The following is a 57,671-nucleotide window of genomic DNA, read 5'->3' as shown; positions in this document are numbered from 1 at the left end:
CGACTTGATGCATCCTGAATGGGGTGTGGTTCAAACGACTCATGTAGCAAGCAATCGTGGGTACTCTATCCAGAGTAGCACTCATCAACACAGAACCATCACGACCAACTACGGACGTGGCGTTTCGACTAACGACCCACTGGAAGTCTTTTTAAGACAAAACCGCATCGATTTTGAAGTGTTGCCGGGTAACCATGTGATGGTAAAGCTTGAGCAGCACGTGAACTTTAAAACAGGTTCAGCATTCCCCGAGCCAGCTTATAATCAATGGTTAGATACGCTAGGCAGCTACCTTGCTCAACGCCAAGATATTGATGTGGTGATTGAAGGGCACACCGATAATACGGGCACAGATCGAATCAATGATCCGCTTTCAGAGCAGCGAGCAAAAGAAGTGAAGGCTCGATTAGAGAGTAACTATGTGTCGAGTCGCTCCATTTATACTCGTGGATTTGGCGAATACGTACCAGCTTGCACCAACGCTTCTGCGCAAGGCAAGGCGTGTAACCGCCGTGTGGAATTGATGCTGATTGTAGCGAAGTAGTGGTTTGAACTTTCGCTCCCAATTTGAAGCGATTAACGCCAAATAACAGACATAAAAAATCCCTCACATTAGAGGGATTTTTTGTATCTAGATTTTGTCGCTTTATTGCTTATGCAAACTGCTTTTCTAAGTAAGTTACGATATCTGAAGATTCGTACATCCACTCAGTTTTGCCGTCTTTTTCGATACGTAGACAAGGCACTTTCACACGACCGCCGCCAGCTTCAAGCTCAGCACGGTGTTGTTCGTTGTTTTTTGCATCACGAAGTTCAAATTGAACCGACTGACGTTTCATCGCGCGGCGCACTTTCACACAAAATGGGCACGCTTCGAATTGGTATAACGTGTGCGTTTTTGCTTGCTCATTCACTTTGCTTTGTTCTTCTTGAGAACGCTTCACACCACGTGGGCTGAAAACAAAATTCAATAACAAGATGACACGACCTAAGAACCAACGGATAAACTTCATAACTCTCTCTACATATTTAAAATTAGCGTTACAATTTGCAGCATTATATACACAAGTTTTGTCAGATGCTCGCAACAAACCGCTAATATCTATTTTGTCCGTTCGATCGTATGAGACTTAGCCACATTTAGCCCTAAACGCTTAGACAGTCGAGTCAGATTTGCTCGGTCTGTTTTCAGAACTCGCCCTGCTTGTGCCCAGTTAAAGTTGGCATCTTCCAACACCTCAGTAATGATACTGCGTTGAAAATCGTCCGTTGCACCACGTAGCCCTGCAGAAAGGTCGATCGTTGGTGTCGATAATGGTGTGTTTTTCACCTGAGTCGTCGCAATTGGCTGATCTTGGTCTAGAGGACCACAATCTTCCTTGGTGATTGTCACCAGGTTTTTATTGGTGCTGCGCGCTAACGCTTTCAATGCGGAACGACTGATCACATGCTCAAGTTCACGCACGTTACCCGGCCAACCATAACGGTTTAGGAAAGAAAGAACGTCGGAGCGGAACTTAACTTGGTTGATACCAAGCTTACGACGCGCTTGTTCTAAGAAGAAACCCGCTAATAGGCTGATGTCGTCACCACGATCTTTCAGTGCAGGCACCGCGATAGGGTACACACTCAATCGGTGGTACAAATCGGCTCTGAATCGACCGTCTTCAACTTCTTGTTTTAGATCTCGGTTTGTCGCTGCCAATACTCGCACATCAATGGTTTGAATGTTGTCTTGGCCAACCGGTTGGATTTCGTTGTTTTGCAGCGCACGTAGGAGCTTACTTTGAGCGGCCAAAGGCAATTCACCAATCTCATCAAGGAACAGTGTGCCACCATCGGCTAAAGCAAATTTACCTAAGCGGTTTTTGTCTGCGCCAGTGAACGCGCCACGAACGTGACCAAACAGTTCACTCTCTACTAAGTTTTCAGAAATTGCAGCACAGTTTACGTAGACGAGTGGGTTACGTTTACGTTGAGATTGGTGGTGCAGGGTGCGAGCCACAAGCTCTTTACCAACCCCGGTGTCACCATGAATCAAGATATTAAACTCAGATGGAGCTACAACAGCGATGTCGTTCTTAAGCGCGACCATGGTCTCACTGTTACCAATCAACTCACCGCCGTCACGTTCCCACGCTTCTACGTTCAATTCTTCGAGTAATTGCTTTGACTGTTTTGCTTGATGCTCAAGTTGCGAGAAGGTCAGTGCCATCTGCATGGTTGAGGCTGCAATAGCTGCCAGTACTTCAAGGTTACGCGCCGGAATATTCGCGAAGACATCAGGTTTCAAGCTGTCTAGAGTCAGAATACCTAAGAGCTTATCGCCAAATAGCAAAGGCAAGCCCATACAAGCATGCATTGGTAAATCGCCATCATGGTCAATAAGCAAACCATCGAAAGGATCGGGTAAGGAGCTGTCAGCATCGAAACGAACAGGAGAGCGAGACGCGCAGATCTCTTCAAACCGTGGGTGTTCTGAAATGATAAAGCGACGACCGAACGTATCTCGGCTGAGCCCTTGCATTGCGATAGGTACTAGCGTGTCGCCTTGAAGGCTTAAAAGCGCGACACAATCACACGTTATGGTTTTGCGAATGGCATCGATCAGGCGATTGAAACGATCTTGATCGTTGACACCACTTGCGAGGCCAATGGTCATTTCCATGAGGGTAGATGCGGAGATATCTTGCATAAAAAACTCTAACTGTGTGTGTTTATCTACATAATAGAGTCTTATTGACTTAAAAAAAAGGTCTTTTTGACATTTTTATAAGATGAGTTTTGAGAAGAAAACCAGTAATGACGGGGATTGATAAAGTTGGCACTGATTGTGCAGAAGATACAGAGAAGCCCAATTATAGCGCTGATTAAACAGACCATTCTTGATCTCAATCAATCAGGTTGCATTAATCAGGTTTCGCGATTTTTTGAAATGAAAACGAGTCAAAATAACTCAGTTTCTAAAAATAACTAAGGTTTCAGAAAATCGATAAGTCATTCTTAATTTTTAGTAGTCAAAATGACATATAGGTCATAAGGCTCAGTGTTCGGAGTAAATTCATGCTTAACAATGCACATATCGAAATCATCAAATCTACTATTCCTCTACTTGAGAGCGCAGGCCCAGCTTTAACTCAGCATTTTTATCAACGTATGTTCACGCATAACCCTGAGTTGAAAGATATCTTCAATATGACTCACCAAAGAACAGGTCGCCAAGGCGTAGCACTGTTTGAAGCTATCGCGGCATATGCAAAGAACATTGAAAATCTAGCAGCGTTAACAACTGCCGTTGAACGTATTGCTCAGAAACACACAAGCTTTAACATTCAACCAGAGCACTACCAAATTGTTGGTTTGCACCTGATTGAGACATTACGTGAACTAGCTGCTGACGCCTTTACTCCAGAAGTGGAAGAAGCATGGACAGCCGCTTACCTATTCTTGGCGCAAGTATTCATCGATCGTGAAGCTGAACTTTACCTACAGCGTAAGCAAGCTGTTGGTGGTTGGGAAGCAGCGCGTGCGTTTGTGATTGCAGACAAAATCGAAGAGTCAGCGCTAGTAACAAGTTTTATCCTTCAGCCAAAAGACGGCGGTGAAGTTCTGGATTACACACCAGGTCAATACATCGGTATCGAAGTGAAACCAGAAGGCTCTCAATACAGCGAGATTCGTCAATACTCACTGTCTGATAAGCCAAACGGCAAGCAATACCGTATTTCTGTTAAACGTGAAGGACAAGGCCAAGAGACACAAGGCGTTGTATCTAACCACCTACACGATACGGTTGCTGTTGGTGATGAGGTTAGCCTATACGCACCAGCGGGTGACTTCATGTATCAAGAGCGCAGCAAGCCAGTAACACTTATCTCTGCAGGTGTTGGTGTAACGCCAATGCAGTCTATGCTTGAGTTCCTAAACACGGAAGATAAAAACGAGCCAGTACTTTACCTTCACGCTTGTGAGAACGTAGGCCAACACTCTTTCACGACTCGTGTTAAAGATATTGTTGCCGACAAAGGTTGGGAAGCGAAAACGTGGTACATGAACAAAGATGAATCTGCATGTGAAAACACGCATCAAGGTCAAATGGATCTAGCGTCTATCTCTGATACTAAAGGCTTTGAAGAGAGCGATTTCTACATCTGTGGTCCTGTTGGTTTCATGAAGAACATCGTAGAGCAGCTAGATGCAATGAAAGTTGACCGTTCACGCGTTCACTACGAAGTATTCGGCCCTCACGCTAACTTCTAATAGGTCTCGGCATTTCTAGTAACACTCGCCTGAACTATTAATACCTTGCCTATTCAAAGGCCTCACAGTGTGAGGCCTTTTTGGGTTTGGTTGGTTTTGTCTGACATCATCGACTACTGCAGAACACGATGGTTCAGCTAAGATCTTTTCGCTTCTATCTAAGAACGTTTCATCTTCTTGGACATGTAGTCGGAATCGAAAAACTCAGGCCAGTACATTTTTACGTAACCACCGGCAACCCAAATCACTAGAATGGTGGCGATGGTTAGCTCAAAGAAACCAAACTTGTGTAGCCAATACCATTGTGGGTATTCCGCGCCGAAAAATGTAGTTAGACGATGCATGGCAATAGCGCTGATCACAGATGGGAAGGTGACGGCAGCAATCGAAGGTTGGAACTTCAAACGCATCAGGCGGATGTAACACAAGTAAATCAACAAAGTCATGGTGATGGCAATGCCCGCCAATGCACCTGTTAGAATCGGGTCTGGGTTGTCGAAGTTAACCAAGTAAGCGGCTAAAGATAAGTTAACCGGAGCTGCCATGATAGCGAGTGTTGGTCTTGCTCGGCGAGGAAGATTGCCTTCGAACACCAAGCGGTACAACACCACTGGCAACATAAGGAAATAGATACCAATACAAGTGACCGCAAGTGTTTCTGAAAATACGGTGTGCCCGAACTGTGTGCCAGCTAAGGAACTGCTGATCAAACCGACCGGATACAGAAACCAACTCGGTACAATGTTCGACATTTTGAAGTTGATGATCTGAAAACTGAAGAACAACACCATCATGGTAAAGTGCAGCAATAGCGCGCAGAACCAAACTGGGTAGGCGATAGCTGGCGATATCTCGGCTAAATAGTCGCACAGAATCAGTAAAGCCATGCTCATTGGTGCCATCAAGCTTCCGCTTAACGGGTGGCGAATATCATTAAGGAAGGTATTAAAGCTCGTTAAATAGCGCAGTAAAACAGGCAGCAATAATAGCGCGCCGAATGCAGCGAGGTAGGGACGAATTATCTCACCAATGCCCGGGATATATAACGCCCAAGCTTGTCCTAACCCAATAACGCCAAGTGCTAAAGACGCCTGAGATGGCGGCACATTTTTTACTTGGGTTAATCTTCTCCAGTTCAACGACTTGCTCCGACTTAGTTAATTACAGAATATTGGACTATTTGCCTTAGTTAGAGTGTGTAGGTCTTCCATCAATAGATTTTGAGGGCACTCAACTAATTTTGAGTGGATGATACCAAGTTTAACGTTTGCTTTTTTGATTTTGATACGGAATCGGGAGATTAAGCACGTTGAATGTGTGCTTTTGTTTCATGAGTCATTTGTAATTAACGTACTTCCTCTTGTTGAGGGAGATCTTGTTGTCTTAGTTTTTCGTTTTTCAGCGTACGGTTAAGCAGTTGACTGTAAATTGGCTGCCCACCTAACATTTGAGCAATGATTACCGCACCTAAGCAGGTGATGATCAACGGCAGGATCAGGTAGTAGTTATTGGTCATTTCGATAACCAACAGTATGCCAGTGATAGGCGCTCGCACGGTGGCGGCAAATAATGCTCCCATGCCAGCAATTGCAAACATACCCGGTTCAATATTCAGTTCGGGAAAGAATGCCGCTGCGATAAGCCCGAACGCATAACCAAAGAGTGTTCCTAGCGCAAGCATTGGTGCAAAGATACCGCCTGGCGCACCAGAGCCGAAACAAAGCAGGGTAGTGAGGACTCGGCCTAAGAAAATCAACAACAACACATTGGCGCTGTAGCTGCCATTCGTGATGTTCGGGATGATACCAATACCACCACCAGTTAATTCAGGTATATAGAGCAGCAACAAGCCAAAGCAACCGCCAAGTAGGGTGCCTGTCATCAAGTAGCGTTTACGGTCATTCTTGTGGATCGCCACAAACAGGTCTTGGGAAAGCGTAATCAGTTTATTGAAAATCACACCAAACAGGCCGAACAACACACCTAATAATAAGAATAACCAAAGTGCGTCGAGTTCAGGCGGCTGGTACTGAGGCATTGTGATAACGGCAGATTGGCCATTGATAGAACGAAATACAATGTTGGCTGAAACTGCTGAGATGATGACAGCTTTGATTGATATGAGTGAGTAGCGAAACTGTGGTCTCATCTCCTCAACCACAAACATGATTCCTGCCAGTGGTGCGTTAAATGCGGCGGCTAAGCCACCAGCGGCACCTGAAGCCAACAGTGAGTGGCGAGTGTCATCGTCTTTGACTCGAAAGATATCGGTGACCATGCGACCAATACTGCCGCCCATTTGAACGGTTGGCCCTTCACGGCCTAAAACCATACCAGAGCCTAATGCGCCCATACCGCCAAAGAATTTTACTGGCAATACTCTCCACCATCGAACAGGGCGCATACCGTCCATCGCACCTTCAATTTCGGGGATGCCTGAGCCTGCAGCCTCTGGAGCAAAGCGGTGAACGAGGAAGTAACCAATAAAGGCAAATGCAGCACTAATAAGGAAAGCGGCCAACCAAAGGGGTAAATAGCTACCGATTTCATCTTTAAGCCAATCGGTACGAGTTTCTGTGATGAAATGAACCGCGACTTCGAAATAGGTACCCACTACGCCAGCAAGTACACCTACAATACAAGAAAGAAAGAGAACGGAAGCGGGTGTCTTATCTCTTGAGAGAAATTGATTAATAGCATCCCTTGGCATTTTGGCTAATAAGGATTGCTTAATTTTCTCTCTTCTGGTCATTGAGATAAGGCTCCTGAATGGGTTAAGGCGGGGTTGTCATAAATTATACGCGTCCTCTGCATATCCTATAGCAGCAAAGATGAAAAGTTGAATTTCATTTATGGAATGTACGTGTTACATAAATGGAATCTATGGGAAATTGTGGAATCGCCGTCACAATTTTGATCGATTCTCTGGTGGTGGCTTGAATATCCCCAAAAATGAACCATAGTTAAATTGTAAAGCAACATAACGAACCGCAAGGAGAAGTGAGGTTTTACACACAATTTGGATGGATTCAGAAACAAAGTTTTAGTTCCTCGTTAAATGTTCAGGTCGATATTTAAGGCTTCCTGATTCGCGAACTCACGATTGAGTAACGAGGGTGAGGCGTACTGAGTAAGTACGCCTTTAGTTCGTCTGGAGCATCCCATTTCCTCATTCCGCTTCTACTGCTTTATCTCTTCTGATTATTTTCGCGCCAACCTCTATTAACGAATCTCAGTGTAAACAATCGATTGGGGTCAACTTTTTGGTGATTGAGTATATACTCCCTTAAAAAGGAGAACTGATATGACTAAAAAAGTTCCTACAAACATCATTACGGGTTTCTTGGGTGTTGGTAAAACGACAGCCATCTTGAACCTGCTAAAAAATAAACCTGAGAATGAAAACTGGGCTGTTCTGGTTAATGAATTCGGGGAAATCGGCATTGACGGTGCATTGATGACAGATCAAGGCGCTTTGATTAAAGAAGTGCCGGGTGGATGCATGTGCTGTACTGCGGGCGTGCCTATGTCAGTGGGTATTAATGCCTTACTTCGCCAAAAGCCAGACCGTTTATTGATTGAGCCGACAGGGCTTGGTCACCCTAAACAGGTTATAGCGACACTGACTTCCGATCAGTACACACCATATGTCGATTTAAAAGCGACGCTTGGTTTGGTTGACCCACGAAATCTGTCTAATGAAAAGTACACCTCGAATCAGAATTTTAATGATCAACTAAATAGTGCAGATGTGATTCTTGGTACTAAGGTTGACCTTGTTCATTCTGAAGACATCGATGTGTTCAATGATTGGGTGACGGATCAAACGCCAGCAAAAGTCTTCCATAAGCTAATTCACGATGGTGAAGTGCCATTGGAAGTGTTGGACATTGAAAGAGTATACGGCAGTGCTTCCTCTCATCTTGAAGCGCATCATCATGACCACGCTGAACAAGAGCCTCAATTCCAACTGCCTCCCGGTGAAGCGTTTATCCGTAAAGAGAATAAAGGGCAGGGTTATTTTAGTTGTGGTTGGTTGTTTGGCGCAGAGCATAAGTTTGACTTCGATGCGCTATTCTCAATGTTGTCGGAGCTAACGGCCGAGCGTGTAAAAGCTGTCGTGAACACCGACCAAGGTTGCTACGCATTCAATGTGGCGAATCAAGTCGTGTCTGTGAACGAAATTACGCTTGATGGCTTTGAATCTCGTCTTGAAGTGATCGACTCGCAGTTAATGCCTTGGGACGATCTCGAGCAGATTCTACTCAAGCTGTGTGGCATCAAATAGCGCCATTTTTACTGTTTGAATTGATGATCTCGGTGTTTACTTCGTTGAAGGTGGGGTAAACACCAGATTAAATGAGAAAGTTTGCGTTATATCACGATAAATGTGAGATAAATCACTCTAATTACTTTATAGTGCTCGGCTGAAATAAGAATGTAGGCTGTCTGCTTAAGGAACCCGTAACAATGTCATTTTCCTCTCAAGGTTTTGCTCCTGAATTAGTCAAAGCGTTGATTGAGTGTGGTTATGAAAAACTCACTCCAATTCAACAAAAAGCGATTCCAATGGCTCGTAAAGGCCATGATATTTTTGCTACTGCTCAAACCGGTACGGGTAAAACAGCGGCATTTTCATTGCCTGTTATTCAGCACCTTTTGAACAGCGGTAAAAAGGCGTCTAGAGGAACGGCTCGCGGCCTTATTCTTGCTCCAACTCGTGAGCTTGCTGCGCAGATCGCTCAAAACATTAAAGACTACGTTAAATACACAGATCTAAGTGTTTCTGCGGTTTACGGTGGTAACAAGATGTCTTCACAAGTTCGTCAACTAGAACTGGGTGTGGATATTTTGGTTGCAACACCTGGCCGTTTAGAAGAGCACTTAGAAGCGGGTAACGTGTCTATTGCTAACCTAGAATTTCTAGTATTTGATGAAGCTGACCGTATCCTTGATATGGGCTTTATCAATGCCGTTCGTAAGATCATGTTGGATGTAGAAACATCACCGCAAATCATGATGTTCTCTGCAACGACTTCTACTCAGTTAAACCAACTGTCTGTTGATATTCTGCGTAAACCAAAACGTATTAGTGTTGAGCGCGAAAACTCAACGGCTGCTACTGTCGGCCACGTGGTTTACCCAGTGGATCAAGAGCGTAAAACAGAACTGCTTTCTGAGCTGATTGGTCGTAAAAACTGGCGCCAAGTGCTTGTTTTTGTTAACTACAAAGAAACAGCGAACGATGTAGTTAAAGAGCTTAAGCTAGACGGCATTAAAGCAGTACTGTGTCACGGTGATAAAGCGCAAAGTGCTCGTCGTCGTGCTCTAGACGATTTTAAAGAAGGTAAAGCGCGTGTAATGGTAGCAACCGACGTTGCGGCTCGTGGTCTTGATATCGAAGACTTACCACACGTAATTAACTACGACATGCCTTTCCTAGCAGAAGACTATGTTCACCGTATTGGCCGTACAGGTCGTGCAGGTAAGCAAGGTCACGCTGTCTCTTTCGTTAACCGCGAAGAAGAGCTGACTGTCGTTCAAGTTGAAAAACTGATTCAACAGCGCATTCGTCGTGTTGAACAACCGGGTTATGAACCGAAGAAACGTGATGCTTACATCGAGAAGCTGAACACTAAATCGGCTTACAAAAACCGTCAGGGTCGTAAGAACAACGCGAACGAAGAGCCACAAGATCAAGCAAGCGCTGAACGTCGTTTGACTATGATGAAGCGAATTAAAAACCGTCGTAAGTAATTACGGTTGGTGATTGAAAAGAGCCACTGTTATGTGGCTCTTTTTGTTTGTATTGATCGCAATATTGTTTATTGTCATTACTGCTTCGTTTCAACCTCGCTTCATTTCAAGCCCGATCAAGAAACAAGAACTAATAAATAAAAACAAGTCGATAAGGTAATAATATGGATAGCGCACTACTTTGGGCTTTTATTCCCACGTTTTTCTTCGTGTCAATCACGCCCGGTATGTGTATGACTTTGGCGTTGACACTTGGAATGAGTGTTGGATACAAGCGTACATTATGGATGATGATCGGTGAACTGGCTGGTGTCGCTGTGGTTTCTATTGCCGCGGTATTGGGTATCGCTTCGATCATGTTGAATTACCCATGGCTATTTACGGGCTTTAAATTTGTTGGTGCGGGTTACCTGTTTTATTTAGGCGTTCAGATGTGGCGTTCGAGAGGCAAACTGGCGATCAGTACTGACAACCAAACAACAAAAGTCAGCAATGATTGGGACTTGGTGGTTCAAGGTTTTGTCACTGCAATTGCGAACCCAAAAGGCTGGGCGTTTATGATTTCTTTGCTGCCTCCTTTTATTAACAGCAATAAAGACTTAGCACCGCAGTTGTTCATTCTCGTGTCAATCATTCTGGTTTCTGAGTTTGTTTGCATGACCTTATACGCGACAGGCGGAAAGAGCTTAAAGCATATGCTGGGCAAAGCCGACAATGTTAAGTTGATGAACCGCATTGCAGGTACGTTGATGATGGGTGTTGGTGTGTGGCTGTTCGTGAGTTAATTCTGAAAAGCGATAACGGTTAGAGATCTCCGACTCAGTCGTCCCTCCTTCTCGAGGATGACTAGAGCTTGGTATGACGAGCTCTTTGGATGATGATAAGTTTTTAAGGCTTGGTTCCTTACTTAAACCGAAGAATGCATAGAATATAAAAAGAGCAATAGGGCATTTGGCCTTATCGCTCTTTTTGATTTTACTGAGCTAGCGAACAGAAACTAGATAACAGAAATGTTTCTGATCTTAGCTAGATTTGCGTATTAAACCGCGATTTCACCGCCGTCTTCACGACGAATCACAACCGTAGATGCTCTTGGACGAACATTGCCTTGAGTTTGTGCTGTTGCATCTTCAGACGATGGCCAGTTTGCAGGGTGTTGAATGTTCACAAACAGTGATTTGAAATCTGGGCTGATGGTAAAGCCAGTCACTTCACAACCGTTTGGACCCACAAAGAAGCGTTTAAGCTGTGCTTGGTTGTTTGCATCAATCACCGCACTGTTGCCGTTGTCATCCGTTAACTGAGATGGAACCACTGCCAGCATTTGGTCATTGGTGTAGCCAGTTACTTCGTCTGCGCCGTTATCTGTCTGAATCCACAAGATGCCACGAGCATCAAACGCTAAGCCGTCAGGGCTCGCGAATTGGTTCATGTCTGTTAGACCAGAGCGGTTAATAGACTTGTCTTCCACTGCTGGTGAACCAAATACGAAGATATCCCAATCGAACTCGCCTGCCGTTTTGCCTTCATCCCAACGGATAACATGACCGAACTTGTTGTCTACGCGAGGGTTCGCAGAGTTCGCTTCTTTACGCTTGTTGTTATTAGTCAGCGTTAGGTAAGCCGTACCCGTCATTGGGTCAACAGAGCACCATTCAGGGCGATCCATTGGCGTTGCACCAACAAGGTCGGCAGCGCCCGCTGTATTGATGATAAGCGCTGCTTGAGAGTCAAATGAATCACCTAGCTTGCCGCCGTTTGTAGTCTTGCTGCCCAACGTTAGTGGTAGCCACGTACCTGAACCGTCATCGTTGAACTTAGCCACATACAGCGTGCCTTTATCCATGTACTTGTCACCCGCACTTAGGCGATTACTCGGTTCTGCGTCACGCGGGTCCCATTTCTCTTCAGAAACAAATTTGTATAGGTATTCAAAGCGAGAATCGTGACCAGAGTAGAATACGATTGGCTCGCCTTCGGTCAACTTACCAAACGTACAGCCTTCGTGACGGAAACAACCCAGTGCAGAACGTTTCTTAGCGCGAGAGTTTGCTGTGTATGGGTCTATTTCAACAATGTAGCCGTGACCGTGTGCTTCGTTACGGTAATCGTCCATTGCTGACTCACCTGTTGGTGTTACGTTAAAGCGAGCAAATTCGTCTAGGCGTTCTTGTTTGTTACCTGAAAGCGTGTCCCAACCGTAACGTGTTTTGTCAGTAGCGATACCAATACGTTCTTGCGCTGGCGTTGTCTCGCCTTTATTAACGAAATAACCCGGCCAGTTTTCTTCACACGTTAGGTAAGTGCCCCATGGCGTGTAGCCATTACCACAGTTGTTTAACGTGCCACGAGCTTGGCTGCCATCTTGTGAGAATTTGGTTTTGGTAAATTCACTGTGAGCAACAGGGCCAGACAGATCCATTACGGTCGCGCCCGTGTAGCGGCGGTTAAGTGGATCGTTATCGACCATCACCCATTGGTTGCCTTCAAGTTTTACACGAACCACACTGACGCCGTGTGCGTTGATCTCTTTACGTACTTCATCAAGGCTAGGGCGGTTGCCTTCATCGTATGTAGGACCATTAGCGTGCAGTGCTTTTTGGTCGATGTATTCGTGGTTAATCACCAACAAACCGTCGTTGCTGTTGCCATTAAGCGGGAAGAAGTGCATGCCGTCGTGGTGCATGCCCAGTGAGTTTGCTTGATCTTGTGGGTTGTTGGTGCCGTCTTTTAACCAAGCCTTGCCTTGCTTGTTAAGTGGAGTACCCCAAGGAACCAATACTTGTGCTGTATAGCCTTTTGGCACAACGACACTGTCTGTCAATGAGCCTTTAACCGATTCGAATGCAAGTGTAGCAGTGCTTTTTTGCGGTGCGCTAGATGATGCTGTCGCCGCGTGCGCCGTGCTGTGGCCTGCTAAACCAAAAGCACCAAATGCGGTCATTGCACTGATGCCTAAACCGCCTTTGAGAACGTTTCTTCTTGAAAGGTTCGCATCTAAAACTTCTTCGAAGGGTTTGTTTTTGCTCTTGTTAAAACGAGTGCTATCAAATGTTTCCTTGCTCATCTCGACAGCTTCCTATTGGCTGATTTTATTATTCGTTATTCATGACTAACCCAGTTACTAACTAATTGGTTAATAAGTTGGGTCAATGTGTGACTAATCGTGAAGCAGTTAAGTGACAGATTTTTATAGATTTGATTAAGGTTTTGTTTCTGTAGCACGAATTTTGCCATTAACACTCTCGTGCAAGACAAAACTCTTGGGGATTAGGGTAGAACTGTGTATAAATGCTTTATCAAACGAAAAGAGAGACAGTTATGAAATTAGATAAAATCGAAAACAAAAATCGCCGCCTACGCAAAAAGCTATACCTAGGTGAATTCGCGATTCTGGGTTTTGAAGTAAGCTGCAAGACTTCGATTGCTGATTTTGACCAATACGATGTGTTCATTGACGAGTTCATTGATTTCATCGACAGCATCGGTCTGTGCTTTGGTGGCGGCGGCCTTGAGCTGTTTGAAGGTTTCTTATGCTCAATTGAGCGCTACCGTTCAGTAACAGAAGCAGAACAACTGCAAGTTGCTCAATGGCTTGAAGCTCGTGCTGAAGTAAGCAAAGTGGAAGTTAGCGAACTGATTGACGCAAACTACGCGTTTTAATTTGATGTTGTGTTGTTAGCTCGATTGAAAGGCCAAATACGGCTTAGGAAAGAGTAACAACAGTACGCTAGAATAAAGGCCGAATCGTTAAATCGATTCGGCCTTTTTGCGTTTTATTCGTTCCATTTCTATTCTTTATCTTCTTTTCTATCCCTTCTGACGTAAATGATAAATTGATATTTTTCGATTAAATATTAGTACTTTATCGCTATTTTTATTTGCAGTAATAAGTTTGGATAAACTTGTGAGAGTTTTATGAGAATTCAATGAAGTTGCTGATAGATTTGATCGTCATTCTTAGAGTCAACAACACCACAGTTCGTTCTGGCAAAGGTAACGGTATATCGCTGTTATTCGTTTTGTTGGCAACGATAGGACTCGATAAAGGATGGAATCAAAATGAATAAACGTACTCAAATCAGCTTAGTGATCAGCTCGGCTATGTTGGCCTTCGGAGCGGCTCAAGTTCAGGCTGCTGAGCTTGAAGTCACTGTCACTAATGCAACGAAAGGGATCTACTTTACGCCTATCTTAGCGGCGGCTCATGACTCAAGCTTGTTCATGTTTAGAACGGGTGAAACGGCTTCTTCGGAACTAGAGTCCATGGCCGAAGGTGGCGATATTTCAGGTTTATCTGGTGTCATTGCCAACGCGGGAGGCGTGGTGGTTGAGAACCCAGCGGCCGGCATCCTCAATCCAGGCGTCGCAACTACGTTTGATATCAGTACTGGTGATTTAGAGTACCTATCATTGGGTGCAATGTTGCTGCCGACAAACGACGGCTTTGTTGGTCTAGATAGCTGGAAGATCCCAACTCAAGCGGGCACCTACAAAGCGACTCTAAATGGTTATGACGCAGGCACAGAAGCCAATGATGAGCTGGCGGGCAGTATGCCGAACCCTCCATTCATTACCTTTGGCGCTGGTGGCACAGGTGTAGAAACGGCAGTATCAAACGCTAAGGTTCATATTCATCCAGGTAACATTGGTGATGGTGATGCGGCGGGCGGCATCAGTGACCTCGATAGCAGTAGCCATCGATGGTTAAACCCTGTTGCAACTATCACCATTGTTGTGAAGTAAGGGGGATGTATGAAAGCTAGAATTCTATTTATCGCTGCATCAGTAGCTGTGTTAGCGGGTTGTCCGGACGATGACGACGATTACTATCGCTATGATGTGAGTGTTACTAACCTCACCCCCAATCAACCAATGTCACCACTCGCGGTGTTGACTCACAATACGAATTTTGATCTGTTTGAAGTTGGGCAAAGTGCCTCTGTCGATCTGGAATACTTGGCGGAAGGGGGTAGTAATGCACAATTGCTTGCGCTCAGTGACAGTGACGCCAATGTTTATCAAGGCATCTCAGGCAATGGACTGATTCTTTCAGGTGAGCAAGACACGGTGTCGATTCGTGTCGACCCAAATCAAGAAGGGTATATCTCAGTTGCTTCCATGTTGGTGAACACCAATGATGCGTTTGTCGGCGAATCCGGATTATCGCTCAAGTCATTAGCGGTGGGTGATACCTTTACCATGAACATGAATGTTTGGGATTCGGGAACTGAGCTGAACGATGAGCTTGCTGCAACCATTCCGGGACCAGCAGGCGGTGGTGAAGGTTTTAATACCACACGAGACGACACCGATATAGTGAGTTTTCACTCTGGCGTAATCAGCCAAGATGATGGCCTTACGACTTCTACTTTAAGTGCAAATCATCGTTTCCTTAACCCCGGTGCAAGAATCACCATTACTCGAACTCAGTAACAGGTTGAAAGCACGATGAAAGAATTCCTGCTCTGTTCCGGTCAATTGAAAGGTGGGCAGACTCCGAATAGAGCAGGGATAATGAACAGTGCTGCGGTAAATTTGATGGCAAACATATTGTTAGTCGAAGACGATGACGACTTGGCTGAGCTGGTGCAGATGCATCTCAAGTTCCAAGGACATGATGTTGTAAGGACCAACTCAATTGAAATGGCTCAAGCGCTATATCAGGGAAGCCAGTTTGATTTGATCGTGCTTGATCGAGGCTTACCTGACGGCGATGGTCTCGATTTTTGTCGAATGTTGCGTCAGCAAGAGGATTGGACGCCAGTACTCATGCTAACCGCAAGAGACGCTGAGTTAGATAAGGTGTCAGGCTTAGAAGCCGGTGTTGATGACTACATAACGAAACCTTTCAGCGTTCTCGAGTTTCAAGCAAGAGTAAGGAACGTGCTTCGCCGTTTAAGTCATGTCGAATCAGCGACTCAAGAGGTTGTGCCAGCAGAATCAATTATGAATTTTGGTGGGCTCACTATTCAACCTGAACGTCATCAAGTGTCACTCAATAATCAAGACGTACCGCTGACTGCTACCGAGTTTACCTTACTTCATTTCTTAGCAACCCGCCCGGGGCGTGTGTATAGCAAAGACGAGCTGCTCGATCATGTTTGGAATACTCATCACTCTGGCTATCACCATACCGTTTGTAGCACAGTCAACCGGCTAAGAACCAAGCTTGCGATGCCGAATAGTGATGATGATTTCATTAAAACCGTTTGGGGTGTGGGCTATAAGTTTGAGTCGAAAGCTTAGGCCTATGTGTCGCGCCCGAAGTTTACTAAAAGGCCAGTAACACCTAAGAGCCATCGAGGAAAGAACATGAGTTTCAAATCGCGTTTAGTGTTGTTTACCAGTTTGTGGTTTCTGCTCGTGAGTGTGGTGATTGCCTACACGTATCATTGGCAAAAAGAGACCATAGAACAAAGAACTAAACAGAGCTTACACAAAGAGCTCGCGGTTCACATGCGCGATGATAATCCGCTAATGATTGGGACTGACTACAATCCTAAAGCGCTCAAATCTATATTTCATACCTTGATGTTGATAGGGCCAGATTTTGATATGTATTTCCTCGACAGTCAGGGCAAGATTACGACTCATGCTGCGCCAGAAGGCACTGTGCTAGCCAACCAGATAGACTTAGCACCCATTCAACAGTTTTTAAACGACGAGCCTTATCCCATTCTGGGGGAAGATCCGATCAATCCCGGGGCTCGTAAGGTGTTTTCCGTAGCAGCGATTGAAGAGCTAGGTTCGACCGTCGGGTATCTGTACGTTTTGATTGGCAGTAATCGTCACACCGTGATTGCCAATTCGCAGGTCGACACGCCATACATTGCGCTCGCGGGGCTCATGCTGATCTCTATCTTGGGTTTTGCAGTTGGGGCTTATCTATTGGTTAAACGTAGCCTGTTAAACCCAATAGAAGCAGTAACCAACAAGCTGCAACAACAAGCAGAGCAAGATTTTCGATTGGACCCGAACTTCATTCATCAAGTACCAGAATTGGTGCCGATTGCACGCTCGTATCAGTTGATGGCGAAGCACATTCAACAGCAATTTTTGCAACTTGAATATCAGTCGTCACATCGAAGACAAAGCTTATTACAGCTCAGTCATGATTTGAAAACGCCATTGTCGAGTGTATTGGGGTATCTAGAAACGTGGAGGATTCAAAACCCACATTCGGATCCACTCATAGATGTGGCATATCGCAATGGCAACAAGTTATCTGAACAGCTCCATTCGCTGTTAGATAGCGCCAAGAAAGATAACCCGGTACCCACATATCAATACGCTTCAATCGATTTCAATGGGCTGATGAGCGAATGCTTAGAAACGATACAAAGCAAATATCGCCATAAAAATGTTGAGTTGAACATTAATATGCCTATTGGAATCAAGGCTGTGGGTGACAGTGATCTGCTTGAGAGGTTGATTTTGAATCTGTTAGATAATGCATTGAGGCATAGCCCAAGTGGCACTGTGGTGTCGTTAGATGTTGGTTTTGAAGCGGATTCCAAACGGGTGAAGGTGGTGATTCATAATGAGGTTGAACTGGAAGCGCCGAATGGTTCTTTGGGAATAGGAACCAAGATCGCGCAGTCGATACTGATGTTGCATCACAGTGTGCTAGAAACAACAAAGGCAGAGAACTCCTTTCAGCAAAGCTTTTATTTGCCTTCGGTATAGCTCTGTCTGCCTTCGTTTAGCTCGATGTATACTTACGTAGAACTAACGTTAAGCGTCTTTACTGTCTTCGTTGCCTTCGTTCACTTTCGCGTAGAAGTGAAGTAGCTCAGTTAATTCTTTAACCCAGCCAAACGCATCTTTAGGTGCGTTCTTTAAGATCTTTTCTACTTTCTCACAGTGCACTTCGATTGCGATTGCTTCTTCAAGGTTGAAAGAAATTGAGTAGAAGTGCCAAAGCAGTAGGCGAGTCATTCGCTCGATGTTCTGTTGCGAGTTATCCGACTCTGAGAAGGCTAGGTTTACTTCACCAAGCGCGATAGCTGTCATTCGAAGCATTGCGTCAAATTTCGCTGATTGCATGCGTTCTTCGCTGGTGACTTCTTCTTGCTCGAACGTAAACAATTCCGTCATTGCATCTTCAGGAACAAGGCGATGAATCATTCTTAAACTAAATTCTTCTAGTTCATGGCGAGGCATGGTGATTAAGCAATTTAAGGTGTAGTCGCGTTGCATGGTGTTCTCTTGGATCTGCAAAAAGGTCGGACAGTTTAATGGAGAAGCGAGCTCAGAAAAAGCAGATTTTAGATAAGCCTACGTTTGTGGGCTTATCTGTGTACTACAAGCCCTAAAATCGATGCTTATGGGAACTGTATTTAGGTTTGAACGCAGTATCAGGCTTTGCTGTGGCTTGGCGGTTGGTACTGCATCGACTGGTCGTTTCTCATGAATATGTTGCTCGCGACCAAACTGCCGATGCAAATAGAACCAAGGGCGAGCCAAGTCATCGCATCAGGAATCTCGTTGAATAGTGGGATCGCCAACAAGGTCGCCACTGCGGGTGTTGCACTGCCAAAAGCGGCAGAGCGTTCAGCCCCTAAGGTATTAACCGCATAAAGGTAAGTGAACGCAGCGATTAAACCCGCCCCAACGCCTTGCACTGTTGAATGAACGGCAAGCTCCGTGAAGGGCCAATTAGCGATTGGTGTGTCCATTAGGTGGCTTGGGAGGGTTCCAGTCAGGATTAGGACGAGTAAAAGCAAAGTAGAACAGAGAGAAATAAAACCGGCACTGACTAACGCATTAAGATTAGCGACACGGGCTGAGATGGTGAACATCGCCCACATTAAGCTTCCGCATAAAAACAACAAATGACCTTTGGTGTATTCGAAGTTGAAGCTGCTTAAGCTACTCCCTAAAAACAACAGTATGCCGAGCAAAACCAAACCTAAACCAACAACACGATGTCGGCTGAGTGGCTGCTTAAAAAAGAGTACCGCAATTCCTGTAACGAACAGAGGAAGCGTGCCCGGAACAAGAGCACTGCCATGAGATACCGGAACAAACTGCATGGCCGTTCCGGCAACAAGCAGATAAGGTAATCCGCTACCTACGAACATACCCGTTAGATACCGTTTAGGGACGACGGCAATCGCGCTGCGTGCTTTCCACATCAAAGGCAATAACACCAAAGCCGGTATGAGAAATCTTGTGAGGGCGATATCTGCAGGTGTTAAATCTGAATTTGCGCCGCCTTTAAGAGAAAGAAAAAAGCTCGCCCAAATGAGTAGGGTGACAGTAATAGATAAGTAGCCAAGATTCATAATATAGAAGGAGAGTGGGTGATGACTAATTATGGAACAGTTGGTGTGCCACAGGTTGGCAAGTTTTGGCTAAACTTGAACTATCGTTGATGATTTCTGCTAATATTCACCAAATAATTAACGGATTTAACTAATGTTCGGCATTTACTATGGATAGAATTGATAGGCATCTTCTCGAACTGCTACAAAAAGATGGCAGGTTAACCACGGCTGAACTTGCTGATGAAGTGGGTTTATCACCTTCGCCTTGTGCAAGACGAGTCAAAAGGCTAGAAGAAAAGGGCATTATTGACGGTTATCGTGTGAGCTTGTCACGAGAACAAGTCGGCATCGCAATGAGTGTGTTTGTTGAGGTGAGCCTAAACAACCACCAAGAAGTGTCGATAGATAAGTTTGAGGCGGCTGTTGTAGAGATGGAAGAGGTGATCAGTTGCCACGTTGTATCTGGGGCTTATGACTATTTGCTAGAAGTGGTTAGCCCGAACTTGATGGCCTACGAGGCATTTACAAGAAAACTTCAAAGGCTCTCTAACGTGAAAGATATTCATACCCACCTTGCGATAAGACAAGTAAAAGGCAATGCACCACTGCCAATTTATACCGATTAAGCCAAACTCTGAGCAGTAACACGAAGGCAGAATGAGCTGAAAACGAAATGGTTTACTCCTGAAGTAGAAGCGCGGTCAATATCAAAAATCATCCATTAAGTGTCAGGCTTCAGGCAATAAAAAACGGAGCACCTCGTGAAAGGTACTCCGTATATGATAGGTGCAAAACTTAGTGATACTTAAAGTTAGAGATTGAACAATCCCCAGTTTGTGCATTAATTCTGAATGAAAAAGCATGTGAATGATAATCCACGCCGTCATTCCAAATTGTCTCTCCAAATATCTTACATAGCTCTAGCTCACTTACTGAACCGAACTCTTCCATGTGTTTAGCTACAGATAAAAGTTTACCTCTTATCTCTGCAGTCCATTCCGTGTTACTCAAGCAGTTGAAAGCCATAGTCTTTTGCATATTACCTAGCCAAAATGTTTCTTGTTATTAAGTTATATGAAGATTCATGATAACAATTTTCTGGCGTTTGTAAATCTATTTTGTGATGAATATCTCACATACTCGCTTGCATTGGTCGGAAATTGAACATCATTGTTGATAGATAGCACATTACTTTTACAACCTATTGATAAAGCTTTGATTAACGAGTTCTTAGAATATTATGAATGGGATTGAGCATATTTATCGGAAAAGTCCAGTCGAACGAGTGAGAGAATCTAATGGTGATTTCAGTTTGATGCATCGTTTGCTGGTTGGTTTATGTGGCGCGCTTCATCAATCATCGTCGCTTCTCTGCGGTATTTTGAAGACAGCTGACGGAATTTTTCACTGAGTGTATGGAGATCTCGGGAGAGTGATTGTGAGCTTTGTACGTGCACCTTTGCGCTTTCTGCCTGGCGCGGGAGTCTTGCTTTGGTGCAGTGTTTGGCGACGGCTTGCCATGAATACGCTAGAGAGTCAGCGCCTTCAAGTTCACTAGACACAAAATACGCCTGTTGTAGCAAAACCTCGGAGACGTCATACGCGGTATTCATATGACTATTGAGCTGCACATTAAACCTTTCTTCGTACTTTGCCCAAAGCTCAATGATCTGCTTTTCATTAAAGTGTTTAGATAACAATGTCTGTGACTCATAGGTTGAAAGAACTTGGTTGAACTCTTTGGTGTACTGATTATAGCGACCTTCAAAAGAGAGCTGACGATCCAACAGTGTTTGCCAGTTTTCACGGTCACAATGATTCGCTAGAGTGACCTTGGCACTCAAAGTTACGCTTACAATGATAACTTTCCCCCAAAAACTCATGACTTTCCTCTACTTACCGTGCGCTCTATTGAGAGTATAGATGAGCAGCAGCATGAGTTGATGTACACTTGAGACATACCTATAACGGAAGAGCTGGTGGATTTGATGAAAAAAGCGCTGATCGCTTTACTTGTGTTGTTGATATTGGGCGGAGGGGGAGGAGCGGCATACTACTTCTTAGTCATGAATAAAGACCCAATCCCACAAGAGAAAACGGAAGAGCCGGCGTTAGAAGCTACCGAGCAATCTGAATCTGACCTCGTACCCATCATGGATCTTCAGCCTGAACCCGAGCAGACGGAATTTTACGTTTTGGAGAGAAAGCTTGAAGTGGTCGAGCAACCTGAAATTGATGGCTTGATAACAGATTACCTCTATAAAGGAGAAAAGGTGGAGGTACTCGAGAAACAAGGCGAATGGGCACGTATCTCAGACTATATAGTCCTTAAAGAAGGCGGCCCACAGACGGCGGAATGGGTCTCTATGTCAGGCTTATCGAATGATGAAGTCATTATTTCGGAAAAAGAAAGCAAAGAGATATTGGATTCCTATTTGGTTAAGTCTGATGACCTCAAGCTCCATCAAGAAAAATTCCGCAATTCGGTGGCTAAACTGATCTCTGAGGGGGAGTGTGCCCCAAGTGATTTTGAAGAATTAGGCGGATGGGTGAAATCTGTTAAGTACAGTCACAGAGATGTCTATTTTATTTATTGTGGTGGGTTGTCCCTTGAAAACAAAATTTATCTTGATGTAAATACAAATGAAATATTTACGAAGTAAGATCCCACGCTCAATTTATTAATGCTATTTACTTAAGCCCACTCATAGATTGAGTGGGCTTTTTTGTCTATTCATAATGCTCATCGTCCCCATTTAGAACGTTAATTATATTGAAGCTCATATAGAATCATTAGGAACCATTTATTAATTTCTAATAATAGTTTTGTTATTATTCTCGTGATCAATCATTTCAAATTCCCACATTGCATTATTCTTGAAACAAGCTGGGAGATATAGATTTATCTCGTATTAACAAAGGCTTATCTGCTTGTTGATAAAAGTAAAATTAAATAAACCTTATTAATATCAGAGCTTTGCGTTAATTTACATGTTCGTAACATTTCATTAATTTTGGGATGCAAGTCTAGTTTTTAATCATAATACGAAAATATTTTATATTTGTAATAATACTTTTTGATTTTGAGTTGTAGGGTTTAATTAAAGCAAAACGTAAAGTTTAATTATCAGCTAAGACATTATCTTATTAACATCATTGTTATTTAATTGCTTGTAAGGGATGGAACCATTAATGAAAAAGCTTGCTTTAATTACAGGGTCAAAAGGCGGTATCGGCTCAGCAATTTCCTCTAAATTAGTTGCAGACGGCTATCGTGTTATCGCGACTTATTTTACTGGAAATTACCAATGTGCCTTGGATTGGTTTAACGAAAAACAATTCACCGAAGATCAAGTGAGATTGTTTGAATTAGATGTTACCAATACTGCGGAATGTGCGCTGAGCTTAAGCAAGTTGTTAGAAGAAGAAGGCACGGTGGATGTACTAGTCAATAACGCAGGTATTACACGTGATAGCGTCTTTAAAAAGATGGATGCCGAAGCGTGGAAAGACGTGATTGAAACAAACCTAAACAGTCTGTTCAACGTGACTCAACCTTTGTTCGCTCCTATGTGTGAGAAAGGTAACTGCCGTGTCATCAACATCTCTTCCGTCAATGGTCTTAAAGGTCAATTTGGACAGACTAACTACTCAGCAGCGAAAGCTGGAATGATTGGTTTTTCTAAAGCTTTGGCTGCAGAAGGCGCTCGTAGCGGCGTAACCGTGAACGTGATTGCCCCTGGCTACACAGCAACTCCTATGGTTGAGCAAATGAAGCCTGAAGTACTGGATTCAATCAAGAACCAAATTCCGATGAAACGCTTAGCAACACCTGTTGAAATTGCAGACGCAGTGGGCTTTTTAGCGAGTGAATCTGGCGCGTACATTACAGGCGAAACATTGTCTGTGAATGGCGGCTTGTACATGCAGTAATTGGCGAAACTGAAGGGGTTGGAATGATGGAAAAAGTATTTATTGTTGCGGCTAAGCGCACTCCTATTGGTGCATTTACCGGGTCGCTAAAAAACGTATCTGCGGGTGAACTGGCTGGCGTTGCGATCAAAGGTGCACTTGAGTCTGTCGATCTTTCGTTAGATGCGATTGATGAAGTAATCGTCGGCAACGTGATTTCGGCAGGTCAAGGCATGGGGGTTGCTCGTCAGGCTTCCATCTATGCAGGGCTTCCTGAGGAAACACCAGCATACGGCGTGAACATGATTTGCGGCAGCGGAATGAAATCAGTGATGGACGCAGCGGCGCACATCAAAGCACAAGATGCTGAAGTGGTTATTGCTGCTGGCGTTGAAGTGATGTCACAAATTCCTTTTGTGGTACCAGCGAGCGTTCGTAATGGTCACAAAATGGGTGACATCTCAATGAAAGACTTACTGGTTGGTGATGGCTTAACCGATGCGTTTAATCACTACCACATGGGCATGACCGCTGAAAATATCGCGAACACGTTGAATATTTCGCGCCTAGCTCAAGATAACTATGCCTTAGAAAGCCAACAAAAAGCCGTTGCTGCGATTGAGGCGGGTAAGTTTAACGAGCAAATCGTGCCTGTAGAAGTTAAGCAGCGCAGACAAACCGTCACTTTTGATACCGATGAGTATCCGAAGTCAGACGCGACATTCGAAGGTCTGCAAAAGCTTCGTCCAGCTTTTGACCGTGAAGGGTCTGTTACGGCAGGTAACGCTTCGGGCATCAATGATGGCGCGAGTGCAATCATCTTAGCCTCAGAGAGTGCAGTAGCGAAATACGGACTGACACCACTGGTAGAGCTAACGAGCTACGCACAGTCTGGATTAGATCCAAAGATTATGGGTTTAGGCCCAGTAGAAGCCGTTTCTAAAACGCTTGATAAGGCGAATCTCACTCTAGAAGAAGTAGATTTGTTTGAATTGAATGAAGCGTTTGCAGCACAAGCTCTTGGCGTAATGTACCAATTGTCAGAGCAGCATGACTTACCGCTTGATGAGTTTAAGCCAAAGGTCAATGTGAATGGTGGTGCAATCGCGCTTGGCCATCCTTTAGGTGCTTCAGGCAATCGAATTATTGTTTCACTCATCCATGAAATGCTTGAACAGAAAACGACTTATGGCGTTGCTTCACTCTGTGTGGGTGGGGGAATGGGAACCGCTGTTTTGCTAAAAGGTATTGAAGGTTAGAGCCTGATATATCGGTAGCAAGCTTAAATATCGGATCAGCTTTTCAAAGCATCGCGAGTTAATCGATGAGCGTTGGCTGAAACGATAGTGACACAAATTTATTAAACTATGTATTCATCAGGAGTTACTTATGTACACGGATATTTTCAAAACAATTACTGACCAAACTGAAAAGCAATTTGAACCGTACTTAAAGTTCAACAAGTTGGTTGCAAAGAACGTCCAAACGATGACAGAACTGCAAATGAATGCAATGCAGACTTACACGAACATGGGTCTTGCGCAAATGAAAGCAGTGACTGAAATCAAAGACGTGACTAGCCTAACGGCGTTCAACAGCCAGCAACTAGCAGCGCTAACTCAATTGTCTCAACAGATGATGAGTGATAGCTCAAAAATGCAAGCTGCTGCAAAAGAGTTCAAAGAAGATGTTGAAACACTAACAACTGAAAACTTGAAAACAGTTACACCTGCATAAATAAAATCGCTATCGAGTCAGCACAGTGTTTACTGTGAGGCTCGGTGGCGATTTTCCGATTATTGGAGTCATGTTATGTTTCAACACTTCTTTTCGGACTACCTTGTTAAACTTCAACAAACAAACCAGCAATGGTGGGAAAACTTTGAACAAAACAAGGAAGCCGCGCAATCTCCCCTAAATCAAGCGATGCAAGAGTTGAATTTTGATGATGCGTCAAAAATCTTCGAGCAAGCCGCTAACCAACCCGCCGTTCTCCTTCAGTTACAATCCCAGTGGTGGGAACAGCAACTTAAGATTTGGCAAAATGCCGCACTGATGGGTAATACCGAAAGCGTCATTACTGAAGAGCGCAGTGATAAACGCTTTATTGATGAAGCGTGGAAAAATGACCCGTTTTACAGCTTTATCAAGCAGTCTTATTTGTTATTCAGCAAAAGCTATATAGACACCATTAATTCAATCGAAGGCATAGACGAGAAAACTAAGGAACGTGTGGCGTTCTTTTCACGTCAGGCTATCAATGCTCTTTCTCCTAGTAACTTCATTGCGACTAACCCAGAGTTGATGAAGCTAACGCTTGAGCGCAATGGTGAGAACTTGCTAGATGGGCTAGAGCAGCTACAAGCTGACGTTGAAGCGAGCGCGGATATCCTCAAGATCCGTATGACCAACAATAATGCCTTCCGATTAGGTGTTGATGTTGCGAACACGGAAGGTGATGTCGTTTTTCAAAATGATCTGTTCGAGCTTATTCAATACTACCCAAAAACACCTCAGGTGAACGCCACGCCTTTGTTGATCGTTCCTCCATTCATCAATAAGTACTACATTCTCGACCTTCGTGAAAAGAACTCAATGGTTCGTTGGTTGCTTGAGCAAGGGCACAGCGTCTTCATGATGTCTTGGCGCAACCCAGGTGAAGCGCAAAAAGACTTAGAGTTCGGTGACTATGTCACGGAAGGCGTAGCGAAAGCCGTGACGGCAATTGAAGATATCACGGGTAAAGAGCAAATCAATGCTGCAGGTTACTGCATTGGTGGTACTGTTCTCGCTTCAACGGTCGCTTACTATGCTGCTAAAAGAATGAAGAAACGCATTAAAACTGCGACCTTTTTTACGACTCTATTAGACTTCTCTCAGCCGGGAGAGGTTGGCGCATATATCAATGAAACGATCATTAACGCCATTGAGAAACAGAACGATGCTAAAGGATTCATGGATGGTCGTTCATTAAGCGTGACATTCAGTTTGCTTCGTGAAAACAGCCTGTATTGGAACTACTACATTGATAACTACCTAAAAGGCAGCAGCCCAATGGAGTTTGATCTGTTGTACTGGAACAGTGACAGCACTAACGTTGCAGCTAAATGCCATAATTTCTTGCTGCGTGAGCTTTACCTTGAGAATAAACTTGTTCAAGACAAAGGCGTGAAAGTAGGCGGTGTCTGGATTGATCTCAATAAGATAAAAATACCAAGCTACTTCATTTCAGCGAAAGAAGATCATATCGCGCTTTGGCAGGGGACTTACCGTGGTGCCTTGAATACCGGTGGCAACAAGACGTTCGTGCTTGGTGAATCTGGTCATATCGCGGGTATTGTTAACCATCCAGATAAGAAGAAGTACGGGTTCTGGCTGAATGACAACCTAGACGACTCGGCGGATGAGTGGCTAACTAATGCGACTCATAATGAGGGGTCTTGGTGGACACACTGGAATCAGTGGCTACAAGGTTTTGAAACTGACGAAAAAATCGAACCTTTCAATCAAGGCTCAGAGCTTAATCCTGTGATTGGCAAAGCGCCAGGCAACTATGTAAAACAGGTGCTGCCGATTGTCGATCAAGAGCAGGTTGATAAAGAGACCGCAGAGAAAGAAGCGCCAGAAAACGAAGCTTAGGGCGTTAAGTCACATTCAATTATAAAGATACACAACGTCAGATAATAAAAAAGCCACTGAAATTGAAGTGACCCCGTAAAGTTGGACATTTCTGTTAAGCGGCTTTCAAGGCCTGAGTTCGATATTCTATCGGAGTCAGGCCTTTTAGTTTCACTTTTATACGCTTGGTATTGTAGTACTCGATGTATTCTTTAATTTGCTCTATCAGAGCATCTGCATCTTCAAAGCTTTGGTTGTGATACATCTCGGTTTTGAGTAAAGCAAAAAAGTTTTCAGCAACAGCATTATCCAAGCAGTTGCCTTTTCTCGACATGCTTTGCGTTAACCCACCCTCTGCTACCTTTTTCTGATACTGTCGATGGCGATATTGCCAACCTTGATCGCTGTGTATAATTGGCTTTGAGTTAGGTTTAAGCGTTGATATAGCCTCCGTCAGCATATCCGTGACGAGCGGCAAGCAGGCATTTTTGGCCACTCTATAAGCAACCACTTCCTGAGTAAACAAGTCGACAACGGGAGACAAGTATACTTTCTGCTCTTTGACTTTGAACTCCGTGACATCAGTTACCCATTTTTCATCGGGTTGAGTCGCACTAAAATCTCTTTCAAGAACGTTGGGAGCTGCTTTTCCTGACTCTCCTCGGTATGAACGATACTTTTTAATCCTGACCGTCGATTTAAGGTTGAGCTGAGCCATAAGCCTTTGAACCGTTTTGTGATTAAGCACGAACCCCTGATTTTTTAGTTCCAAGTGAATACGGCGGTAGCCGTATCGCCCCTTATGTTCATGATAAATTGACTTTATCAACCGCAGCTCACGTTCGTAGCTATTTGGGCGCTTGCTCGTTTGAGCCTGATAATAAAAGACACTTTTTGCCAGCTGTAGAGTGTGCAGTAAGTGCTTTAACGGGTACTTGCCTTTAAGAGTTAGAGCTATGACCGCTTTTTCTTTGTTCGACGGTTTTTTTCCTGCTCCAACTCTTCCAACTTTTTTAGAACGGCATTCTCGGTTCGTAAGTAAACCAACTCCTCTTTTAGCTCCTCAAGTGTCATTTCATTATCAGGCTTAGTGGTACGTTGAGGTTGCTGTTTCATTGAGGGTCTTCCTTTCTGGCGCATTTTGAGCCCTTTGATACCGAGCTCATTAAATCTTTTGAGCCAGACAGAGAGTATCCCAGGGGATGAGAGGTTTAATACTGCGCTAGTGTGCGTGAGAGACCATTCATTCGTCCACATTAAATTCAATGCTTTTCGTTTTGTTTGAGCAGTCTCGGCATGCTTAGTTGATAAAAATGAATCAGTACCATGGATGGCAAAGACTTGAGCCCAATACCGTATCTGCCTTGAAGAAATTGAATATTGTTTTGCTAAGTAGAGAGATGACGTGCCATCTAAGTATTGCTTAGCAATGATACATTTTAGCTCTCGGCTATATTTGGACATAAAAAGACCCCCAATAATTGGTGTCCAACTATTGGGGGTCAGTTCAAATCAGTGGCTTTTTCGTATCAACTCATATCAGAATTATCTGGTAGAAGTTGATGGAATCTCGATTGTTAATCGATTTCTTTGTCTTTACCCATAGATAAAATCCAAAGAGATACGGCTGCAACACCTGCAAAGCCACCAAGAATGATAACTGGCATAGCGCTGTAACCTAGGATGTGCCAAATTACGCTTTCTAAAGTACTCATTCAATCGCTCCTTATTGCCAGCCTTCAACGCCGTGCATGTCTGGTAGTTTGTGTGCAATACCTTTGTGACAGTCTACACACGTTTTTTCACCAGAAGCTAGCGCAGTCGAGTGTTGTTTCGCACTACGGGGGCTCTGCTCTGAGAAGTCCATGTAATCGAACTGGTGACAGTTACGACACTCAAGTGAATCGTTCTTCTTCAATCGAGCCCATTCGCGTTCCGCTAGGTGAGCACGACGTGCTTTGAACTTTTCTTCAGTATTGATGGTTTGCGCAATAAAGTGTGCGTATAGCTCTTTAGATGCTTGAACCTTACGAACAATTTTATCTGTCCATTCATGAGGAACGTGACAGTCTGAACAGATAGCACGAACACCAGAACGGTTAGAGTAGTGAATTGTCTCTTGGATTTCAGCAACGATAGGTGCGTGACAGCCAGAACAGAATTCTTCCGTGTTGGTTGCCTCCATACCCGTGTTGAATGCCCCCCAGAACAAAAGACCACCCGAGAAACCCAAGAACAAAACAACGCCTACGGCTGCTTTGCTTGGTGTCGCAAGTCTTTTCCAAAACGCTTTAAGTAATTTTATCATATATAGCCTCTCTTACAGTCCGGCTACGATTAACGCAGTGAATCTACAGGTTTGAACTCGTTCTCAACTAGTGGCTTAGCATTAGCTTGAGGTACGTGACACTGTAGACAGAAGTAACGACGAGGTGATACGTCTGCAAGTACCGCATCTTCACGGTTCATGTAGTGAGTTACACTCACTTTAGTAGCACCCATTTCTTTTGCGTTTTTCCAGCTGTGGCAAGAAAGACACTTGTTAGCGTTAAGAGAAACTTCATAGCTACGAATAGTATGAGGCACTAGAGGTGGTTGGTATACGTAGTCACTCTCAAGTACTTGGTCACGAGGGAACTTTTTGAAGTCATCTGCTGCGCGAGTTGCTTCAAGTTCACTTGCACCACGTAGAGATTCTACGCCACCAATGCCGCCTGGGTTATCCAGTTCAGCTTCAGCTTGAACTGCACCAGCTAGCAAAAGACCAGCTGATAGTAGGGCAGTAATCAGTTTTTTCATGGTTAATTTCTCCGCCTAAAGGCTAATTCTTTGAGTGGACTACTTCTTTCAAAAAGTAACGAAAAAAGCAGTCGCAATATTAAAAACGTCAGATCTACGAGCTAAGTGGTAAGAACATATTGTCCTTAAGCGACCTTAGTGATCTTAACTGGACACTTCTTGTAATCCGTCTGTTTAGACAGAGGATCCGTTGCATCCAAGATCAACTTGTTGATCAGAATTCTTGCATCAAAGAATGGTACGAATACCAAGCCTTGTGGTGGACGGTTACGACCACGAGTTTCAACACGAACGCGTACTTCACCACGTTTGTTTTCGATAAGAACTTCATCACCACGGCGAAGACCACGAGCTTTAGCATCAGCAGGGTGGATGTAACAAAGTGCATCCGGTACTGCTTTGTAAAGTTCTGGTACACGACGAGTCATAGTACCTGTGTGCCAGTGCTCAAGAACACGACCTGTACATAGCCACATATCGTATTCATCGTTTGGTACTTCAGGTGGCGCTTCGTATGGTGCATTGATGATCAGTGCTTTACCATCTGGTTTGCCGTAGAAGTCCCAATCAGAACCTTTCTTAGCATATGGATCTGAACCTTCTTTAAAGCGCCATAGTGTCTCTTTACCGTCAACAACAGGCCAACGTAGACCACGAACTTGGTGGTAGCGATCGTATGGTGCTAAATCGTGACCGTGGCCGCGACCAAAGGCTGCGTATTCTTCGAATAGACCTTTTTGAACGTAGAAACCTTGAGCTTGTGCATCGTCGTTAAGCTCTTGAGCTTCAGACAGTGGGAATGCATCAACGTTGCCGTTTTTGTAAAGCACGTCGTACATGGTTTTGCCACGGTACTCAGGCATTTTCGCAACCAGTTCTTCACCCCAAACTTCTTCAATAGTGAAGCGCTTAGAGAATTCCATGATTTGCCATAGGTCAGACTTAGCTTCACCTACAGTTTTCACTTGTTGGTACCATGCTTGTGTACGACGCTCTGCGTTACCGTAAGCGCCTTCTTTCTCAATCCACATTGCTGTTGGAAGGATGAGGTCAGCCGCTTGAGCTGTTGCCGTTGGGTACGGGTCAGAACATACAATGAAGTTATCTGGGTTACGGTAACCTGGCAGACGTTCAGTGTTGATGTTTGGACCCGCTTGCATGTTGTTGTTACACATTACCCAGTAAGCGTTGATTTTACCGTCTTTCAACATACGGTCTTGAAGAACAGCGTGAGCGCCGGGTACCGGTGGAATGGTGCCTTCTGGAAGTTTCCAGATATCTTCTGCAATTTTACGGTGTTTAGGGTTAGCAACCACCATATCGGCAGGTAAACGGTGAGCGAATGTACCAACTTCACGCGCTGTACCACACGCTGACGGTTGGCCAGTTAGTGAGAATGGGCTGTTACCTGGAGTAGAAATCTTACCTGTAAGAAGGTGGATGTTGTACACAAGGCTGTTCATCCATACGCCACGAGTATGTTGGTTCATACCCATAGTCCAAAGTGACATTACTTTGATGTTTGGATCGGCATATTGCTTAGCCAGCTTGATAAGGTCTTCTTGAGATACACCTGACATTTCAGACGCTTTCTCAACTGTGTATTCAGCAACAGACGCTTTGTAGTCTTCGAAAGAGATAGCAGTCATTTCGCCTGAGTTAGGGTTTGCGGCTGCTTTCTGTAGTGGATCATCGTCACGCAGACCGTAACCGATGTCTGTCGTTGCTTGCTTGAAGTTCGTGTGCTTGTTCACGAAGTCCCAGTTAACCGCATCGTTTTGGATGATGTAGTTTGCGATGAAGTTTGCTATCGCAAGGTCAGACTGAGGGTTGAAGATGTAACCCGTGTCTGCAAGCTCGAAAGAACGGTGGTAGTAAGTAGACAGTACGTTTACTTTAACGTGTGGGTGGCTTAGACGACGATCTGTAATACGAGTCCATAGTACTGGGTGCATTTCTGCCATGTTTGAACCCCACAGTACGAATGCGTCTGCGTGTTCAAAGTCATCGTAACAACCCATTGGCTCATCAATACCGAAAGTGCGCATGAAGCCTACTACAGCAGAAGCCATACAGTGACGAGCGTTTGGATCTATGTTGTTTGAACGGAAACCCGCTTTCATCATCTTAACGGCTGCGTAGCCTTCCATTACTGTCCATTGGCCTGAACCGAACATACCAACACCTGTTGGACCGTTCTTCTTCAGTGAAGCTTTCCATTTCTCAGCCATCACGTCGAACGCTTTGTCCCAAGATACGGGTGCGAAATCACCATCTTTATGGAACTCACCATCTTTCATACGAAGAAGAGGTTGTTCTAGACGGTCTTTGCCGTACATGATTTTTGAAAGGAAGTAGCCTTTGATACAGTTAAGGCCTTTGTTTACAGGAGCTTCTGGATCGCCTTGAGTCGCAACAACTTTGCCGTTTTGAGTACCTACTAGTACCGAACAGCCCGTACCACAAAAACGACAAGGCGCTTTATCCCACGTGATTTTTGTTTGATCAGAGCTAGCGATCAGGTTGGTTGCTGTTGCCGGTAGTGTTACACCTGCAACGGCTGCCGCTGATGCAGCTGCGTTTGCTTTCACAAACGCACGTCTTGTCATTTTCATACTTCACCCTCAAGTTGAGAATTGTTGCTTCCAGTTTCTAAATCCGTTTCGTCGAGTCCAGTTTCGATTTGGTGATAAACCAAAGCTGTCCCTAAAACGTTCTTAATGTTGTTTATTGCTTCGATGGTGTCCGTTATAAAACCTTGGTTTTCAGTTTCTAGGACCACGATGATTTTGCCTTCAGGGCTATCTCCGTAGATTTCAGCGTTATCGAATTGCTCGATCTCCGCTTTGATCTCATTTAGATGCTCAGGGCTCACATGCACGACTAAACTTGATATATGCACTTCATTTAGTGCCATAAATTGCTCTCGTTATTTTTGTTTTATGCATTACTCACAAGAATAGCCGAAGTAGGGCAAATTGCTACGCAGGCGCCACAACCGCTACACTCATCTAACTTGATTTTTGGTAGAGCAACACTGCCTGCTCTAAGTTGAAATTGAATGGCCATAGGTTCACACATGTCACCACAGCTTCGGCATTCAACATTTTGTTGCGCTAAACACTTATCAGAGATTTGTGCTTTTGCTTGCCAAGGCTCTCCTTGCTTTGGCTTAAAAATGGGTTCGGGACAAACATCTGCACATTGATAGCAGAACGTACACTCATCAATAGAGAAATCTACAGTGGGAAAACCACCATCGCCTACAATGATTATCTTAGTCTCACAACTCTCGATGCATTTACCGCAGCGAGTACAGTCATCTGTAAAGCTTTCTAGGCTGTCAATCCAAGGCAAACGAATCTGGCTTGAGTCAACTTTTCGTCTTGAAAAAAGACGGCGTTTTGATAGATCTACCACTAGATACCTATAGATGTTACTAAGATGTTGTAATTGTAGGTCATTATTCTATTAATATCTTGTAATGAGTCCTCACAAGTAGTGTAGTTTTAGAAACAATTGTATAAATACCCCCTAAGGGCTAATTGGGGGCATATATTGTCTTAGATCAATAAATTACGGAGCGAGTGATCACATATTGAATGGAGCTATGATTTTTGATGTGTGACAATACGATATCGCTGGCAAGTCATTTATCAATAGGAAGGCACTTTTGCTTATAAAACCGGTTTCATCTGTAACAAGTACGATAGCAAAATCTTTGCTCTCTATACTGCTGTTGTCGGTTGCTACGACTGGCTTTGCCATCTTTACTTTGGCTTCAAGTTTGAATGATGCGGAAGCGGTTAACGTGGCCGGTTCAATGCGAATGCAAAGCTACCGTTTAGCCCATGATATTCAAATAGAATCTGTCGATTATGAATCTCATATTCGTGAATTCGAAAGTTCTCTTTACTCGCCATCCATGACTAATTTGGTCAGTTGGAATGTTCCGACAGACATCACAGAAGATTACTATTTAATTATCGGCCGTTGGCATGAGCTAAAACAGGTCTTGAATAGCGAAGAGCGCGATCACTATCTCGTGTTGGTTGAAAACTTCGTGGCTGAAATCGATGGCTTCGTTTATAAGCTGCAAGAGTTCTCTGAAGACAAGTTAATAAAGTTAGCGTGGGCTGGTGGTATCGGCCTTGGTGGGATTCTGGTCATATCTCTTTTTGTTGTTCACTTTGTACGTAAACAGGTTGTTAAACCGCTACATGCTCTTGTCGGTGCGAGCCAAAGAATCAAAAACAGCGACTTCGAGGTAGAACTCAAGGTGACCAGTAACAACGAAATGGGCATTTTGACCAAAACCTTCAACTCGATGGCCAAAGATTTAGGCGTGCTTTATCGAAACCTTGAAGATGTGGTGGATGCAAAGACGATTGAGCTACAAAACGCTAACCAATCACTCCAGGCGTTGTATCACTCTTCACAAGAGCTGACCGTAACACGTATCGCCCCAGAGAATTTCCGAGCAATCCTCCAACACCTCGTGAGCTTAGAGGGCATCGAATCGTTAAGGCTAGAGATTGTAGACAACTCAGGTCGTTCACTGATTATGGATGAAGGGTACGACTCGAACTTAGACTATGAAAAATTTGAAATGAAGCTGGATGATAATGAGCTTATCTTGGGCTATTTATATTGTTCATATCATCATGGCCATTCAACCAGGACGCTGATTGATAGTTTTATCCAACTCTTATCGCGAGCTATCTATTATAATCGTGCGCAAAAAAAAGCTGAGCAGCTTATTATTATGGAAGAGCGTGCAACAATTGCACGTGAACTGCATGATTCACTGGCTCAATCACTGTCGTACTTGAAAATCCAAGTGACATTGCTGAAGCGTGTGATTGGCAAACTGCCAGAGCAACAACACCGAGAGCAGTCGGAACAAATAGCGTCGGAAATCGGTAACGGTTTGGCTGATGCCTATACTCAGTTACGAGAGTTGCTCACAACCTTTAGGTTGACGATAAAAGAGGGCAACTTCGGAGAGGCTTTGAGCACCATGCTTGAAGAACTCAGCGAAAGAACAGAAGCGAAGATTAACCTAACCAATAATCTTTCATCGATTGAGCTTGATGCGCACAGTCAGGTTCACTTGCTTCAATTGATTCGTGAAGCAACAATAAACGCAATAAAACACGCCAATGCCGACTTGATAGATGTATGCTGTATCGATGAGGAAGGTGAAGTATTCGTCGTGATTAAGGATAATGGAGATGGCTTTGACCCAAGTAGTTCGAAGATGAACCACTATGGGATGAGCATTATGCAGGAGCGTGCGGCAAGACTGAATGGCGACTTAACGATTGAAGCGGCTCAAGGTGAAGGCTGTACAGTCATATTGAAATATAAAAGTTTGAAGGAAGTTAAAGTTGACGATTTGTAAAGTAATGCTGGTTGATGACCATCCATTGATGCGCAGAGGTATAAGCCAATTACTGAGCTTTGAAGATGAATTCGAAGTGATTGCAGAAGCAAGTAACGGTACTGAAGCGGTCGCTCTTGCCCATGAAGAAGAACCTGATTTGATCCTTTTGGATCTCAATATGAAGGGCATGTCTGGTTTAGATACCTTGAAAGCACTTCGCACTGACGGTTCTAGCGCAAACATTGTTATTCTAACGGTTTCTGATAGCCCTGCAGACATTGAAGCGATTGTAAAAGCAGGCGCTGATGGCTACTTGTTGAAAGACACTGAACCCGATGAGTTAATTGAACTGCTTAAGCAAGCAAACAGCGGTGACAAGGCTTACAGCAGTGTGGTTGCTCGTTACCTAAATGATGCTGGAAGCCGCAATGATATCTTCGAACAACTGACTGAACGTGAAATGCAGATCCTTCAAGAAGTCGCGAAAGGTTACCGTAATAAGCAGATCGCCGATCACCTGTTTATTTCTGAATCGACAGTTAAGGTACATATGAAAAGCTTGTTGAAAAAGCTGCAAGTGCCTTCCCGTACCGCTGCAACGGTTCTGTATCTAGAACGCTATGGTGAAATGAAGTAGGGCTTGTTCCTTTGAGATAACACTATTTCAAGCCTGACTGTTTATACATTTTGTACATGTCTCGATAGTTTTAACGATGTTGAGAAAGTGACATTAAAAAAGGCGCTGAACTTATTAAGTTCAGCGCCTTTTTGTTTACGCATTTTATATTCAGTATTGGTGTTCGTTTGTTCTTCGTTCTTTGAGATTAGAAACTTAAGGCTTACGCCGACATTGGAACCAATACAAGCGTACCGAAGATAACCGTAATAAGACCACAGATTACCGGTACAGACGTACGTTTTACGACTTCAAATGGGCTGATTTTACCCATACCAGAAGTCGCTACGATTACGCCAGATACTGGTGAAATTGTACGACCTAGGTTCGATGCTTGAAGCATTGGGATGATTAGGAACGCTGGGTTCAAGCCCATTTTCGCCGCTAATGATGGAGCCAGTTCTACGAATGCATAGAAAGGTGCATTACCTGAACCTGTCGCAATTGCCGCAGCAACCGTTAGACCTGTGAGGATAAGCATCAATGCGATGCCGCCTGCGCCTGCAGATTCGGCAAGACCGATTAGGTTATCAATTGCACCGATAGACATTAGACCTTGAGCAAATACGCCCGCCGCAACCAACAGCATTACCACGCCTTTGAACGCGTCAGCCATGCCTTGGTAGCAAGAGTCTAGATCTTCTAGTGTTTTCTCGCCATCAAACTTCTTAACAACGTAATCGATAACTGCTCCTACGAAGATAGAACCTACCACAATAGTGTAGATATCAAGTGAAAGCCCTGGAATCGTACGACCGTTGAATAGGAAAACGCCGATGATAGGTAGGAATGGAAGTGCAGCGTAGAAAGCCGGCGCCGTTGTTTCGATTTCAGAAACGTCTACTTTTTCCATTGGTGTGTTTTCTTTCTTATCTAGGTATTTGTTCCAGAAGAAAGCCGCACCCGCCATCACGATGATCGCACAGATAGAAACAGGCAGTACCGTTTGAACAGCAAACACATCAAGAGACATGCCTGATTTTTCTGCCGCGATAACCACATCACCAGACGTTGGTGAAAGAATGATGGCTGCAGGTGACGCACAAACTGCAACTGCCGCTGGGCGAGAAATACCCATTGCCGTCATCATTGGGAATAGGGTTGCCATCAATAGCACACCAAGACCCGTTGCAGAACTTACTGCTAGAGACATCAGACACGCTACGATGTAAGCCGCAACAAGAAGTACATAGGGAGATTTGATCGCAGCAAGCGGTTTAGAGAACTGTTTCACTACCACGTTGTTAGCACCAATGTGCGTCATGTAAGAAGCAAAACCACAAAGAAGCATGATTTGCATGCCTAGGCCGCCCCCGCGGTACTGAAGCATGTATTTAACAAATTCTAGTGAGTCGGTAACCATGTTACCTGTTGAAGCTACCTTAGCTGGTAAGACTGTGTGACCAATAAGGCCGGTGATAAGAAGTAGGGCAAGGCCAGCAGTTAGTAATACACCCGCCGCTTTATAGCCTTTTACAATAAAGTAACCAACAGCAATAGTAATCACTAATCCGATCAAGAGCTCTAACATAGAAATCTCCACAAAGTTTAAAAAATATAAGAAAGTGTTTCAGAATATGACAATGAATGTACAGAAAACTGCACTGTGGCACGAGGCATAGTTGAGGTTGATATGATCTAAGACAAACATTTTTTTCGATGTTAATTGTGGTTGTAAATCGTGAATAACTACTGTTGTTTAGATGTTAATAAACAAATTTTGTGGCTTGTTAGAATATAACTTGGATCACCTTTGGTTGTTCTATTTGCATATGGTGGTGTTGTTTTATAAATCGCGAGTATTTTTTGTACTTTGGAAGGAAACGTGTAACGAAGTGGGTGTTTATCGGAGTAAAGAGGTGAGAATCTTAGCTTTTAAGCTTACTTACATTTAAAGATTACTTATGTTTAACGCCTACTTACTTCCCATAAGTAAGCGCTAAAACACAAGTTATAATAAGGCGATTCTTCAGCTTCTTCGTTTAACTCAGAACCTTCATTTAATACGACTTCGTCCTCGAGTACCACTTCTTCAACTTCTTCTGCGAATAGGGGCATAGAGAAAGCGATTAGAACTAAAGGTAGCTTTGGTAGGAATCGTGTGTATGAAATTGTATTTGCTAATGGGTGCGATGTTCGTGAGATAGTGTGTTTCGACATAATGGTTTTGTATATAAAGTGATTTAACACGACGAACTAAGTGTTAGTCTGATGAGTAGACAGTGATCGAATCGAACCGTTGGCATTGTCGGCGCAGGCTCCATCGCAATCGACTCCCAATTAATTTTTGGGGTCGGAATGGTATGCACGGATTGGATTAAGTGGAGGTGCTGATTGAATAAGCTCACTTCACTTACAGCGTCCTCAAGTTGTTTGGTATTCATCTACATTCCTGTCGACTGTTGTTCTTGTAATTTGGCGCTTAGTTTATGGTCAAAGCGCCAGAACAGTATTTAAATGAATGTGAATGATCTTTCGTGAGGTTACTTGATATTGGTTTAGGAATATTTGGGTAGGAAAGTTGGTTTTATGATTGATTTAACAGCATAGAAACACAGAGAACAAGGCGCTCTCTGTGTTGGTCATTTTGCTATTATCTGAACTCGCTGATGAGCATTATCTCTGGCGTCTTGCGACCAAAGTGAATCGGTAATCGTTAGACGTGAAGTAGTTGCGGCTGTATTCAAATACAGTGTTATTGGCGAGGTAACCGCGAGTACGTTTTTCAATGATAGGCTGAGCTGGGTCAATACCTAACTGTTTAGCAACGTCTTCAGGCGGAAGAATCGGTACCAATTCCTGCTCACTTCGATCAATCACCATGCCTTTGGTGTTCTCAATAAAGTCGTATTTTGATGTCTGCATCACTTGATAGGTGAGATCTGGGAATAGAGCAACAGGTAACCAAGTTTCTTCAACCGTGATTGGATTGTTGTCTATGAAACGAACACGTTTTACGTAGAAAACCAATTCGCCTTCTTTGATATCTAAATGTTCAGACATCGCCAAAGAACACGGCTTCATTTCGAAGGCCAGAACTTCACTGTGTGTAACCACATCCAAATGCGCCCACTTTTCTTGAAAGCTCGACTGTTTGTAGATGTCGTAATTGATCTTGTTCTCTTTTACGTAAGTGCCGCTGCCTTGAACGCTTTCAAGCTCATCGTTTTCGATCAGTAGTTTCAGTGCTTGCCTAACCGTTACGCGGCTTACCTGGAATACTTCACGCAATTGCGCTTCCGTTGGGAGTGCTTCTCCAACTTTATATTCTCCAGAACTGATCTTTTCTCTTATTGCATCGGCGATTTGGCGATACATAGGGAGTCTTGCCATTTTTGCCTCATTTGTGCGCTAGGACAACTAGACTTTGATTAACAACCTGTACCTTAAATACGTAAATTTGCTCTATATAAGCTTTGCTTTAAAGGTTAGTGTGAGCATCGTATTGGCGTTTTGTAGTACATATAATACAAATTAAACGATACATAACAAGCTTTCTTAAAGGATTTACCAATACAGTTTTAAATACAAATTAAATACAAATATGTATTGATGAGATCGTGATCACGGATTAAATGTCTTGAAGTTGTATTATTCATCTCGTCGACAGGGACGACTGTCGTACTAATCCGTGACTATGGGACAAAGGTTATGAAACTTACTACTCTAACGAATAAGTCGCTCGTAAATCTGCAAACTACGTTTAGCAGTCGAGAAGAAGCGATTTACGCACTTGCTGACCAACTGGATCAGCAAGGCAAACTGCATAACAAGCAAGAGTACCTTGATGCAGTATTTGCTCGTGAAGAGCAAGGCCCGACAGCGCTTGGTGAAGGCCTAGCAGTACCGCATGGCAAGACTGACGCGGTTAAAGAAGCTGGCTTCGCTGTAGCAACGCTTAAAGAAGACATGAAATGGAAAGGCTTGGATGAAGACGAAGATGTAAATCTTATCTTCCTAATTGCGATTCCAAATGCAGAAGCGGGTTCTACCCACATGCATCTGCTCACTGCATTGACAACTACATTGGTTGACGACGATGTTCGCGAAGCGGTATTAAAAGCGACAACGGCTGAAGAAATCTTTGCGCTTCTTGATGGCGACAATCAACAAGAAGAAAAACAAGACAACTTAGATACAAATGCACCGACAATTGTATGCGTTACTGCTTGCCCTGCAGGTATTGCTCATACTTATATGGCGGCAGAATACCTAGAAAAAGCCGGCAAAAAGCTTGGCTACAAGGTTCATGTTGAAAAGCAGGGCGCAAACGGTATTGAAGATCGCTTAACTGCGGAACAACTTAATAATGCTGTAGCGTGTGTGTTTGCTGCTGAAGTTGCGATTAAAGAATCTGAGCGCTTTAATGGCATTCCTCGTGTTGAAACCCCAGTTGCAGAACCGATTAAGCACGGTGAACGCATTCTTAATGAAGCGATTGAAGAGTCGAAAAAAGGTAACGGTGCAGAACGTAAAGTTGCTACCGATGACAAACCGAAGAAACTACCGTTGAAAACTGAGCTTAAACAAGCACTGCTTTCTGGTATTTCTTACGCGGTTCCTCTTATCGTTGCTGGTGGTACTGTTCTTGCGGTTGCTGTTCTTATCGCGCAAATTTTTGACCTGCAAGAGCTCTACGCAACAAAAGATTCTTGGCTATGGATGTATCGCAAACTAGGTGGCGGCCTACTGGGTACATTGATGGTGCCAGTACTGGCGGCTTACACAGCTTACTCATTAGCAGATAAACCGGCACTTGGTCCTGGTTTTGCCGCAGGTATTGCAGCAAACATCATTGGCTCTGGTTTCCTAGGCGGTGTTGTTGGTGGTTTGATTGCTGGTTACGTGATGCGTTGGGTAAAAGAGCATGTTCGCTTAGGCCCTGCGTTTAACGGCTTCCTTACTTTCTACCTTTATCCGGTGATCGGTACTTTGGTGGCAGGTAGCTTGATGCTATTTGTTATAGGTAAACCTGTAGCGTTCCTAAACCAAGGTCTAACGGACTGGTTGAACGGTATGTCTGGCACCAATGCGCTGTTATTGGGTGCGATTCTTGGTCTTTTTGTATCATTCGACTTAGGTGGTCCGGTAAACAAAGCCGCTTACGCATTCTGTTTAGGTGCAATGGCGAACGGTGTTTATGGCCCATACGCAATCTTTGGTTCAGTAAAAATGGTATCGGCGTTCACCGTAACGGCTTCAACCATGATTGCTCCACGCCTATTCAAAGACTTTGAGATTGAAACCGGTAAATCTACATGGCTACTTGGCCTAGCGGGTATTACCGAAGGTGCAATCCCAATGGCGATTGAAGATCCAATCCGTGTAATCGGTTCATTCCTACTAGGCTCTGTGGTTACAGGCGCGATGGTTGGTGCGGCAGGTATCGGTCTATCGACTCCGGGTGCAGGTATTTTCTCTATCTTCTTGTTACACGATTCAGGTTTGGGCGCATTCTCTGCTGCTGCAATCTGGTTCGGTGCTGCGATTGTCGGCACAGTGATTTCAACTGTTACTCTTCTGATGTGGCGTGGTCACGCTGTAAAAAAGGGTAAGTTTGAAGCAAGTACTGCAACACAGAACTAACTGAATTTTGAGTTAGCTCCTAACTCACTGCGAAATCAATATATAAAAAATAACAAACAACTGGCTGTCCTAAATACCTGTGCTCCTAACGGTTTTATTCACACAGATTCTGGGCGTGGTTTTCTGCACCCTAAATTTAGTGACAGCCAATTTTAACCCCTTGAAAAAATTTAATTTAGTCGTATTTGGGTTCGAACTTTAGTTTTACTCGAAGCGACACATTTAGGTAAATGATTATGACTACATCACGCGTACATATTACTCCTCACATGCACTGGGATCGTGAATGGTATTTCACAACAGAAGAGTCTCGTATTCTTCTTGTGAACAACATGGAAGAAATCATGAACCGTCTGGAGAGCGATCCAGAATACAAATACTACGTTCTAGATGGTCAAACCGCCGTTTTAGAAGACTACTTCGCAATCAAACCAGAAAACACAGAGCGCGTAAAAGCATTGGTTGAAGCGGGCAAGTTAATTATTGGCCCTTGGTATTCTCAAACCGACACAATGCAAGTTTCTGGTGAGTCAATTGTACGCAACATGATGTATGGTATTCGTGACTGTATGAAGTTTGGCGATGCAATGAAGATTGGTTACCTACCAGATTCATTTAGCATGAGCTCACAGCTGCCAATGATCTACAACGGCTTCGACATCACGCGTGCAATGTTCTGGCGTGGTTGTTCAGAGCGTCATGGCACCAACAAAACAGAATTCTTATGGCAGTCTAATGACGGCAGTGAAGTAACGGCACAAGTGCTTCCGCTGGGTTACGCGATTGGTAAATACCTTCCACAAGACGAAGAAGGCTTGCGTGCTCGTTTAGATAAGTACTTCCCAGTGCTAGAAAAGCCATCGGTGACTAAAGATATCTTGCTACCGAACGGCCACGACCAAATGCCGATTCAAAAAGACATCTTTGAAGTAATGGACAAACTTCGCGAAATCTACCCAGATCGCGAATTCTCAATGAGCCGCTTTGAAGAAGTATTCGAAAAAGTAGAAGCAGCACGCGACCAACTCGACACAATTAAAGGCGAATTCAACGACGGTAAATACATGCGTGTTCACCGTACTATTTCGTCTACGCGTATGGACATCAAACTGATCCATGCGGAAATCGAAAACAAGATTGTAAACATCCTAGAACCTCTAGCGTCTATCGCTTGGACATTAGGTTTCGAATATCACCACGGTTTGATTGAGAAAATGTGGAAAGAGAGCATGAAGAACCATGCTCATGACTCTATTGGTTGCTGTTGTTCAGACAAGGTACACGCTGAAATCCTAAACCGTTACATCCTTGCGGACGACATGGCGACAAACCTAATCCACTTCTACAAACGTAAAATCGTTGACCATATGCCGGATCGCGAAGGTTGCGACAAACTGGCGATGTTTAACCTTTCTCCGTATGAGCGTGAAGAAGTGGTGAACACAACCATCACTATCCGTGCTCAAGAATTTTCTATCTTTGATGAAAACGAAAACCCAGTTGAATACTTCATCCAAGACAAGCGCCAAATCGACCCAGGTAAAGTAGACCGTCAAATCGTTCACTACGGCAACTACGACCCTTTCATGGAGTTTGATATTCAAATCAAACGCACTGTACCAGCGATGGGTTTCACCACGTTACACATCCAAGGTAATGAGAAGGGCGCAGTTAAAGTCGCAGAGCAGAAAGACTACTTGCTAGAGAACGAATACTACCGAATTAATGTAAACGACAACGGTACTCTGACTATTTTCGATAAAGAGACAGAGCAAGTATTCGACCAAGCACTTCGTTTAGAAGATGGTTCTGATGACGGCGATGAGTACGATTACTCTCCATCTCGTCAAGAGTGGCTGTTGTACTCTGATGAATTCCCGGTAGAAACATCAATTGACCACCAAGGTTTCCAATCGGTAGCAAACATCGCTTTCCGCATGAACGTGCCAGCAAACCTTACAGAGCGTGAAGAACGCACGGGTCAAAATGGATTCGTTGAAGCGCAATGCCAAGTGGTATTGAAGCAAGGTTCTCGCCGCATCGAAGTCCGTATGGAATTGGACAACCAAGCCGACGACCACCGTGTACGTGTATTAGTACCTACGCCATTTATTTCTGAAACTGTGGTAGCAGATAACCAGTTCGGTTGTATTACTCGACCAACCAATGACCCTGCAATGGCGGTTTGGGAAAAAGAGAAGTGGAAAGAAGCACCGGTTCCTGTGTATCAGTTAATGAACTTTGCTGCGCTAGAAAACGGCAAAGCGGGTATGGCTATTATGTCGAATGGTCTGCGTGAATTTGAAGTGATTGCATCTAAAGGTGACGAAAATAGAGATACCTTCGCACTGACACTATTCCGTGGTATTGGCGTGTTGGGTAAAGAAGAGCTATTGCTTCGTCCGGGGCGTCCTTCTGGTATCAAGATCCCGACCCCAGATTCACAAGTGCGCGGCAAATTAGTGTGTGAATTCACACTGTGTGGCTTCTCTGGTAACCATATTGACGCGAACATCATGGCGCAAGCACGTGACAATGTCACTCTAATCGAATGCTACAACAAGATCCCTTACAACGCGATGAAGCTCAACGTGGGTGAGCAGAACCTACCGATGAGTTTTAGCCTTCTGTCTAAGCAACAATCAGGCGCGGTGTTGAGTGTGCTGAAGAAAGCGGAAGACGAAGATGCACTGATCATGCGTGTCTACAACCCGGCAGAATCGGGTTCAGTATCGGATTCAATCTCTTTTACTCAAGCGGTTTCAAGCTGGAAAGAGACAAGCATGGACGAGCGCGTACGCGAAGGTGATGTAGCATCTGAAGAGTTCGGCCAGATAGCACCTTGCCAAGCAAAAACATTCCAAATCAAATTCTAATTTCGATAACCCGCTCACCTTGGTGGGCGGGAATGGTGAACGACAATGAAAATTGTAATTGCCCCTGATTCATTTAAAGAATCACTCGACGCTCATCAAGTTGCGTCTTGCATTGAGCGTGGATTTGCCGATGTTTTCCCTTACGCAGAGTTTGTGAAAATGCCACTCGCCGATGGCGGAGAAGGCACGGTAGACGTGTTGCTAGAGGCGCTCAATGGTAAGAAGCGACGGCTGCACACGACGGATCCAATCGGGCGTGAATGTACGGCTTATTGGGCTTCGTTGGAACAGACTGTTGATGGCGCCAACGTAAAAACTGCCTTGGTGGAATTTGCTCAAGCATCGGGTTTAGACCTATTAACCGTAGAAGAAAGAGCACCGTTAACCGCATCTTCGTTTGGTACTGGGCTATTGATCAAAGATGCACTAGATCAAGGTGTTGAACAAATCATTATTGGTTTGGGCGGCAGCGCAACCAATGATGCAGGTGCTGGAATCTTACAAGCGTTGGGAGGCAAGTTATTAGACAAGCAAGGCAACGAGCTATCTGGTGGCGGCGCCGAATTAAGCCGGTTAGCAAGCATCGATCTTGAAGGACTGCACCCTAGATGCAAAGAAGTGACGTTCGTGGTCGCGTGTGATGTGAATAATCCATTATGTGGCGAAAGCGGAGCCAGTACTGTGTTTGGTCCGCAAAAAGGCGCATCAAAAGCTCAAGTTGAACAACTTGATACTGCGATCGGGCACTTTGCCGATATCGCTCAAGCACATACGGGTACTAATCATCGCGACACAGCTGGATTTGGTGCTGCTGGTGGTACACCTCTGGGGTTAAGTCTTGCATTCAATATCCAAATTAAAGCGGGTATTGAGATGGTATTAGATGCCTTGGATGCAGATAAGGTTCTTGAAGGTGCTTCACTGGTCGTGACCGGAGAGGGGCAGATGGACAACCAAACCCTGCAAGGTAAAACACCTTTCGGCATCGCTCAGCGAGCTCAAAAGTTGAGTATTCCAACCATTGGAATTGCGGGCTCTTTGGGGCAAGACGTTGAAAAACTTTACGGCTCAATGTCTAGCTTATTTGGAACCGTACGTTCACCTCAGTCTTTAGACCAAGTTTTATCAGAAGCGAATCAAAACCTGACTCGCACTGCCCGTAATATCGCCGCCACGCTCAAGCTTGGTAGCCAGATTTTTAATGAGAAGTAATTATGTCTCTATTTAAACTCGACAACGTTATTCAAAACTACGCATGGGGAAGCAAAGACTCCATTAACCAATTGTTTGGTATTGTGAACCCAAACCAGGAACCTCAAGCAGAAATTTGGATGGGTGCTCATCCAAATGGTTGTTCAAAGGTAGGCGATACCGGTGAATCGCTTTCTCACATGATTGATGAAAACAAAATCGATGTCTTAGGCGGATACACGGCGGCTCGTTTCGGTGAATTGCCTTTCTTGTTTAAGGTGTTGGCCGCTGAAACACCGTTATCGATTCAGGTTCACCCGAACAAGCGAAAATCAGAATTAGGTTTTGAGCGTGAGAATGCACTTGGTATCCCTTTGAATGCGTCTAATCGCAACTACAAAGATCCAAACCATAAACCTGAGTTGGTTTATGCGTTGACCTTCTACAAAGCGATGAATGGCTTTCGTCCAATCGACGACATTATTGCCTTGTTCGAAGAAGCGGATATTCCTTCGTTAGCGATTGAGCTTAATGTACTAAAAGCCAATGCCGACAGTGATTCTTTGAAGTCGTTCTTTAGCGCCATTATGTCTCTTGAAGGTGACCGCAAAGCGTCTGCGCTTAATGAGCTTTATGCTGCACATGCGCGACCAGCCAAAACGGTCATGGGGCGTGAAGCTCTTCAATACAGCATCGAATTCAAACAGCATTATCCAGGTGATATTGGCTTATTTGCGCCATTAATGCTTAACACGGTTGAGCTGGCGCCCGGTGAAGCGATGTTCCTGTTCGCAGAAACCCCACATGCTTATGTTCAAGGTACGGGTTTAGAGATTATGGCAAACTCAGACAATGTGCTGCGTGCCGGTCTCACTCCCAAATATATCGATGTCCCTGAGCTTATCGACAACACAATCTTTGAGCCGATTAAGCCAGAAGATATCCGCCTTAAGCCTGTATTGAAAGAGGGCAAGATGAGTTATCCGATTCCAGTGGATGACTTTGGCTTTGATATCTTGTCTGCGACTGATGAGAGCAAGTCACAGTATCTACGTAGCGCGGAGATCTTGTTCTGTGTGGAAGGAGAGGCGACCGTCACTTCAGAAGGGCGGTCAGTTTCTCTTAAGCCCGGAGAATCGGTCTTTGTAAGTAGTAATTCAAGTGTTTACCAATATCAAGGGAATGGCATTTTGGCTCGTGCTTTTAACTAGTGCCCCCGTGCTAGCGATCAGCAAAAGAAATGTCAGAGTGCCACTGTAAAGTGGTACTCAATATTGGATTGATGGTTGTTACCTATCTGTCTTTGACAGTCATGATTATTGACCATACCCGCTACTCTGGCGGGTTTTTTCATTATTAGAATGAGCAGATATAAGCTTGTAGAAAAGACAAACCCTGCGATCAGAGCAGGGCTTTTTATTGAATTAGTACTGAGTGACTGGTTAGGCAATGTGCGTCATTTTATTAAGCACAAAGGTTTCAATACAACCTTCAGTCGCAGCCATGTAGTCAGCGATGTGTTGGCTCGCTAAGTGTTTCTCTAGATGAACTTCAGACTCCCAGTTCTCATGAAAAACGAAGTGAGCAGGGTTACTGTTATCTTGGTGCAGATCGTAGTTAATACAGCCGTCTTCAACACGGGTTTTATCGATCAATTTAATCATCTCAGCTTTTACAAGCTCAGTTTTGTCTTCTTTAGAGACGATCGTTGCAATAATAGTCAGTTTGCTCATTTTCAATTCCTTCGCTTTAAACTCGGTAAGTTTAAGTAATATAAGTATAAATTCAGAATGAAGAAAGAGTTCTGAAATCCAATAACTATGGTTCTTACCATCCACAATTCAAACTCGAGAGCATAGGGCCAGAGCCGAGTAGGTTATGCTTATTAAAAAAAGCCCTCATAGCAATATGAGGGCTTTTGAATAAGAATCAAACTGTGTTGTTACTGGGGTGTTAAGCGTACTGTCTTACCTTAAGCGTATTGCTCAACCGTCATTGCCCAATTTTTCTTCTGTTGTTCGAAATTCATTTTGATTTGCTGATAACGAACCTTAAGAACAGAGTGTTCGTACTTCTTCACAACGTCTTCGCGCTTGCTTTCAAGTAGCTGTTTTTTAACTTCGTAATATTCGTTCATGTTTGATACTAGAGCATCAAACTCTTGTTGAAGCTTCTCTGCGATTTGTTGCTTGTCGGCACGATGCATGATTTTTTGCTGGGTGCGTTTAAGTAACATTGACGCTTCAGCTTTCTCAATACGAGCTTGAGGGGTTTTCTTAAGCTTACTTGCCAGTCCCATCAACGAAGCACTCTTAATCAACCATTTTGTTGGATCGTATTGCCACCAGTAGATGCCGTTACGGTAGTCGTTCTCAAAGATGTGGTGGAAGTTGTGGTAGCCTTCGCCGAAAGTGAGTACTGCTAACACACCGTTATCACGCGCTGTGTTTTTGTCAGTAAAAGGTTGGCTACCCCAGATGTGAGCAAGAGAGTTAATAAAGAATGTTGTGTGGTGGTTAAGTACCAAACGAACTGCACCTACGATTAACAACATGCCAATCACGTCACCGTAAATCACGCCTAAAGCGATAGGAACACCGAAATTCATTAGTAATGCTAACAGAACATAGTGCTTGTGCTGCCACATAACAATCTTATCTTTTTTAAGGTCACGGCAGTTTTCGTAGTTTTCGTACATTGAGGTGCTGTAATTACGAATCATCCAGCCAATGTGTGAGTACCAAAATCCACGTTTTGCAGAGTATGGGTCTTTGTCGTTGTTATCGACATGCTTGTGGTGAACACGGTGATCAGAAGACCAGTGTAGCGCGCTGTTCTGCAGGGCAAATGCACCACCTAATGCAAACAGGAATCTTAGGCTTGAATGCGCTTCAAACGCTTTATGTGACCATAAGCGGTGATAACCTGTCGTGATTGAAAGGTTACAGAACGTAAAGCAGATTGCTAGCCATATCCAGTGCTCCATGCCATAGCCAAAAAAGTAGCCATAAACGGGAGCCGCTACAACAGCAAGCAGCATACTAAAAGAGAACACAAAAATATTGAGCCAGATTAATGGCGGCTTTTTTGTAGATTGTTTGTCGGCACTATTCATTAGCAAATTTCCATTGGGCTTACATCTGTGCGCTAGAATATCAGCGTACACGTGTAAGTCAATATTGAAAGTGTAAACGTGTATTAGTATGTTTTGCTTAAATATTGTATAAAGGTAGTGTGAAATGTAGTAGCAAGTCATAAATGGAAGTACTAAGGGCTAATAAATGGAAATTAAGGTAGCTGAATATAAAGATTATGAGCGGATTGCCCAATTACACGCGGATAGCTGGAAGCTATATTACCGTGGCATTCTTGCTGATGATTACCTAGAACATGATGTTTTGGAGGACAGATCTGTTATTTGGCAGACTCGTTTGATTAATCCTCCTTTCAACCAACATGTTTTATTGCTTGAGGAAGGCGGTTTACTGGTTGGTTTTGTCTGCGCGTTCGGTAATCACAACTTTGAGCGTGGTACGTTCATCGATGCGTTACATGTAGATAATAATTATCGTGGACGAGGTGTAGGCAAGCGTCTGTTGTCTGAATTGTCGAAGTGGTTGCAGCAATACTATTCGGACTCAGGGCTTTACCTAGAGGTGATGTCTGAGAACCACCAAGCGATTGCTTTTTATCAGGCGATTGGTGGCAAAGAAGAACTAGAGCAAGTTTGGAACGCACCATGTGGCAGCCAAGTGAATGAAAAAGTGATTTCTTGGAGCTCTCCCGTTGAACTTGAACAGAAAACAGCGAGCGTTGTGTATTCTTAGTCGATTCTTGTTGAATACTGTTTTTTTGCTGAGTAGCAGGTTCTTAACGAAGCTATTTTAAAGCAGAAGAACAAAGACAAAAGCCCCGAGTATTAAGTTGCTCGGGGCTTTTTTGATTGAATTAGTGGTCGTTTTAATGATTCGTAAAGATGCGTGAAATATTGGGCGATTAATCACACCATGTGATCTTATTCCTACCGCCTTTTTTCGAAATGTAGAGTGCTTGGTCAGCGTCGTCGATAAGCTGCTCGACAGAACCAAGGGCTTGAGGGGCATGTTTCACACCGATTGAAATTGTTACTTCTAATCTAAGGCGAGTAGGGGATTCTAAAAGGGCATTAACCAGCGATTCAATTGAAGCCTCGGTTTCTCCTTGGACCAGCACCAAAAACTCTTCACCGCCGTATCGAAAGCAGTTACTGCTAGTCGGTAGTCGTTTTTGAATCTCATCGGCCAGTTCTTTAATCACCATGTCACCCATTTGATGGCCGTAGGTGTCGTTAATCGATTTGAAATGATCAATATCTATCATGATCGATGTAATGGATCGCTGACGGTCTATGCTCGGTTCTATCACCTGATGAAGATAAAGGCGGTTGTAGCAGCCCGTTAGTGCGTCTTGATAGGAAAGGGCCTCGAACATATTAGATTGCTTGCGAAGCTGAATCGCTTGTTTGCGGAGTTGCTCGGATTGAGCGAAACGTTTGTGTACTTCCAGGTCACGTCTAACACAGGCCGCTGAGATTAGGATGTAAGCCGAGATATAAACGGAAATTGTTTCTATTTCATGCTCTGGCTCCGCTTCATAAAGCAGTGGGGCAAGGCCGATGAGATAAGCCAAAAAGATAAACGACAGCGTAGATATACTGTATCTGGCTGACAATCTTGAAAACGTACCAATGTAGATCATCACTAAAATGATGCCACCTTGGTAATCGAAGTTGTTCAGCTCGATGGCTAGTCGACCGACATAGACCAAGAAAAGTGAGCTAATTACAAGGAAGGCACTTTCTACGAGTTCCAAAACGTTGGGTTTGTTTGTAATACAGTATCTGGCGGCGGCCATCATCAATAAAAAAAGTATGACTCGGAAAATGATAGGCGTAATGCACTCGCTACCAAAGTGGATGTAGTCGGTGACGATAAAAGCACAGAATATTGAGATAGGGATGTAGATGAAATTTATGTACGGCAAATAAATTTCATTATCGAAATAGGTTTTAAATCTTTGATTCTTGAACCCAGAATAAGAGCGCATTGAGAAATTAGCCGAGATTGATACACAATAATTTGCGTAGTATGTCACAGTCTTTGGGATTGTAAACGACCATTTCTATAGATTTGTCAGTATGTTAGCTAGATCAACAAACGGTAGCGGGCAATATTCACGCTCTATTATCGATAGAGCGTGAATATCTAGAGGCTGGTGTAAGAGTGGTAAACAGAAATTAAAGCAGATTATAAAAACTAATCGCGATTAACGCTTGTTCTTCAGGTAACGCTTACGACGCTCTTCTTTTTTCTTAATCTGTTGTTCCGCTTTCAGCGCAGCCGCTTCTTCAACTTCGATCAGCTCTTGTGTGATCATTTCTGGCAACTCAAGCGTTACTTTACCTAAAGTGCCATTACGCAATTCGTGAAGCAGGATTTCTGAACATTTGTGAATGTCGATATGACCACCGGCACGAAGTGCACCACGCTTACGGCCAATCGCTTCCATCAGTTCGATGTCAGACTCAGGCAGCTCTTCAATTTGGTAGCGCTCTTGCAAAAGGTTAGGGTACTGTTTTGCTAGGTACTCTACTGTGTAAAATGCCACTTCATCGTATTCCATTGCTGTATCTTTTACAGCACCTGTTGCAGCCAAGCGGAAGCCACTGTGTGGGTTTTCTACTTTAGGCCAAAGGATTCCTGGAGTATCTGAAAGGATCACGCCATTTTGCAGATTGATACGTTGTTGGCGACGAGTTACCGCAGGTTGGTTACCAGTAACCGCAATCGTACGTCCAGCCAAGCAGTTGATGATGGTCGATTTACCCACGTTCGGGATGCCCATGATCATTGTACGAATGTTTTTGCCCATCTGTTCACGGTGCGGTGCCAGTTTACGTACCAGCTCCATAACGTGGTTAACTTCTTCTTTTACGCTAGTCGTAATCGCAATCGCTTTAACGCCTTGCTCCTTCTCGAAGTGCTCAATCCAACGTTGAGTCAGTTCAGGATCTGCAAGGTCACGCTTGTTCAGCACTTTTACACAAGGCTTATCGCCGCGCAGTGAAGAGATCATTGGGTTTTCACTACTGAACGGGATACGAGCGTCCAGTACTTCGATGATCACATCAACTTGTGGGATAACTTCTTCGATTTCTTTGCGGGCTTTATGCATGTGACCCGGAAACCATTGAATAGACATAGAGATAAACCTTGATAAATATATTTGCTGCACATTGTAAGGGTTGGATGATACGTGTAAAGGTATATCTATCCCGACCTTCAATGAGCTCAGTGAGTTTGCTTGAAGTATAGGCGACTTGGTGATGTTTATTTAGCTGATGATTGACCTATTGAAGGTGGGAGCCGCTAATCTTGTAAAGCGTAAAAAGCCGCTATGTCTTTCAAATCTTGATCGTTAAGCTTACTTAGTTGCGCTCGCATCATATCCGCGTAATCGCCCTGCCTATCTCCGGTTTGATACGCTTTCATGGTATTAAAGAGATAGGTTGGATCTTGGCCAGAAAGCTTAGGATAGGAGTTATTAGTCGATTGACTGGTAGGGTTATGACAAAAAACGCAGCTTGGTGATTTAACTTTACCTAGTTCAGCGTCGCCAAAATCAGAGGCATGAAGGTTAGAGGAAAGAGCTAGCAATATTAGAGCGAAGGTTGGGTAATGCACGTTTTTACTCCGGTAAAAACATGATTATAAAGCTTCCCCTAAGGGGAAGCTCAAGTCTTATTTGTTCTGGGTGAACATTTAGTATGGCTTAAAGTACATTTGCCAACTTTGTTAGGAATCGAGCGATGTCTTCTGCACTAATATCACGGTGAGTAACAAAGCGAACAGGATTACCCGGTGACATCGTAATGCCTTGTTCACCTAACTCTTGTGCGATGCGGTTGATATCTACTGACTCATCTAATTTAGCAAACACAATGTTAGTTTGGATGAAATCAGGGTTAACAGAAAAGCCTTCTAGCTTGTTTAAACCAATCGCTAGATTTTTTGCATTGTCGTGGTCAGCTTTAAGTTGAGCCACGTTCTCCGTGAGCGCCATTTTTCCTGCTGCGGCAAGAATACCTGCCTGACGCATACCGCCACCCACCATTTTACGTAGGCGGCGTGCTTTAGCGATGTACTCTTTACTACCAAGAAGTAGAGAGCCAATCGGCGCGCCTAAGCCTTTTGATAAACAGATCGTCATTGAATCGAAGTGTTGTGCGATCTCTTTAATGTGAACATCCAGTGCTACTGCTGCATTGTATACGCGCGCGCCGTCGAGGTGCATTTGCAGGCCGTGTTGGTTTACGAACTCACGTGCTTCCGCTAGATAAGACATTGGCAGGACTTTACCATTGATCGTGTTTTCTAAACTAAGAAGCTTGGTACGAGCAAAGTGGCTGTCGTCGGGCTTAATCGCAGCGGCAAGCTTTTTAAAGTCTAAAGTACCGTCTGGGTTATTCTCGATTGGTTGAGGTTGGATAGAACCAAGGACCGCAGCGCCGCCAGCTTCGTATTTGTAGTTGTGCGCCTGCTGGCCACACAGATATTCATCACCACGCTCACAATGCGCCATTAAGCCAAGAAGGTTGGCTTGTGTACCTGAAGAGGTAAACATTGCCGCTTCAAAGCCTGTCTCATTTGCTGCCCACTGTTCTAGTTCGTTGACGGTTGGGTCATCGCCATAAACATCATCGCCCACTTCTGCGTTTGCCATTGCGTCACGCATGGCTTGTGAGGGTTTAGTTACGGTATCAGAACGAAAGTCCATGTTTCTCTCCTAGAGTACTTTAGGTAGTCATATAATTGGCTATAGATGGCCGCATAGTTGGGCTTTACTTAAACAAGCGATAGTTTTGGTATCGGTAATTTGATCGTGTCGTATTTTGTCGTGCAGTTCTTCTAGACTCAGTTCGATCACCTCTATGACTTCATCTTCGTCGCATTTAAAGCGGGTAGTGAGGCTTAAGTCTTTGGCGACGAACAAATGCTGAATCTCATCACAGAATCCAGCTAAAGGGGTAACTTGTCCTAAGCTTTGAAAAGAAGTTGCACTGTAACCTGTTTCTTCTTCCAACTCTCGCTGGGCACATTCAAGAGGTGTCTCACCAATTTCCATGGTGCCAGCCGGTAATTCTAAAAGCCATTTTTTAAGAGAAGGGCGAAACTGGTTAATGAGGATGATTTTTCCAGACGAAGTGATAGGAAGAATAACTGCCGCGCCGGGGTGGTTTATTGTTGTATGTTTTACCACGACGTTCGTAGGGAGCGTCACGTTCTCTTCTATGAGAGAAATACTTTTCCATTGATGGATAACTTTACTCATGCAGTCTGGCCACATTCCTTGCCAATTTTTCGGATAACTGAAGACGTGCACCACCATAACGTCTATGGTGTCGAAAATAAAAGAAAAATTAGGCTTAGCAATAGATTTAATTTCACGCCGTTCGTGATGTTACTCTCATAATTGGAATCTATGATTGCGCCAAAATTACCGACGTAACCATCTGATATAAATGCAACTCAATAATAAAATACACTTGTAACAAAGTACTAACAAATGTATAAAAACATATCTACACTCTCAATTGTTCAAAGATTTTCGGAGTAACGCATGAACCCTTCTATTTCTTCACATGCTGACAAGGCGCTACTCTCTGAAAGAATCAATAAATTAGCGCATGCTCTCTCTGATGGAGTCTATGAAAGAGAAGACACGATTAAGCTATGTTTACTGGCTGCATTGGCTGGTGAAAGCGTGTTTCTATTAGGCCCTCCGGGCATTGCAAAAAGCCTTATCGCAAAACGCCTTATTCAGGCTTTTGACAACAGTAGTTATTTTGAATATTTGATGACACGTTTCTCTACGCCAGAGGAAGTGTTCGGCCCGCTAAGTATCCAAGAATTAAAAGACAACGGTCGTTATGTAAGGCTGACCGAAGGTTACCTACCAACAGCACAAGTTGTATTCCTTGATGAGATCTGGAAAGCCGGCCCTGCAATCCTAAACACGCTACTTACTGTCGTTAACGAAAAGACTTTCAAAAACGGCAGTGATATTGAACGTGTACCGATGCGTCTACTAGTATCGGCATCCAACGAACTTCCAGATGAAGACAGCGGCTTGGAAGCACTTTATGACCGTATGTTGGTACGCGTGTTCGTGAACCGTATTCAAAACAAACAAAACTTCAAATCGATGCTGACGACGGGTACTTCTCAAGAAGCGGTAATTCCAAAAGGTTTGGCGATTACGGACATTGAATACCATCAATGGCAGAAAGAGCTCGATAAGCTGGAACTGACAGACAATTCGTTTGATAAGTTGTTTGAACTAAAAACCATGCTTGAAGAGACGGTTAAGAAGCAAGGCTCTGCTTCAGAGTCAGAATTGTATGTATCAGACAGACGCTGGAAGAAGGCCGTTAAACTATTGAAAGCGAGTGCGTTCTTTAGTGGTCGCGATAGCGTGAACCCGCTGGATATTATGCTTCTGCAAGATTGTTTGTGGCATAGCCCAGAATCACGTGATGTGGTTCGTAGCGTGGTGAAAGACTTTGCATTGAACCGAGCGTTTGATCAACAAGAGTCGAAAGCTCAAATTGAAATGTCTCGTGAAGAGTTAGAAGAGATTCAAGACGATGTTGAATCAACGTTGTCGGTGTCACTTTCTATGGAGTCAACCAGTGGCTTGTTGCGTAAAGATGTTTACCAGAATGACATCAAGAACGCGAAAATGTACAGTGTGGGCAGTGCTTACAATCTAGTGAAACTGGTTATGCTGCAAAGCAACATGTCGGTTTCTGAATCTGAGAAAGGCGATAGCCGTTGGGTATACGTAGCCAAAGACGATTTTGATCGTGTTCTTAAAGAAGGTCACGGTGATATTTACGGTTACGTAAACGAAAATAAAAACCTATGCCGTTTAAAACTCGACTTGGATGCATCAAACCAATTAGTGATTAAAGACATCGCCAATCGCTCTGTATTGGTGAGTGTGGTTACTACTGACGGTTTAGACCAAGAACTGTACAACAAGTGGTTGAGTGGCGCTGAGAAAGCCTTAGAACAGTTAACTGAAGCTGAATTCAAGTTAAAACGCGTTCGTACTGAATTCCATGATGCATTACCTCATAACTATATTGACCCTGATTTACCAAAAGCGATGGAAGCAAGTTTGCAATCGGTAACGCAAGATCTTGAAACCACGAAAGTGAAGAGTGCCAAGATCGCTCAGCGTATTAAGTTTATGAGCCAGTACTTCGAGTAAGAGGAGAGCATATGTTAGGAGCAGACGGCTTAAACCTCGCTTTGATGGTAGCTGATTCCGGAATCATTGATACCGCGATGAATGATCTCATCGCTCGTTCTCAAGTCATGATAGCTGCAGAGAACAAAGGTGTGAAAACATCAGTGAAAAACCACTTAGTTAAATGGCGCGGTAAAGTTAAAAAACGCGTTACTAAGGTGTGTGAAACTGATCGATTCCAAGAGGAAATCGCCCTTTACCAAGAAGTGATTTACTGGGATGAACCTCAGTTCTTTGATGAGATTGACAGCGTTATCAAAAAGCTGGAGTGGCACTCAGCGTTTTATCTACAAGCTCGACGCCTTATGGAGAACAACAAGGGTGTTTATAACGCGATGTTTCCACACTACTTTTGCGACCAATGGTACCAATCACTTTCTGATGCGATTAAACAAGCTCAAGTAACTGAACTTGAAACAAGCAAAGAAAAAGTCTTAGCCGATCTTTATCAGCGCATGGAAACCATGAAAAACATGGATAAAGTGACTGAGTCGGGTGATGAAGGCAGTGTAGGGCGCTTGTGGGACATGGCTTCTGCCAAATTAAGCAAAACAGACCTTACCATCATGAAACGTCATGCTGAGTTCTTGAATAAGCACAAGGGCTTGCAAGAGATCGCTGAAAAGCTAGGCCGTATGGCTGGTGAGGAAGATGATCCTTCGCTACACAAAGCCCCTGTAGAAGAATTGCAGGTGGTTGAAGAGAAAAGCGATGAAGCGGTCGATGATATTGTCGGGATTCATGAAAGTGATGACCTTAACAAGATGCTGCCAAACGAAACCATGTTCTTAGCTTATCCTGAACTTGAGGTTATCTTTTACAAGCACTTGGCCGACAAGCGTTTACTGAGCTATCGCTCGCAAGGTAAATCACGCACGTTACGCAAAGTGAAGGCGCAAAAACCAGATAGCAAGAACATCGATATTGAAAAGGGCCCGTTTATCGTCTGTGTGGACGCTTCGGGTTCTATGAGTGGTTTCCCTGAGCAGTCTGCTAAAGCAATGGCTTATGCCTTAATGCAAATTGCTCTTGCAGAAGAGAGAGACTGTTATGTGATTCTTTTTTCTTCTGAGCAGATTACCTATGAGTTAACAAGGCAAGATGGCCTACGTGAAGCGAGCGACTTCTTAAGTTACTCATTCCACGGCGGTACGGATTTGGAACCTGTTCTCATGAAGTCGATTGACCTAATGACTGGTGATAAATACAAGAATGCCGATTTAATCGTACTTTCTGACTTTATTGCGCCGAAACAATCAGACGAAATGATTGCTCAGGTTGAAAAGTTGAAAGAACACAAAAACCGTTTCCATGCGGTTAGTCTTTCTAAGTATGGCAACCCTCAACTTATGACTATGTTTGACCACTGCTGGGCGTATCATCCGAGTCTTGTCGGTCGTTTTATGAAGAAGTGGTAGCGCTAGAACATCTTGTTTAACTCGATTTTGCTGTGTGTTTTTTGATTAAAGAGATCGAACATGCAGCAATTTGATTTAAATGTCAGCAAACAGAATTTAAATTCACTTTTTTGTTTGACTATCTCCCCTCAATCCGTAAAGTAGGCACCCGAACACAGCGGTGCGGCTTACTTAAGTCCCTAAAGTGTTGAATTAAAAAGGCGCCTTGGCAGAGTGGCTATGCAGCGGATTGCAAATCCGTGGACCTCGGTTCGACTCCGGGAGGCGCCTCCATTCTTTTTCTTAGCTTGATAAGTTAAGAGATATTAAGAATGAAAATGCGATACTAGCTCAGTTGGTAGAGCGCAACCTTGCCAAGGTTGAGGTCATCGGTTCGAACCCGATGTATCGCTCCAAATTTTGTAGTGTTGATTCATTTTGACATTAAGATGGTGTTTTACTTTTCAGTAATCGGCATCGCAATAAAGAATTGCGTGCCCTGGTGGTGGAATTGGTAGACACAAGGGATTTAAAATCCCTCGACGTTCGCGTTGTGCCGGTTCAAGTCCGGCCCGGGGCACCATCTAT

At 44.0% G+C, this 57,671-nt stretch carries 53 protein-coding genes and 3 tRNA genes (1 of these 56 running past the window's edge); 29 read left to right on the top strand and 27 right to left on the bottom strand.

From position 1 onward, the window contains the following. Window positions 1-544, top strand: the 3' portion of a protein-coding gene (locus AB4138_RS13400) for an OmpA family protein (protein WP_104216162.1). 92 nt of this gene lie to the left of the window's left edge; the window shows 544 of its 636 coding nt (coding positions 93-636); its start codon lies beyond the left edge, outside the window; it ends in the stop codon at window positions 542-544. Window positions 545-653: 109 nt separating this feature from the next. Here AB4138_RS13400 and AB4138_RS13395 read toward each other — a convergent pair whose 3' ends face one another. Both AB4138_RS13395 and norR read right to left on the bottom strand, forming a co-directional pair. Further along, complete coding sequence (locus AB4138_RS13395; protein ID WP_017062638.1) at window positions 654-1,013, bottom strand: glutaredoxin; 360 nt, start codon at window positions 1,011-1,013, stop codon at window positions 654-656. An 89-nt stretch (window positions 1,014-1,102) separates the two neighbouring features. After that, the gene (gene norR, locus AB4138_RS13390) at window positions 1,103-2,695 is read right to left on the bottom strand and encodes a nitric oxide reductase transcriptional regulator NorR (RefSeq protein WP_372306323.1); all 1,593 of its coding nucleotides are present in this window, start codon (window positions 2,693-2,695) and stop codon (window positions 1,103-1,105) included. A 368-nt stretch (window positions 2,696-3,063) separates the two neighbouring features. Here norR and hmpA point away from each other — a divergent pair, with 368 nt between their 5' ends. Next, window positions 3,064-4,260, top strand: a complete 1,197-nt coding sequence (gene hmpA, locus AB4138_RS13385) for an NO-inducible flavohemoprotein (RefSeq protein WP_017062636.1) — start codon at window positions 3,064-3,066, stop codon at window positions 4,258-4,260. A gap of 158 nt (window positions 4,261-4,418) precedes the next feature. Here the strand turns inward: hmpA and AB4138_RS13380 are convergent, their stop codons facing one another. Both AB4138_RS13380 and clcA read right to left on the bottom strand, forming a co-directional pair. After that, window positions 4,419-5,366, bottom strand: a complete 948-nt coding sequence (locus tag AB4138_RS13380; protein ID WP_017062635.1) for a TDT family transporter — start codon at window positions 5,364-5,366, stop codon at window positions 4,419-4,421. A 239-nt stretch (window positions 5,367-5,605) separates the two neighbouring features. Continuing rightward, a complete protein-coding gene (gene clcA, locus AB4138_RS13375; protein ID WP_102397989.1) occupies window positions 5,606-7,012 on the bottom strand; it encodes a H(+)/Cl(-) exchange transporter ClcA in 1,407 nt (468 codons plus the stop codon). A gap of 552 nt (window positions 7,013-7,564) precedes the next feature. On the opposite strand from clcA, the gene AB4138_RS13370 reads away from it, so the two are divergent. The 3 genes from AB4138_RS13370 (at window position 7,565) to AB4138_RS13360 (ending at window position 10,802) form a co-directional block, all read left to right on the top strand. Then, window positions 7,565-8,548, top strand: coding sequence for a GTP-binding protein (locus AB4138_RS13370; RefSeq protein WP_372306320.1), 984 nt, complete (start codon window positions 7,565-7,567; stop codon window positions 8,546-8,548). Between the two features lie 182 nt (window positions 8,549-8,730). After that, entirely contained in the window at window positions 8,731-10,017 is a 1,287-nt protein-coding gene (locus AB4138_RS13365; RefSeq protein WP_372306317.1) for a DEAD/DEAH box helicase, read from the top strand. Window positions 10,018-10,181: 164 nt separating this feature from the next. Beyond that, window positions 10,182-10,802, top strand: a complete 621-nt coding sequence (locus AB4138_RS13360; protein WP_017064486.1) for a LysE family translocator — start codon at window positions 10,182-10,184, stop codon at window positions 10,800-10,802. Window positions 10,803-11,056: 254 nt separating this feature from the next. On the opposite strand, the gene AB4138_RS13355 is transcribed toward AB4138_RS13360, so the two are convergent. Continuing rightward, window positions 11,057-13,084 carry a PhoX family phosphatase gene (locus AB4138_RS13355; RefSeq protein ID WP_372306314.1) on the bottom strand — a complete coding sequence of 676 codons (2,028 nt, stop codon included), beginning with the start codon at window positions 13,082-13,084 and terminating at the stop codon, window positions 11,057-11,059. Between the two features lie 254 nt (window positions 13,085-13,338). Between AB4138_RS13355 and AB4138_RS13350 the strand changes: the two genes are divergently transcribed. The 6 genes from AB4138_RS13350 (at window position 13,339) to AB4138_RS13325 (ending at window position 17,706) form a co-directional block, all read left to right on the top strand. After that, on the top strand, window positions 13,339-13,680 hold the full coding sequence (locus AB4138_RS13350; RefSeq protein ID WP_048606344.1) for a YggL family protein: 342 nt from the start codon (window positions 13,339-13,341) through the stop codon (window positions 13,678-13,680). 266 nt (window positions 13,681-13,946) lie between these two features. Next, a complete protein-coding gene (locus AB4138_RS13345; RefSeq protein WP_017067451.1) occupies window positions 13,947-14,087 on the top strand; it encodes a hypothetical protein in 141 nt (46 codons plus the stop codon). Further along, a complete protein-coding gene (locus AB4138_RS13340) occupies window positions 14,080-14,763 on the top strand; it encodes a spondin domain-containing protein (protein WP_065583911.1) in 684 nt (227 codons plus the stop codon). Before AB4138_RS13345 ends, AB4138_RS13340 begins: the two co-directional genes overlap by 8 nt. Window positions 14,764-14,772: 9 nt before the next feature. Continuing rightward, on the top strand, window positions 14,773-15,453 hold the full coding sequence (locus tag AB4138_RS13335; protein ID WP_017072230.1) for a spondin domain-containing protein: 681 nt from the start codon (window positions 14,773-14,775) through the stop codon (window positions 15,451-15,453). Window positions 15,454-15,534: 81 nt separating this feature from the next. After that, a complete protein-coding gene (locus AB4138_RS13330) occupies window positions 15,535-16,266 on the top strand; it encodes a response regulator transcription factor (protein WP_372306367.1) in 732 nt (243 codons plus the stop codon). A 66-nt stretch (window positions 16,267-16,332) separates the two neighbouring features. Further along, window positions 16,333-17,706: a sensor histidine kinase gene (locus AB4138_RS13325; RefSeq protein WP_372306311.1), complete on the top strand. Its 1,374-nt coding sequence runs from the start codon at window positions 16,333-16,335 to the stop codon at window positions 17,704-17,706. A gap of 48 nt (window positions 17,707-17,754) precedes the next feature. Here AB4138_RS13325 and AB4138_RS13320 read toward each other — a convergent pair whose 3' ends face one another. Both AB4138_RS13320 and AB4138_RS13315 read right to left on the bottom strand, forming a co-directional pair. Further along, window positions 17,755-18,219 (bottom strand): hypothetical protein, encoded by a 465-nt coding sequence (locus AB4138_RS13320; RefSeq protein WP_017062624.1) that lies wholly within the window; start codon window positions 18,217-18,219, stop codon window positions 17,755-17,757. A gap of 158 nt (window positions 18,220-18,377) precedes the next feature. After that, a complete protein-coding gene (locus tag AB4138_RS13315) occupies window positions 18,378-19,307 on the bottom strand; it encodes a DMT family transporter (RefSeq protein ID WP_017064490.1) in 930 nt (309 codons plus the stop codon). Between the two features lie 149 nt (window positions 19,308-19,456). On the opposite strand from AB4138_RS13315, the gene AB4138_RS13310 reads away from it, so the two are divergent. Next, on the top strand, window positions 19,457-19,915 hold the full coding sequence (locus AB4138_RS13310; protein ID WP_017062622.1) for an Lrp/AsnC family transcriptional regulator: 459 nt from the start codon (window positions 19,457-19,459) through the stop codon (window positions 19,913-19,915). A 169-nt stretch (window positions 19,916-20,084) separates the two neighbouring features. Here AB4138_RS13310 and AB4138_RS13305 read toward each other — a convergent pair whose 3' ends face one another. Both AB4138_RS13305 and AB4138_RS13300 read right to left on the bottom strand, forming a co-directional pair. Next, window positions 20,085-20,327 carry a hypothetical protein gene (locus tag AB4138_RS13305; protein WP_017062621.1) on the bottom strand — a complete coding sequence of 81 codons (243 nt, stop codon included), beginning with the start codon at window positions 20,325-20,327 and terminating at the stop codon, window positions 20,085-20,087. A gap of 269 nt (window positions 20,328-20,596) precedes the next feature. Then, a complete protein-coding gene (locus AB4138_RS13300; RefSeq protein WP_372306308.1) occupies window positions 20,597-21,172 on the bottom strand; it encodes a hypothetical protein in 576 nt (191 codons plus the stop codon). A gap of 96 nt (window positions 21,173-21,268) precedes the next feature. Here AB4138_RS13300 and AB4138_RS13295 point away from each other — a divergent pair, with 96 nt between their 5' ends. The 5 genes from AB4138_RS13295 to phaC all read left to right on the top strand — a co-directional run bounded on the left by AB4138_RS13295 (window position 21,269) and on the right by phaC (window position 26,840). Continuing rightward, window positions 21,269-21,952: an SH3 domain-containing protein gene (locus AB4138_RS13295; RefSeq protein WP_372306305.1), complete on the top strand. Its 684-nt coding sequence runs from the start codon at window positions 21,269-21,271 to the stop codon at window positions 21,950-21,952. Window positions 21,953-22,481: 529 nt separating this feature from the next. Further along, window positions 22,482-23,222, top strand: a complete 741-nt coding sequence (locus AB4138_RS13290) for an SDR family oxidoreductase (RefSeq protein WP_017062618.1) — start codon at window positions 22,482-22,484, stop codon at window positions 23,220-23,222. Between the two features lie 26 nt (window positions 23,223-23,248). Next, entirely contained in the window at window positions 23,249-24,460 is a 1,212-nt protein-coding gene (locus AB4138_RS13285; RefSeq protein WP_029236542.1) for an acetyl-CoA C-acetyltransferase, read from the top strand. Between the two features lie 130 nt (window positions 24,461-24,590). Beyond that, on the top strand, window positions 24,591-24,938 hold the full coding sequence (locus tag AB4138_RS13280) for a phasin family protein (protein ID WP_017062616.1): 348 nt from the start codon (window positions 24,591-24,593) through the stop codon (window positions 24,936-24,938). Between the two features lie 75 nt (window positions 24,939-25,013). After that, window positions 25,014-26,840: a class I poly(R)-hydroxyalkanoic acid synthase gene (gene phaC, locus AB4138_RS13275; protein WP_017072236.1), complete on the top strand. Its 1,827-nt coding sequence runs from the start codon at window positions 25,014-25,016 to the stop codon at window positions 26,838-26,840. 94 nt (window positions 26,841-26,934) lie between these two features. On the opposite strand, the gene AB4138_RS13270 is transcribed toward phaC, so the two are convergent. The 8 genes from AB4138_RS13270 to napF all read right to left on the bottom strand — a co-directional run bounded on the left by AB4138_RS13270 (window position 26,935) and on the right by napF (window position 33,038). Next, the gene (locus tag AB4138_RS13270) at window positions 26,935-27,777 is read right to left on the bottom strand and encodes an IS3 family transposase (protein ID WP_106427036.1); all 843 of its coding nucleotides are present in this window, start codon (window positions 27,775-27,777) and stop codon (window positions 26,935-26,937) included. Further along, the gene (locus AB4138_RS13265) at window positions 27,774-28,283 is read right to left on the bottom strand and encodes a helix-turn-helix domain-containing protein (protein ID WP_102448114.1); all 510 of its coding nucleotides are present in this window, start codon (window positions 28,281-28,283) and stop codon (window positions 27,774-27,776) included. The genes AB4138_RS13270 and AB4138_RS13265 overlap by 4 nt, the downstream gene beginning before the upstream one ends. 113 nt (window positions 28,284-28,396) lie before the next feature. Then, the gene (locus AB4138_RS13260; RefSeq protein WP_010430103.1) at window positions 28,397-28,534 is read right to left on the bottom strand and encodes a TIGR02808 family protein; all 138 of its coding nucleotides are present in this window, start codon (window positions 28,532-28,534) and stop codon (window positions 28,397-28,399) included. An 11-nt stretch (window positions 28,535-28,545) separates the two neighbouring features. Next, the gene (locus AB4138_RS13255) at window positions 28,546-29,127 is read right to left on the bottom strand and encodes a NapC/NirT family cytochrome c (RefSeq protein WP_372306302.1); all 582 of its coding nucleotides are present in this window, start codon (window positions 29,125-29,127) and stop codon (window positions 28,546-28,548) included. A gap of 29 nt (window positions 29,128-29,156) precedes the next feature. After that, window positions 29,157-29,618 (bottom strand): nitrate reductase cytochrome c-type subunit, encoded by a 462-nt coding sequence (locus AB4138_RS13250; protein WP_017062614.1) that lies wholly within the window; start codon window positions 29,616-29,618, stop codon window positions 29,157-29,159. 125 nt (window positions 29,619-29,743) lie between these two features. Next, window positions 29,744-32,233, bottom strand: coding sequence for a periplasmic nitrate reductase subunit alpha (gene napA / locus AB4138_RS13245; protein ID WP_017062613.1), 2,490 nt, complete (start codon window positions 32,231-32,233; stop codon window positions 29,744-29,746). After that, window positions 32,230-32,535 carry a chaperone NapD gene (locus AB4138_RS13240; protein ID WP_372306299.1) on the bottom strand — a complete coding sequence of 102 codons (306 nt, stop codon included), beginning with the start codon at window positions 32,533-32,535 and terminating at the stop codon, window positions 32,230-32,232. The genes napA and AB4138_RS13240 overlap by 4 nt, the downstream gene beginning before the upstream one ends. 23 nt (window positions 32,536-32,558) lie before the next feature. After that, entirely contained in the window at window positions 32,559-33,038 is a 480-nt protein-coding gene (napF, locus tag AB4138_RS13235; RefSeq protein ID WP_017067052.1) for a ferredoxin-type protein NapF, read from the bottom strand. Between the two features lie 253 nt (window positions 33,039-33,291). On the opposite strand from napF, the gene narQ reads away from it, so the two are divergent. Further along, complete coding sequence (gene narQ, locus AB4138_RS13230) at window positions 33,292-35,022, top strand: nitrate/nitrite two-component system sensor histidine kinase NarQ (protein ID WP_372306296.1); 1,731 nt, start codon at window positions 33,292-33,294, stop codon at window positions 35,020-35,022. Then, on the top strand, window positions 35,009-35,641 hold the full coding sequence (locus tag AB4138_RS13225) for a response regulator (RefSeq protein WP_372155612.1): 633 nt from the start codon (window positions 35,009-35,011) through the stop codon (window positions 35,639-35,641). The genes narQ and AB4138_RS13225 overlap by 14 nt, the downstream gene beginning before the upstream one ends. 202 nt (window positions 35,642-35,843) lie before the next feature. On the opposite strand, the gene dcuC is transcribed toward AB4138_RS13225, so the two are convergent. From dcuC to AB4138_RS13210, 3 genes are all read right to left on the bottom strand, one after another. Next, window positions 35,844-37,211 (bottom strand): anaerobic C4-dicarboxylate transporter DcuC, encoded by a 1,368-nt coding sequence (gene dcuC, locus AB4138_RS13220; RefSeq protein WP_017062608.1) that lies wholly within the window; start codon window positions 37,209-37,211, stop codon window positions 35,844-35,846. Window positions 37,212-37,588: 377 nt separating this feature from the next. Beyond that, complete coding sequence (locus tag AB4138_RS13215) at window positions 37,589-37,840, bottom strand: hypothetical protein (protein WP_133151380.1); 252 nt, start codon at window positions 37,838-37,840, stop codon at window positions 37,589-37,591. 456 nt (window positions 37,841-38,296) lie between these two features. Next, the gene (locus AB4138_RS13210) at window positions 38,297-39,013 is read right to left on the bottom strand and encodes a GntR family transcriptional regulator (RefSeq protein WP_372306293.1); all 717 of its coding nucleotides are present in this window, start codon (window positions 39,011-39,013) and stop codon (window positions 38,297-38,299) included. Window positions 39,014-39,331: 318 nt separating this feature from the next. Between AB4138_RS13210 and mngA the strand changes: the two genes are divergently transcribed. The 4 genes from mngA to manA all read left to right on the top strand — a co-directional run bounded on the left by mngA (window position 39,332) and on the right by manA (window position 46,544). Further along, on the top strand, window positions 39,332-41,266 hold the full coding sequence (gene mngA / locus AB4138_RS13205; RefSeq protein ID WP_004731291.1) for a PTS 2-O-a-mannosyl-D-glycerate transporter subunit IIABC: 1,935 nt from the start codon (window positions 39,332-39,334) through the stop codon (window positions 41,264-41,266). Window positions 41,267-41,502: 236 nt separating this feature from the next. Continuing rightward, the gene (gene mngB / locus AB4138_RS13200) at window positions 41,503-44,142 is read left to right on the top strand and encodes a mannosylglycerate hydrolase (RefSeq protein WP_372306290.1); all 2,640 of its coding nucleotides are present in this window, start codon (window positions 41,503-41,505) and stop codon (window positions 44,140-44,142) included. 45 nt (window positions 44,143-44,187) lie between these two features. Next, window positions 44,188-45,354 (top strand): glycerate kinase, encoded by a 1,167-nt coding sequence (locus AB4138_RS13195; RefSeq protein ID WP_372306287.1) that lies wholly within the window; start codon window positions 44,188-44,190, stop codon window positions 45,352-45,354. Window positions 45,355-45,356: 2 nt separating this feature from the next. After that, a complete protein-coding gene (gene manA, locus AB4138_RS13190) occupies window positions 45,357-46,544 on the top strand; it encodes a mannose-6-phosphate isomerase, class I (protein WP_017070588.1) in 1,188 nt (395 codons plus the stop codon). Window positions 46,545-46,775: 231 nt separating this feature from the next. On the opposite strand, the gene AB4138_RS13185 is transcribed toward manA, so the two are convergent. Together AB4138_RS13185 and AB4138_RS13180 are read right to left on the bottom strand one after the other, a co-directional pair. Further along, window positions 46,776-47,066 carry a putative quinol monooxygenase gene (locus AB4138_RS13185; protein WP_017062602.1) on the bottom strand — a complete coding sequence of 97 codons (291 nt, stop codon included), beginning with the start codon at window positions 47,064-47,066 and terminating at the stop codon, window positions 46,776-46,778. A gap of 239 nt (window positions 47,067-47,305) precedes the next feature. Then, the gene (locus AB4138_RS13180) at window positions 47,306-48,448 is read right to left on the bottom strand and encodes a fatty acid desaturase (RefSeq protein WP_017062601.1); all 1,143 of its coding nucleotides are present in this window, start codon (window positions 48,446-48,448) and stop codon (window positions 47,306-47,308) included. Between the two features lie 166 nt (window positions 48,449-48,614). Between AB4138_RS13180 and AB4138_RS13175 the strand changes: the two genes are divergently transcribed. Then, complete coding sequence (locus AB4138_RS13175) at window positions 48,615-49,160, top strand: N-acetyltransferase (protein ID WP_017062600.1); 546 nt, start codon at window positions 48,615-48,617, stop codon at window positions 49,158-49,160. Between the two features lie 169 nt (window positions 49,161-49,329). On the opposite strand, the gene AB4138_RS13170 is transcribed toward AB4138_RS13175, so the two are convergent. The 5 genes from AB4138_RS13170 to AB4138_RS13150 all read right to left on the bottom strand — a co-directional run bounded on the left by AB4138_RS13170 (window position 49,330) and on the right by AB4138_RS13150 (window position 53,703). Continuing rightward, window positions 49,330-50,355 carry a GGDEF domain-containing protein gene (locus tag AB4138_RS13170; protein WP_372306285.1) on the bottom strand — a complete coding sequence of 342 codons (1,026 nt, stop codon included), beginning with the start codon at window positions 50,353-50,355 and terminating at the stop codon, window positions 49,330-49,332. A gap of 282 nt (window positions 50,356-50,637) precedes the next feature. Next, on the bottom strand, window positions 50,638-51,573 hold the full coding sequence (ylqF, locus tag AB4138_RS13165; RefSeq protein WP_029405588.1) for a ribosome biogenesis GTPase YlqF: 936 nt from the start codon (window positions 51,571-51,573) through the stop codon (window positions 50,638-50,640). Window positions 51,574-51,740: 167 nt separating this feature from the next. Continuing rightward, the gene (locus tag AB4138_RS13160; protein WP_017069125.1) at window positions 51,741-52,055 is read right to left on the bottom strand and encodes a cytochrome c; all 315 of its coding nucleotides are present in this window, start codon (window positions 52,053-52,055) and stop codon (window positions 51,741-51,743) included. Between the two features lie 88 nt (window positions 52,056-52,143). Continuing rightward, the gene (gene ltaE / locus AB4138_RS13155; protein WP_372306282.1) at window positions 52,144-53,148 is read right to left on the bottom strand and encodes a low-specificity L-threonine aldolase; all 1,005 of its coding nucleotides are present in this window, start codon (window positions 53,146-53,148) and stop codon (window positions 52,144-52,146) included. Window positions 53,149-53,187: 39 nt separating this feature from the next. Continuing rightward, window positions 53,188-53,703, bottom strand: coding sequence for an NUDIX hydrolase (locus tag AB4138_RS13150; RefSeq protein WP_065584641.1), 516 nt, complete (start codon window positions 53,701-53,703; stop codon window positions 53,188-53,190). A gap of 288 nt (window positions 53,704-53,991) precedes the next feature. Between AB4138_RS13150 and AB4138_RS13145 the strand changes: the two genes are divergently transcribed. The 5 genes from AB4138_RS13145 (at window position 53,992) to AB4138_RS13125 (ending at window position 57,666) form a co-directional block, all read left to right on the top strand. Then, entirely contained in the window at window positions 53,992-55,647 is a 1,656-nt protein-coding gene (locus AB4138_RS13145; protein ID WP_017067123.1) for an ATPase RavA domain-containing protein, read from the top strand. Between the two features lie 11 nt (window positions 55,648-55,658). Next, on the top strand, window positions 55,659-57,104 hold the full coding sequence (gene viaA / locus AB4138_RS13140) for an ATPase RavA stimulator ViaA (RefSeq protein ID WP_372306278.1): 1,446 nt from the start codon (window positions 55,659-55,661) through the stop codon (window positions 57,102-57,104). 199 nt (window positions 57,105-57,303) lie between these two features. Further along, window positions 57,304-57,377 (top strand) — tRNA-Cys (locus AB4138_RS13135). Between the two features lie 46 nt (window positions 57,378-57,423). Continuing rightward, window positions 57,424-57,499 (top strand) — tRNA-Gly (locus tag AB4138_RS13130). A gap of 80 nt (window positions 57,500-57,579) precedes the next feature. Then, window positions 57,580-57,666: transfer RNA gene (locus AB4138_RS13125), tRNA-Leu, on the top strand. Window positions 57,667-57,671: the final 5 nt, after the last annotated feature.

Source organism: Vibrio sp. 10N.286.52.C3, assembly GCF_041468865.1.
Classification (GTDB): domain Bacteria; phylum Pseudomonadota; class Gammaproteobacteria; order Enterobacterales; family Vibrionaceae; genus Vibrio; species Vibrio crassostreae_C.
The sequence above is the reverse complement of the archived record's forward strand: the minus strand, read 5'-3'. Positions and strand labels throughout refer to the sequence as shown.

Coding starts and splice junctions, on each gene's coding strand:
- AB4138_RS13395 (WP_017062638.1), bottom strand. CDS start 1,013: ATGAAGTTTATCCGTTGGTTCTTAGGTCGTGTCATCTTGTTATTGAAT.
- norR (WP_372306323.1), bottom strand. CDS start 2,695: ATGCAAGATATCTCCGCATCTACCCTCATGGAAATGACCATTGGCCTC.
- hmpA (WP_017062636.1), top strand. CDS start 3,064: ATGCTTAACAATGCACATATCGAAATCATCAAATCTACTATTCCTCTA.
- clcA (WP_102397989.1), bottom strand. CDS start 7,012: ATGACCAGAAGAGAGAAAATTAAGCAATCCTTATTAGCCAAAATGCCA.
- AB4138_RS13370 (WP_372306320.1), top strand. CDS start 7,565: ATGACTAAAAAAGTTCCTACAAACATCATTACGGGTTTCTTGGGTGTT.
- AB4138_RS13365 (WP_372306317.1), top strand. CDS start 8,731: ATGTCATTTTCCTCTCAAGGTTTTGCTCCTGAATTAGTCAAAGCGTTG.
- AB4138_RS13360 (WP_017064486.1), top strand. CDS start 10,182: ATGGATAGCGCACTACTTTGGGCTTTTATTCCCACGTTTTTCTTCGTG.
- AB4138_RS13355 (WP_372306314.1), bottom strand. CDS start 13,084: ATGAGCAAGGAAACATTTGATAGCACTCGTTTTAACAAGAGCAAAAAC.
- AB4138_RS13350 (WP_048606344.1), top strand. CDS start 13,339: ATGAAATTAGATAAAATCGAAAACAAAAATCGCCGCCTACGCAAAAAG.
- AB4138_RS13345 (WP_017067451.1), top strand. CDS start 13,947: ATGAAGTTGCTGATAGATTTGATCGTCATTCTTAGAGTCAACAACACC.
- AB4138_RS13340 (WP_065583911.1), top strand. CDS start 14,080: ATGAATAAACGTACTCAAATCAGCTTAGTGATCAGCTCGGCTATGTTG.
- AB4138_RS13335 (WP_017072230.1), top strand. CDS start 14,773: ATGAAAGCTAGAATTCTATTTATCGCTGCATCAGTAGCTGTGTTAGCG.
- AB4138_RS13330 (WP_372306367.1), top strand. CDS start 15,535: ATGAACAGTGCTGCGGTAAATTTGATGGCAAACATATTGTTAGTCGAA.
- AB4138_RS13325 (WP_372306311.1), top strand. CDS start 16,333: ATGAGTTTCAAATCGCGTTTAGTGTTGTTTACCAGTTTGTGGTTTCTG.
- AB4138_RS13320 (WP_017062624.1), bottom strand. CDS start 18,219: ATGCAACGCGACTACACCTTAAATTGCTTAATCACCATGCCTCGCCAT.
- AB4138_RS13315 (WP_017064490.1), bottom strand. CDS start 19,307: ATGAATCTTGGCTACTTATCTATTACTGTCACCCTACTCATTTGGGCG.
- AB4138_RS13310 (WP_017062622.1), top strand. CDS start 19,457: ATGGATAGAATTGATAGGCATCTTCTCGAACTGCTACAAAAAGATGGC.
- AB4138_RS13305 (WP_017062621.1), bottom strand. CDS start 20,327: ATGCAAAAGACTATGGCTTTCAACTGCTTGAGTAACACGGAATGGACT.
- AB4138_RS13300 (WP_372306308.1), bottom strand. CDS start 21,172: ATGAGTTTTTGGGGGAAAGTTATCATTGTAAGCGTAACTTTGAGTGCC.
- AB4138_RS13290 (WP_017062618.1), top strand. CDS start 22,482: ATGAAAAAGCTTGCTTTAATTACAGGGTCAAAAGGCGGTATCGGCTCA.
- AB4138_RS13285 (WP_029236542.1), top strand. CDS start 23,249: ATGGAAAAAGTATTTATTGTTGCGGCTAAGCGCACTCCTATTGGTGCA.
- AB4138_RS13280 (WP_017062616.1), top strand. CDS start 24,591: ATGTACACGGATATTTTCAAAACAATTACTGACCAAACTGAAAAGCAA.
- phaC (WP_017072236.1), top strand. CDS start 25,014: ATGTTTCAACACTTCTTTTCGGACTACCTTGTTAAACTTCAACAAACA.
- AB4138_RS13265 (WP_102448114.1), bottom strand. CDS start 28,283: ATGTCCAAATATAGCCGAGAGCTAAAATGTATCATTGCTAAGCAATAC.
- AB4138_RS13260 (WP_010430103.1), bottom strand. CDS start 28,534: ATGAGTACTTTAGAAAGCGTAATTTGGCACATCCTAGGTTACAGCGCT.
- AB4138_RS13255 (WP_372306302.1), bottom strand. CDS start 29,127: ATGATAAAATTACTTAAAGCGTTTTGGAAAAGACTTGCGACACCAAGC.
- AB4138_RS13250 (WP_017062614.1), bottom strand. CDS start 29,618: ATGAAAAAACTGATTACTGCCCTACTATCAGCTGGTCTTTTGCTAGCT.
- napA (WP_017062613.1), bottom strand. CDS start 32,233: ATGAAAATGACAAGACGTGCGTTTGTGAAAGCAAACGCAGCTGCATCA.
- AB4138_RS13240 (WP_372306299.1), bottom strand. CDS start 32,535: ATGGCACTAAATGAAGTGCATATATCAAGTTTAGTCGTGCATGTGAGC.
- dcuC (WP_017062608.1), bottom strand. CDS start 37,211: ATGTTAGAGCTCTTGATCGGATTAGTGATTACTATTGCTGTTGGTTAC.
- AB4138_RS13215 (WP_133151380.1), bottom strand. CDS start 37,840: ATGTCGAAACACACTATCTCACGAACATCGCACCCATTAGCAAATACA.
- AB4138_RS13210 (WP_372306293.1), bottom strand. CDS start 39,013: ATGGCAAGACTCCCTATGTATCGCCAAATCGCCGATGCAATAAGAGAA.
- mngA (WP_004731291.1), top strand. CDS start 39,332: ATGAAACTTACTACTCTAACGAATAAGTCGCTCGTAAATCTGCAAACT.
- mngB (WP_372306290.1), top strand. CDS start 41,503: ATGACTACATCACGCGTACATATTACTCCTCACATGCACTGGGATCGT.
- AB4138_RS13195 (WP_372306287.1), top strand. CDS start 44,188: ATGAAAATTGTAATTGCCCCTGATTCATTTAAAGAATCACTCGACGCT.
- manA (WP_017070588.1), top strand. CDS start 45,357: ATGTCTCTATTTAAACTCGACAACGTTATTCAAAACTACGCATGGGGA.
- AB4138_RS13185 (WP_017062602.1), bottom strand. CDS start 47,066: ATGAGCAAACTGACTATTATTGCAACGATCGTCTCTAAAGAAGACAAA.
- AB4138_RS13180 (WP_017062601.1), bottom strand. CDS start 48,448: ATGAATAGTGCCGACAAACAATCTACAAAAAAGCCGCCATTAATCTGG.
- AB4138_RS13175 (WP_017062600.1), top strand. CDS start 48,615: ATGGAAATTAAGGTAGCTGAATATAAAGATTATGAGCGGATTGCCCAA.
- ylqF (WP_029405588.1), bottom strand. CDS start 51,573: ATGTCTATTCAATGGTTTCCGGGTCACATGCATAAAGCCCGCAAAGAA.
- ltaE (WP_372306282.1), bottom strand. CDS start 53,148: ATGGACTTTCGTTCTGATACCGTAACTAAACCCTCACAAGCCATGCGT.
- AB4138_RS13150 (WP_065584641.1), bottom strand. CDS start 53,703: ATGAGTAAAGTTATCCATCAATGGAAAAGTATTTCTCTCATAGAAGAG.
- AB4138_RS13145 (WP_017067123.1), top strand. CDS start 53,992: ATGAACCCTTCTATTTCTTCACATGCTGACAAGGCGCTACTCTCTGAA.
- viaA (WP_372306278.1), top strand. CDS start 55,659: ATGTTAGGAGCAGACGGCTTAAACCTCGCTTTGATGGTAGCTGATTCC.